The following is a 41,525-nucleotide window of genomic DNA, read 5'->3' as shown; positions in this document are numbered from 1 at the left end:
TCTGGGCGAAGCCAGACGAAATTTGCCCAGTTCTTCCTCCTGGCCCCCCCCCTCCGCCCCGCCCCGCCCGCGATCGAGAGGAAGGACAGCCGCCGCAGACGCCTCTCGGCCTCCCCCCGGGATAATCAGGTAGATGGTCAGGATGATACATCAGGTGCCGCCAGACGAACGTCCAAGGCCGGACCAGCCCTTAGCCTTCTCCAGGCGCGCGACAGATTGGTCGAGGGCTGCGCGCGCCCAGGCGACAGCCCGCGGCCCGCCGACGGAGACATATCAGCAGGCTCGCAGCCCAGCCTTAGTTGGACAGCCCTCCCAGACATCAGGCACAACACCGCACCAAACAACCCCGCGCCCCGACGCAACCGCCGCCCAGCCGACATGAGGACCGAGATATGGCCCGAGAAGATCTGAGGAGTCGCTCGCCCCGCCCCCCATGGGCTCCCCCTCCCCTGCGCATTGACCCGAGCAAGGAATCGAACCCTGCTAGGTGAACGGGACCACCGACACAACACCAACCGCGCCCCGATTGCAGCTTGCTTGGCAGCGCTCATCCCGGCGGCGGACACCTGTGCCCCCCCCATGCGCGATCGGCGCGTCAATCGTCTAATGCGCTCGACCCTGACGAAAGTGCGTGCCTCACATGGTCCCGCTATATCCGCGGATAAGCCGGGCCCGCGTCATTGTGCCGGATCCAGTGCGACAAAGCAGGTGGGCGCACGGCCCGTGTCAGCTCCGGCCGGCCGCGATGCGTGCTCGCGTGCTACTTGGTCGCGAGTCCGCAGCTCTTACTTGGGACTGTCGGGTCTGGCCGACCATCCTGCGGCGGATCTTATGTGGCCTCGCCGACCCCTGAGGTTCCGATCATCTTCCTATCCGCTGTAGCAGCGGCCTGGTCCCAGAAACGCGAGGCCCGGCCGGCCGTGCTCTTTTCTCCGCCGTCCGTCACTCCTCAGGTTCGGACCTCCGTCGAAGCGAGAAGGCTCGAGCCAATTGGGGCGAGGATTTTCAGTTCACATCCACGCTCCCCTGCTTCCTCAGCGGCGCCTCTCGCCGTGGGCCATAGGCCAGGTGACCGGGGCCGTCACATCGCCTTGTTCACGGGCATATCACGTTCTACCCTCCATACCTCTCTCTCCTGCGCCCGCGCGACACTCTACTCACGTGCAATCCGCTCTCAACACCGCGGGGGCTCCCCATCTTCCGGCCCATTGAACGGCGTCCACGAAACCCCCCCTGCCCTCGGGCCATCCCAGATCTGCATTCGAGCGAGCGGCATCCTTAAGCGAATCATTCGATGAAGGCGCGTGCCGGCTTTTGAGTCCTTCGGGGTTGAGTCAGCCGCACCAGCTGTACGCGGCCTCCGGAGCACTCGATTCCCCTTCTCGTCAGGCGTAGCCCAGCTTCCACCAAAGGCTTGGCGGCATAGGGCCTGAGTAAGTAGAAGAAGTCCGCGTCACTTCGGCCAGACCGTTGGCTCTCCCGGTGCCTATCCGTGGAAGAAGTCGGGGGATGACCCGTTACAGCCTGAATGGTGCAGTTAGCATTTCGGCGGCACGATACGAGGGGCCTTCGGGCTGTTCGCGGAATCGGCGCCGCAACCGTGACTTTGGCGCCGCCATCGACACCATCTTTCGCTCGATCGGCGATCCCCTGCCGGACGCACTATCGATGGCGTTTGTACCACCGCGGGAATCGTTTCGAACGGACTCGTTCCTTCACACAACCCCATTTGTCGTAGACGTCGTGGCGTCTGGGCTCCGTCCCCAGCATCAGCGTCTCTCGACCCCATTCCGGTCCGCACGGCCAGCTCGACCGGTGGCGCCCGGAAGATCTCCACCTCCGGTCACCATTCTCATGACCCCGGACCCGTCCGCCTCGCTAGTAATGCATAACTGCTACTCAATCTCACGCCCCTCCCATCCGCGTCTCTACTTCTCTTCAACCCAACCCTTCGCGCTACGCAGGCCGCCTAAACGTTTTCGGCCAGAGGGGCAGCACCGGAGCGAGGCCGGGGGATGCACTAGCACCAAGCGCGCCTTGCCCCGCCGCACGACATATCCCCCGCACCCATCGGCGATTGAATTTTACTTTTCGAGATTCGGGAATTCTTCCTGCTCCCTTCGTACCCTTGTAGCCGGCTTCCCTCAAATTAGCCGGCGAGTACCAGACCAGCGACTTCCCGTCGGCCTCTTGTAAGTCGGAAGGTCGCAGACAGCTCCGCGCTTGCCGTCCTCTTGATGCCCCCTGAGCAGTCCTATTGGTCGTACTAGGTTTCCTGAGAGTTCGAGCCCATGCACTCACATGCCCCCTGCAGATCCCGATACACGTAATTGTCCTTGATTTCTCACACATTTGGCGGTGTCTGTTCCGCCCGCCAGACTGCGTCAGCATGCCCTCCCATCGAACTCTCCCCCAGGCTCCCTGGATTCAGAAAGCCCGGCACCTCGTCGGTCCAGACACGCGCCGATATAGGGCCGGGCTTGTCCGGCCCTGTGTGTCCGATTGACATCTGCTGGCTCCCGTATTCTCCCGAAATGCGAGTGGAGTTTGTAATCTCCCTACCGCCGGTGTCCTTTTCCGGAGACGCTAGTCAAGAACGCGGCGCTCGACCCCGGGCCACGCCCTGCGCTAACCCCATTGGCCCCTTCTCTCCCTAGTAGCCTTCCGTTCCTCAAGACCCGCCTGCCCACGGTCCTCGCGCGAATATACGCCACGCGCACGCGCCTCGCGAACCTCTTCGAAAAAACTCCCCGTGCTTCCTTCACGCACTCCTAAGGGCCGCCTCCCTACCGTCAGCCAGCCGTTTCGTTTCTTCACCGGCGTTCGCCCGCATCGATTGCGTTGGCGCCACGTGCCATCCTGTTCCGGTTACATCACTTGCCGGACGATTCCCGCACGAAGCTTGGGCATCGGTTGCGCAAGAAGGCAGCTATTTCCAAGGAAAACCGAATCGCTAAGAGCACTGCCTGCTTCGTCTCATCCGGTTAAGGCGACCCTAGCCGCATTCCCCGGTATTGCCAAGCGCTTTTTTTGCACTGCGTCAAGGCTTTGTCCATTTAAAGACAAGAACCCTGTCGTTTCCACCAAGGTCACGAAATGCACCGCCCGGCAGGTAGCCGGCTGCGGCGAATATCTCCGAGACCTTGTTGTACTGCGTGTGGCCGATCTCGACCGCAATCCTGCCTTCAGTTTCCAAAAACCTTGCCGCCTCCGCGGCGATGATCCTGTAGGGGTTCAGACCGTCCGCACCACCATCCAAGGCCAGACGCGGGTCGAAATTGCGGACTTCGTCCTGCAGATTTCCAATGTCTTCGGAAGATATATAGGGAGGGTTTGCGGCAATTACATGGTACCGGCCGGAAACTTTTTCAAACCAGTCTGACTGGAGCGCCGTGAACCGACCTGCGAGGCCCAGTTGCCGGGCATTGCGGCTCGCCGTCACCAGCGCGCCCGCGGACAAATCGACGCCGGTGGCGGTCGCGGCCGGCACGGCGCTGAGCAGCGCCAGCGCGATGGCGCCGGTGCCGGTGCCAAGATCGAGGATGCGGCATTCGCCTTCCCGGACTGCCACTGCCCTGACGAAAGGCAGCATCGCCTCGACCAGCGTTTCGGTATCCGGCCGCGGTTCCAGTGTTTCCGGCGACAGCGACAGACGCAAACCATAGAATTCACGATAGCCAAGGATGCGATGCACCGGCTCGCCGCCGACGCGCCGTCTCAAGGCATCATCGATTGCCGCAATGGTGCTTCCATCGATCTTGCGCTCCGGGTCGGCAATCGCCTGTGTGCGGGTCGTGCCGGAAAAATGTTCGACGATCAGCCTCGCATCGAGCGCCGGATCATCGACAGCGGCGTCGGCAAGCCGAACCTGCACTTCCCGCAGCAGCTGCCCCAGCGTCTCCGGCAGGCTAGCCATCGATGCCGATGTCGGCGAGCAGCTTCGACTGGTGATCGGCGATCAGCGCGTCGATCACTTCGTCGAGTTCGCCCATCATCACCCGGTCGAGCTTGTAGAGCGTCAGGTTGATGCGGTGGTCGGTGACGCGGCCTTGCGGGAAATTGTAGGTACGGATGCGTTCCGAACGGTCGCCGGAGCCGACCTGCGACTTGCGCGATTCGGAGCGCTCCTCATCGGCCTTGCTGCGCTCCAGGTCATAGAGGCGGGCGCGCAGGATCTGCATCGCCTTGGCGCGATTCTGGTGCTGCGACTTTTCCGCCTGCACGACCATGATGCCGGTCGGCAAATGGGTGATGCGCACAGCCGAATCGGTGGTGTTGACGTGCTGGCCGCCCGAGCCCGAGGCGCGCATGGTGTCGATGCGGATGTCTTCGGCCCTGATGTCGATGTCGACCTCTTCGGCTTCCGGCAGCACGGCGACCGTGGCGGCCGAAGTGTGGATGCGCCCGCTCGCCTCGGTCGCCGGCACGCGCTGCACGCGGTGCACGCCGGATTCGAATTTCAGATGCGCAAAGACGCCCTTGCCGGAGATCGTGGCGATGATTTCCTTGTAGCCGCCGGCATCGCCATCGCTGGCCGACACCGTCTCGAAACGCCAGCCGCGTTCGGCAGCGTAGCGCTCATACATGCGAAACAGGTCGCCGGCGAAAAGGGCGGCCTCGTCGCCGCCGGTGCCGGCGCGGATTTCGAGGATGGCGTTCTTGTCGTCGGCGGCATCCCTGGGCAACAGCAGGATCTGGATGTCCTTCTGCAGCGCCTCGATACGCTCCTCGACCTCCGGCAAGTCGGCCTCCGCCAGGGCCCGCATCTCGGCATCGGTACCCTTGTCGGCAAGCATCGCCTCCAGGTCGGCCTGCTCATGCTCGGCCGAGCGCAACGCCCTGACCTTGGCCACCATGTCCTGGATCTCGGCATATTCCGACGCCATCCGCACATAGGCATCCGGCGCCGGGCCGGCCGACATCTGCGCTTCGAGCATCTCGAAACGCTTGACGACTTGATCCATACGATCGCGGGGCAGGTTGACCATGATGAGGGTGCTACAATGGGATCGAACGGTCGTCGGCAAAGGCCTGCAGCAACGCCCGCATCGGCAGCCCCTGCGCCGGCGCCATCAGATTGTCGTCGAAGAACGCCTCCAACTCATCCAGAGGCAGTTCCGTCAGCATCGCCTTGACGGGACCGATCGAGGCCGGCGACATCGAGATCGAGCGGAAGCCGAGACCGATCAGCGCCATCGCCGAGATCGGCTTGCCGGCGAGTTCGCCGCACAAGGTCACCGGCGTGTGGTTGCGGACGCCGGCATCGGCGATCTGCTTCAGGACGCGCAGGAACGGTGCCGACAGCGTATCGAAGCGGTTGGCCAATTGCGTGTTGCCGCGGTCGACGGCCATGACGAACTGGAACAGATCGTTCGAACCGACCGAGACGAAGTCGACCGCCTTCATCAATTCGTCGAGCTGGAACAAAAGCGACGGCACTTCCAGCATCGCCCCCAGCTTCAGGCTGGTCGGCAGGTGATGGGCAAAACGCGACAAATGCCGCACCTCACGGTCGATGATCTCGCGCGCCTGGGCGATCTCGCCAAGCTCGGTGACCATCGGCAGCATCAGCTTCAATTCCCGCCCGCCGCTGGCTTTGAGCAGGGCGCGGATCTGGGTGCGTAGCAACCCCGGCCGGTCGAGCGTTAGGCGGATCGCCCGCCAGCCAAGTGCCGGGTTCTCCTCCTGGATCGCACCCTTGAAATAGGGCAGCACCTTGTCGCCGCCGATGTCGATGGTGCGGAAGGTGACCGGCTTGCCGCGCGCCGCTTCGAGCACGTCGCGGTAAAGCTTTTCCTGGGCCTCGGCACGGGGAAACGTCGAAGCGACCATGAATTGCAGTTCGGTGCGGAACAGGCCGATGCCGGCCGCGCCCGCTTCGGCAAGCTGCGGCAGATCGACGGCAAGCCCGGCATTCATCAAGAGGTCGACCTGGACACCATCCTTGGTCGTCGACGGCTTCTTGCGCAGCTCGCGATAGACTTCTTGCCGGCGCGCCCGGAAACGCACCTTTTCGGCATAGGCGGCTTCGAGGTCGGGCTGCGGCCGCAAATGGATCACGCCCTCTTCGCCGTCGACGATGATGGCGTCGCCGTTTTCCGCCATGGAAACGGCGCCCTTCATCTGGCCGGCGACAGGGATGCCCATGGCGCGCGCGACGATGACGACGTGGCTGGTGGCGGCGCCGTCCTCGAGCACCAGCCCGCGCATCTTGTCGCGGGGATAATCGAGCAGTTCGGCGGCACCCATCGAGCGCGCGACGATGATGGCGTCCTTCGGCAGCGATGCCGCGACATCTTCCGGTCCGCGCCCCATCAGCTGGCGCAGCAGCCGGTTGGCGAGGTCGTCGAAATCGCTCATCCGCTCGCGCAGATAGGGATCGGTCATGTGCAGCATGCGGGCGCGCATGTCGCTCTGCACCTTTTCCACGGCGGCCTCGGCCGTCAGGCCGTTGCGGATCGCCTCTTCCAGCCGGCGCACCCAGCCGCGATCGTTGGCGAACATGCGATAGGCTTCCAGAACCTGGCGATGCTCGCCCTCGAAGGCGACGTCGCGGCGTTCCAGCATGTCGTCGATGGAGAGCCGGAGCGAGCCGAGCGAGGTCTCAAGCCGGCGGACCTCTTCCTCGCTGTCCTCGTTGAACAAATTGGTGACGACGATGCGCGGCTCGTGCAGCACGACATGGCCAAGCCCGACACCGTCGTTGAAGGACAGGCCGGTGAAACTGACCGGACGGCGCAGATCGAGTTCGAGGCCCGGCCGCGTCAGCCGCGCCAGATCGCCGGTGGCGATCATCTCGGCGATGACCATCGCCGTCGTTTCCAGCGCCTCGACCTCGTCGTCGCGATAGTGGCGCATGGTCTTGTTCTGCACCACCAGCACGCCCAGCGTGCGCCCTGCCCGCAGCACCGGCACGCCAAGGAAGGAGTTGTAGATCTCTTCCCCGGTCTCCGGCAGGTAGGCAAAGGCCGGGTGTTCCTGGGCGTTGGACAGGTTGAGCGGCCGCGCGCTTGCGGCAATCGTGCCGACAAGGCCTTGCCCCAGTCGCAACTGCGCCAGGTGGACGGCGTTCGGGTTCAAACCCTCGGTGGCGTAGAGTTCGAGCACCGAATCGGCACGCAGCACATAGAGCGAGCAGACCTCGGCGACCATGTTGGAGGCGATGTCGCGCACGATCCGGTCAAGCCGCTCCTGCGGCTCCAGCGGCTCCTGCATGAGCTCGCGGAGCCGTTTCAGCAAAACGCGCGGGCCACTGGCCTGATCACGCATCGCGGCTTCTTCTCCAATGGGCATGTTGCCCGCCGCAGTTTCCACTGCGGCCGGCGCACACGCAACAACACAAATCGTTCTCGCTACTGCTTATCCAGACCGTAGACGGAATGCAAAGTACGAACCGCAAGTTCGGTGTACGGACCGTCGATTAGGATCGAAATCTTGATCTCGGAGGTCGTGATGGCACGGATGTTGATCGATTTGTCGGCCAGCGCCTTGAAAGCGGTGGCGGCGACGCCGGCATGGCTTCGCATGCCGATGCCGATCACCGAAACCTTCGACATGCCGGCTTCCGACTGCACGACATCGTAGCCGATCGAGGCTTTCAGGCGCTCGAGCACGGCCAGCGCCTTGTCGACATCGCCCGACGGCACGGTGAAGGTCATGTCGGTGAACTTGCCGTCCTCGGAAATGTTCTGGACGATCATGTCGACATTGATGTTGGCCTCGGCCAGCGGCCCGAAGATGCCGGCGGCGACGCCCGGCCGGTCGCCGACACGGCGCAGCGAAATCTGCGCTTCGTCCTTGGCATAGGCAATTCCGGTGACGACCTGCTGTTCCACGATCTCTTCCTCGTCGCAAATGAGCGTTCCGGGCGGATTGAGCAAATCCCCCATTCCGGGCGCATCGGGATCGTCGAAGGACGACCGCACGAAGGTACGCACCCTGTGCACCATGGCAAGCTCGACCGAACGCACCTGCAGAACCTTGGCGCCGAGCGAGGCCATTTCAAGCATTTCCTCGAACGATATCTTGGCCAGCCGCCGCGCCTTCGGCTCGATGCGCGGATCGGTGGTGTAGACCCCGTCGACGTCGGTGTAGATGTCGCAACGATCGGCCTTGACCGCCGCTGCGATGGCCACTGCACTGGTGTCGGATCCGCCGCGGCCAAGGGTAGCGATGCGATTGTCCGGGCCGATGCCCTGGAAACCGGCGATCACCGCCACCTGGCCTTCGCCGAAGCGCTTGATCAGGAAGGCGCCATCGATGTCGAGGATGCGCGCCGCGCCGTGCGCGTTGTCGGTCTTGATCGGGATCTGCCAGCCCTGCCAGGAACGGGCGTGCACGCCCATGTTCTGCAAGGTGATCGCCAGGAGACCGGCGGTGACCTGTTCGCCGGAAGCGACGACCGCGTCATATTCGCGTGCGTCGTGCATCGGCGAGGCTTCGCGCGTCCATTGGACCAGTTCATTGGTCTTGCCGGCCATCGCCGAGACGACCACCGCCACCTCATGGCCAGCGTCGACCTCGCGTTTGACGTGACGCGCCACATTGCGGATGCGGGCGATGTCGGCGACGGAGGTTCCGCCGAATTTCATCACGATGCGCGCCATGGAAGCGAAATGCCTTTGACTGAAGCCGGACCCCAACCCAAAAGCGGAATCCCGAAAGCGGAAGGGTACGCCCGGCTGATGCCGGCCGCTGAATGCGCGGCCTCCTTAGCCAAATGATGAAGCTTTCGCAAGGCTGGCTGTGATTGGAGTGCTCGACCTGACGGGGCTGCGACAGCGGGACGCCGGACCTCAAGCCACACCTTTGCCGGCCTTGGCCTGCTGTCGGTCGGTATGGGCCTTGTCAGCCCGACTGTGCGGTGGCTCTCCACAGGCCGGGATAATCGATGACGAAGCCGTGCGGCGAGACATCGAGGACCTCGTCATAGCCGAACATGGGCGCGGTATAGGCGTAGCGAACCGCGTCGAGACGCCGGTAGGTCTGATCGAGACGCACCAGCCTGAGCTCGGGGAAGGTCAGGTAAGCGGCCGGGGCGGGCGCCGCCTCCCCGATACCGAGGTCGAACCGGCGGATCGCCAACAGGTTCGATGCCGGCGTGAAGCCAAGATCGACGTCGACAAGGCCGGCGGCGCCCTGTTGGGCTTCGCCGTTCAGCATCCACTGGCCGTCGGAACCTCGTTCGATCGCATAGTGCAGCTTGCGCGTGTCGAGAAAGCCATCGATCCACGCTGATCGTGTGCGCCAGCCGGCATCGCAAACCACCTCATAGGCCAGGCAGCATGGCTGGCCGTCCTGGACGAAGATGGCCTGTCCCCTGAGGCTGTGTCCGCTATCGGTTTGCGACAGCAGGCAGGCGTCGTGGCCTTCGAAGTCCAGCCGGCGCCAAAGGATGGAAGCCGTCATTGGTGCCATCGTCAATTCCCTCGACTTCAATAACGATGCCCTCTCCTTCGCCCGCCGGGCCAATTGTGTTTCATCTTCGGCACTCGGCAACTGACATGCCCTGACAGAATCCATCACCCTGGCGGCAGAGGAAAATTGTTGCCTTGACATTCGCTGCCTCACGCCCGACTTCCTAACGCTTGAGGAGACCCGCCGATGCCAGAGCCCCGACGATCGACGATCGATGCCGGAGAAGTCGAACGCTTTTCCGCTCTTGCCGCCGAATGGTGGAACCCGAACGGCAAGTTCCGTCCGCTGCACAAGTTCAATCCGGTCCGGCTCTCCTATATCCGCGACCAGATAGCGACGCGCTTCGGCCGCGACCCACGCGCGGCACGGCCTTTCGAGGGCCTGCGCATTCTCGACATCGGCTGCGGCGGTGGCCTTTTGTGCGAGCCCATGGCGCGGCTTGGCGCCGAGGTGGTCGGAGCGGATGCCTCCGAAACGAACATCGAAGTGGCGAAGCTGCACGCGGCCGAGGGCAATGTGAGCGTCGACTATCGCGCCACGACGGCCGAGGATCTGGCCGACGCCGGTGAGAAATTCGACGTCATCCTCAACATGGAAGTGGTCGAGCATGTCGCCGACATCGACCTGTTCGTCGCCAAATGCGGCGAGATGGTTCGGCCCGGCGGCATCATGTTCGTGGCCACCATCAACCGCACGCTGAAGGCGCTCGGACTGGCCATCATCGGCGCCGAGTACGTGCTGCGCTGGCTGCCGCGCGGCACCCACCAGTTCGGCAAGCTGGTGCGCCCCGAAGAGCTCGAAAAAGCGCTGGGCGGCGCTGGCCTGAGCATCGTCGACCGCACCGGCGTCACCTACAACCCGCTTGCCGACCGCTGGGCGCGCTCCAAGGACATGGATGTCAACTACATGGTGCTGGCGGAAAAGGGATCGGTCTGACCCGGCGCGCTTTTCCTGGAATTTGCTCCAAGGTGTGTTGAGATTCAGGTCAGGCCGAGCTGAGCGGCCTGTAGCCGCCATGCCAGTAGATCAGCGCCTGGCCGGCATCGCGGGTGCGCACGGCCTCGACCGAACCTATGACGATGGAATGCATACCGCGATCGATCATCTCGTCGAGGCTGCAGTCGAAGGCGGCCACCGCATCGCAAAGCAATGACGCTCCGGTCTTCAGCGTCATCCATTCGGCGCCCTCATAGCGGTCCTTGCCCTTGATGCCGCCAAAGCCCGAGAACCGCTCCGCCACGCGCTGATGCTGGGGCCCGAGCGAATTGACACCGAAATGGCGGTAGCGTTCGATAAGCGGCCAGGTCGACGACGACCGGTTGACGCAGGCGATCATCTTGGGCGGTTCGGCCGACAGCGAGACGACCGAAATGACCACCAGGCCGGAGCGATCCTCGCCGAGGCCGGCAGTGATGACGCTGACATTGCCGACGATCAGCCGCATCGCGGCTCGAAAATCGGCGATATCGACAGGATCTGCCTCCGGACCCTTTGCTTCAGTCATGCCTTTGCTCCAGTCATGATTGGCTCCCAGAACATGATCCCCGAACATGGGACCGGCTTTTTGGAAAAGATCATGCTCGAACAAGAAGATAAAGCTAAAATCCAGATACAAATTCAGGTGAGATCCGCTCCGGATCCGACGACCGGCATCCAAAGGGTGCTCACGTCGCCGAGGCCGGAGCCATTACGGTCTGGCTTTGTGCCCTGGTGGTGATGAAGACGCCGGCGGTGATGATGACCGCGCCTGCCCAGGTCAGCGGCTGATAGTGTTCGCCGAGGACGATCGTGCCGGCAGCCAGCCCGACCGCCGCCGCCACATAGCCGATCTGGCTGAGATAGACCGGGCCGCCGACCGCCTGCAGCCGGAAGAAGAAGGCGAACATCGCCGACGCCGACGCAACCTGCGCGACGACGACCAGCGGCACGCCGCCGAGTGGAGCGAAGGCCTCGACGCCGAACAGGGCGAGAATGCCAACAAACAGTATCGCTGCCGACGCCAGGTGGCTGCCGACGGCGAGCTCGATCGGGCCGGTGCCTTCCGGCCAGTCCACGGTGCGGTAGATATTGCCGGCGGCAAGGCTGACGGGGATGAGCAGCCCCATCACCACCCAGAACAAATCGGCCGGCTGGCCGGCCTCGCCGCGCGTCACCGCCACCATGACGGCGCCGACGAAGCCGACGGCGATGCCGACAATGCCCAGCATGTTGGGACGCCGCACACCCAGCAGGATCGAGAACACCAGCGTGATGACAGGCGACAGCGTGAACATGATGCCGGTATAGCCGGCGCCAAGATGCGGAATAGCCGAGAACATCATCAGGTTGGGGACGGCATAGGACACCGCCGCGGTGACGAAGAAGTAGCGCAATTTGTGCGGCGTGAGCCGGACGCGCTGGCCGCGCAGCAGCAACGAGCCCAACAGCACGCCGCCGGCGCCGAGCGAGATAGCGAAGGCCCAGACCATGGCCGGAACGCCGGCCGCCGTGGCGAGCTTGCCGAACGGCAGTGTCAAGCCGAGCAGGCCGCCGGTGACGACCAGCAGGCCGAGCGCCGAATCCCAGAGAAATTTCATGATCGTGCCCTGTCGCGCGCGGCCCTTGGCCAGCATTGCATCTTGGGATAAGATAATAGGAAGATTCTTAACGTCAAGATATTTAATGGTGAGACAGTGGATAGGGCAGCGAGGGCGATCGAGCAGTGGAAACGCGAGCGGCCCGATCTGGATGTCTCGCCAATGGCCGTGCTCGGGCGGCTGAACGAGGCCGCCTCGCTGATCGCCCGCGAGCGGCTCGCGCCGCTGTTTGCCCATTATGGATTGCAGTCCGGGGAATTCGACGTACTGGCGACCCTGCGCCGCTCGGGGTCACCTTACGCACTGACGCCGACAGCTCTTTACGAAGCGACGATGGTGACATCGGGCGCCATGACCAACCGGCTCGACCGGCTCGAAACGTCCGGATTGATCCTGCGCGGGCCGCACCCCAACGACCGTCGCGGCATTGTCGTACGGCTGACCGAAAAGGGTCTCGCGCTGATCGATGAGGCGGTCAGCGCCCACGTTGCCAACGAGCACGAGATCCTCGCGAGCCTGACGCCGGCGGAACGGGAAACGCTGTCTCGTCTGCTTGAGAAGCTGATTGGCAGCGTGAGCTAGAGCAGTTCACCGGTTCATGGAACCGGCAACCTGCTCTAACTCATTGTTTTGACGCAATTCCGGACGGAAAACAGTTTCACACTTTTCCTGGAATTGCTCTAACGGCTCAGTTGCGGTCGTCCGGAAACACCGGGATCGGCATGAACTCGACGCCGTCCTCGGCCAGGCTCTTGGCCTCGTCCAGCGTCGCCTCGCCATAGATGCCACGCGCATCGGTTTCGCCGAAATGGATCTTGCGCGCTTCCTCGGCAAACTTGTCGCCGACATAGTCGGCATTCTCGCGCACCTTCTCGGCCATCGCCTTGAGCTGCGCCAGGGCCTGCTTCTGCGCCTCGCCCATGGCGAGCGCGATCGTTTCCTGCTTGCGCGCCGTGGACACGGCCGGCGCCATCAGCGCTTTCTGCACCTTGTGCGAGCCGCAGGTCGGGCAATCGACAAAGCCGCGCTTCTTCTGGATGTCAAAATCGTCGTTGCTCCGAAACCAGCCCTCGAATTCGTGCTCACGCTCGCAAATCAGGGAAAATCGGATCAAGAGGCCGCTCCCCTGAGACGCGGCGCCTCGCCCAAGCCGGCATTGACGGCGAAATCCCGCGCGTTTTTGAGATTGGGGATCTTCTTGCGCGCCGCCGCCGACTGCGCCGGGTCGATCTCGGCGACGATCACCGCCGGCTCGTCATGCGCGGCTTCCGCGATAATACGGCCCCACGGGTCGACGATCAGCGAATGGCCATAGGTCTCGCGGCCGTCCTCGTGCAGGCCGCCTTGCGCAGCGGCAACGACGTAGGCGCCGTTCTCGATGGCGCGTGCCCTGAGCAGGACATGCCAGTGCGCCTCGCCGGTCTGGCGGGTAAAGGCAGCAGGCACGGAAAGCAGGTCGGCGCCGGCCAGCGCCTCGGCGCGGAACAGTTGCGGAAAGCGCAGATCGTAGCAAACGGCGAAGCCGAGCTTTGCGCCTGCGATCTCGGTGACGACGGCCTCGGTGCCCGGCTCGTAGGCTGCCGATTCGCGCCAGCTTTCGCCATTGTCGAGGTCGACGTCGAACATGTGGATCTTGTCGTAGGTGGCAAGCGTGGCGCCGTCCGGGCCGAACAGCAGCGCCCGGTTGGCGAGCTTGCCGTCGGCGCGCAGGATGGCGGTCGAGCCGATATGCAGGAAGACGCCGAGCTCGCTCGCCAGTCTGCGCGCGGTCGCGACGACGATGTCCTTGTCCTCGGAGGTGAAGGAGGCGGTGCGCGCCTCCTTGTCGCGGATCAGCGCACCGGTCATTTCAGGGGTCTGGATATAGGTGGCACCTTGGGCCGCCGCCTCACGCACCAGCCGTTCGAGATCGACCGCATTGCGTTCGGGGCTCTCGCCCGAACGCATCTGGATCGCAGCCGCCTTGAAAACACCCATGGTCATATCCCTCAAATCGTCGCACCGTTGGCGAGCAGTTTGTCCAGCCGGCCTTCGGCCTCCAGTTCGTGCAGGTCGTCGCAGCCGCCGATATGCGTGTCGCCGATGAAAATCTGCGGAAAGGTCGAACGGCCGTGGGCGCGGGAAATCATCTCCTGGCGCAGCTCCGGCGAGAAGGAGGCATCGTGCTCGGTGAAGGCGACGCCCTTGCGCTCGAGCAGCCGCTTGGCTGCCGTGCAATAGCCGCACATCATGCGCGTGTAGATCGTGACATCGACCATGACAATTTCCGCTGTTCGTTGCCGACTTATATAATCACGGACTCGTCCGCCCGGAAGTCCCCCGGCAACACACGCGCGAAGGTCAGCACGTCGACGGCACCGGCGCCGCCTCTTTTCAGCGCCTTGGTTGCGGCGCGAACGGTGGCGCCGGTGGTGTAGACATCATCGATCAAAAGCACCCTGCGGCCGGCGATCTCGATTTCCGCCTCGGCGGGCACCCGAAAGGCGGCCCGCACATTCTCCTCACGTTCCTGCCGCTCCAGCCCGACCTGCTGGCGGGTGAGTTTTACGCGCCGAACCGCCGAGGGTGCGAAGGGCAATTCGCTGAGCACCGAGACCGCCCTTGCCAGTTCCGCCGACTGGTTGAAGCGCCGCCTGAAAAAACGCCGCCAGTGCAGCGGCACCGGCACCACCACATCCGCCTCGGCGATGAGATCGGCGCCGGCGCGCACCATCCAGCGCGCCATCCATGGCGCGAGATCCGTGCGATCCTGATATTTCAGCCCTTGCACCATCTGGCGGGCGACGCCGGAATAGGCGACGGCGGCGCGCGCCCGCTCGAAGGGCGGCGGATCGGCGATCGCCTCGGCGGACAGGAAGCCCTCGCCCATATGGTGGGTGAACGGCGTGCCCATCACCGGGCACCATGGTCGTTCCAGGAGCCGCAGCTTCGGCCAGCAGGCGCCACACAGAACGCCGGGCTGCGAGACATGCCGGCGGCAACCGGCGCAGACCGGCGGAAACAGGATGCGCGCAGGCCAGCCGAGGGCCGATCGAGCCAGTTTCTTGATCTCGATGGGCTTGATCTTGGGCATCGGATCGGCCACGTCATTGGTCCTGCGCGCCACTATATCAACGATATCAGAGCGCGCACAAACAAGGATCTGCCGTTGCAGCCGATAATGGATATTTCTCTCTGGCTGGCGCACAAGCGGCGCGCGCTTGCCCATCCGGTTGACGGCGCCGACTTCCTCATGCGCCGCGCCGCCGAGGACCTTGCAGAGCGGCTGGGCGCCGTCGAGCGCCGGTTCGGCAAGGCGGCGGTGCTGTTTTGCCAGACGCCGGCGGCAGCCGAAACGCTCGCCGGGAGCGGCAAGGTCGCTGACATTGTCCGCGTCGAGGCGGACACGGCTTTCCTGATTGGCGGCGGTACTGGCTTGATCGCACCGTTCGAAACCGTGCCGTTCGAGCCGGAGAGCCTCGATCTGGCGGTCTCCCTCCTGTCGATGCAGGCGATGAACGACATTCCCGGCATACTGATCCAGATCCGCCGCGCGCTGCGTCCAGACGGACTTTTCCTTGGCGCCTTTGCCGGTGCCGGCACGCTTTTCGAGTTGCGCGAAAGCCTGCTTGCGGCCGAGACGGAGCTTTACGGCGGCGCCAGCCCGCGTGTCATCCCGTTCACCGACGTGCGCGATGCCGGCGCGCTTTTGCAGCGAGCCGGTCTCGCTTTGCCGGTCGCGGACGTCGAGACGGTGACGGTGCGCTATGCAAACCTGTTCGGCCTGATGGCGGATCTGCGGGCCATGGGCGAAACCAGCGCGCTCACCGATCGCAGCCGACGGCCGGGCGCACGCAAGCTGTTTGCCCGCGCGGCGGAAATCTACGCCGAGCGGTTTTCCGACGCCGACGGCCGCGTGAGGGCGAGTTTCTCGATTGTCTGGATGTCCGGCTGGGCGCCCGACGCCTCGCAGCAAAAACCGCTGAAGCCGGGTTCGGCCAAGGTCTCGCTGAAGACGATACTGGAGGCTCCCGACGGGCAGTGATCGGGTCCGGCGCGGACAGCCGGATCAGGGTGCGAAGGCGTTCGCAAGCCGGCTGCCGTTGTCGCTGAACAGCCAGGTGATCGAGTTGAAGACCTGACTGATGCCGCCGACGATGGTCAGCGACAGCACAGCGACGATCAGGCCATACTCAACGGCCGTGGCGCCGGTCTCGTCCTTCAGAAATCGCAGCAGCACTGCTTTCATGACCTCAACCCCTCTCGCCAGGATATTACCGTCGATCTGTTAAGAAAGGTTAACGGCAAAGGCTTAACAGGCGGTGAAACCGCGGCCCTTCCCGGAATCTCTTAACCATGTCAGCAGTCGCCGCTGCTTCTGCCATTGGACCTGATGATGCAGACCGAACCGGGTTGCGGCTGCAACACGCTGCGGCGCAGCGTGTAGGTTTCGCGATGGCTGACCGAGCCGGTGGCCGTCATGTCGAGCCCGCCGGCAAGATCGTCGCGGGTCGACAGCGAGCGTGTCTGGCTGTCGAGGAAAGGTGTCGCGATCAGCGCCAGCGCCACCGCGGCCGAACCGAACAAAAGCGTGATGCGCAATATGCCCATGCCCGCGTCTGCGGCGCGAAAACCGCGCTCGGGCCGGATCGAGTCCCAATCCCTGTCTAGGCTCATGCTCTCGCTCCCCAGCGAATCGGCGGAACGGCCGCGAAACGACCTCGCTTCTATTTTTCACGGCAAGATAAATCTTCCATTAACATCAGCTGATAGAGGGAACATCAGCTGATGGAGAGCCTCCGCCGGCAACCAGCCGGACGGCCCTCAAAGAAGATCGATGAGGAACGGGATCAGCGGCGCGTCGGCTGGCGGCATCGGATAGTCGCGCATCTGCTTTGGCCGCACCCATTTCAGCGCCTGCCCTTCCCTGGGCTGGGCGATGCCGCGGAAGCGGCGGCAGATGAACAGCGGCATCAGCAGATGGAAATCATCGTAGGAATGGCTGGCGAAGGTGAGCGGCGCCAGGCAGGGAATGTCGGTGTCGATGCCGATTTCCTCGTGCAGTTCGCGAATGATGCATTGTTCCGGCGTTTCGCCGGACTCGACCTTGCCGCCGGGAAATTCCCAGAGGCCGGCAAGTTGCTTGCCCTCGGGCCGCTGTGCGAGCAGCACCCGGCCATCGGCATCGACCAGCGCGCAGGCGGCGACCAGCAGCAGGCGCTTGCCGGCGATCGTCGGATCACTCATGCCCAACTTCACTCATGAACAGGCGGCCGGCGATAGTGATAGCGATAGACTTCGTCGAAGCCGAGCGAACGATAGAGCGCCAGCGCCGGCACATTGCCGGCCTCGACCTGCAGCCAGGCTTCGCGGGCACCACGCAGGCGCGCCCATTTCAGCGCCGACAGGATCAGGTTGCGGCCGTGGCCCTTGTTGCGCGCCGACTTGTCGGTGGCGATCTCGAACAGGCCGGCAAGATCGCCGTCGTGAACGCAGATCAGCGTCGCCAGCGGATCGGCCCCATCTTCGAGCGCGAACAGCCCGGCCTCCGGCTGGATGGCGCCGATGATCTCCGACAGGCCGGGCCGCAGCGAAACATCCGAGCCGCTGACCTTGAGCGACGCGCCGATGAAGCGGCTGATGTCCTTCAGCGGGATCTGGTCCATGGCCGCATCGAGTTGCGCGTCGGCCAGCGGCAGCCGCATCACCAGCGATTCGTCGAAACGACTCCAGCCCTCGCGGTCGAGGTGGCTGGCCAGATCCGGACCCGACAGCGGCGACATGCGAAACGTCAGCGGCCTGCCATAGGCATCGAAACGGCGGCTGGCGCGGCCGATGCGGTCGGCAATGTGCATGATATCGCCGGGATCGAGCGGATTGACCGAGTTCAGCCGCTTGGCCGGATGGCCGGCGGTCAGCCGCACCACCCAGGTGCCGTCGTAGTGGACGGCCGCTGCCGGCCAGGCGCGAAAGCCGGCCGCCTCGTAGCGGCGCACGATCGCGAGCATGCTTGCCGGATGCCTGGAAGCCAAGACCGTCAGCTCCGATAATCGCCATTGATGGCGACATATTCCTTGGTGAGATCGCAGGTCCACACTGTCGCCTTGCCGCGGCCGATGCCGATATCGGCGCGGATGCGGATGTCGTCGCGCTTCATGTAGGCCGAGGTCGCTTCCTCGGAATAGCCGGGGTCGCGCTCGCCCTCATGCGCCAGCCTGTTGTCGCCGAACCAGATCGACAGCCGGTCGCGGTCGGCAGGCTCGCCGGCCTTGCCGACGGCCATGACGACGCGGCCCCAATTGGCGTCCTCGCCGGCGACCGCCGTCTTGACCAGCGGCGAGTTGGCAATCGACAGCGCGATGCGCTTGGCCGACCGCGCCGATTTGGCGCCGGTGACGGTGACTTCGACCTGCTTGCGGGCGCCCTCGCCGTCGCGCACCACTTGCAGCGCCAGCGATTTCAGCACCTTGCCGAGCGCACGGCGGAACGCGCCGAGGCGCGCATCCCTGGGGTCGGTTATCTCAGGCGCGCCGCGCTTGGCGGCCTTGCCGGTGGCGAAGATCAGCAGCGTGTCGCTGGTCGAGGTGTCGCTGTCGACGGTGACCGCGTTGAAGGTCTTGGCCGTGCCGCGCGACAACAGGTCCTGCAGGACAGGGGCCGCGATTGGCGCGTCGGTGGCGATGAACGACAGCATCGTCGCCATGTCGGGCGCGATCATGCCGGCGCCCTTGGAGATGCCGTTGATGGTGACATCGGTGTCGCCGAGCTTGACGGTTTGGGTCGCCACTTTCGGATAGGTATCCGTGGTCATGATCGCCTTTGCGGCTTCGGTCCACAGGTCAGGCTTGCCGTTGCTGACCAGCCCGGCCAGCAGATGGCTGAACTTGCCGGTGTCGAGCGGCTCGCCGATGACGCCGGTCGAGGCCAGGAAAACCTCAGCTGCCTTGCAGCCGGCCGCCTTCGCCGCCGCTTCGCCCGTCAGCGCGGTGGACTCGCGGCCCTTCTTGCCGGTGAAGGCGTTGGCGTTGCCGGAATTGACGACCAGCACCCGCGCCTTGCCGGCGCCGAGATTCTGCCGGCAGAAATCGACCGGCGCCGAGGGGCATTTCGATTTGGTGAACACGCCGGCGACCGCGGTGCCTTCATCGAACACCATGGTCAAAAGGTCGGTGCGGTTCTTGTACTTTATCCCCGCCTCGGCGGTGGCGATGCGCACCCCCTCGATGGCCGGCATCTTGGGGTATTTCTTCGGCGCGAGCGGCGAAATCGTCGTGGACATGGAGACCTCGGGCGGGAAAATCGCAAGGGAAGGCCGGTTTGCCCGATACGACGCGCGGGCGCAAGGGCGTTTTCGCTTGTCGCCGGCGGCGGCAACCCAATCGGAATTAAGCCTGCATTTCAAATCTGTTGGCGTCGCCGGCGCCTGTGGCGTTATGATCTTCCCCATGGGCAGGCTTGCGATCCTCGCATGGGCGTTTCTGGGACTTTTGCTGCTGAGCGCGGATGCGCAACCGCAACGGCGCGTGGCGCTGGTCATCGGCAACGGCACCTACGCCGAAGCCGGCACGCTGGCCAATCCGGTCAACGACGCGCTCGACATCGCCGACAAGCTGCGCTCCATCGGCTTCGAGGTCATCGAAGGCAATGATCTCGGCAAGCGCGAGCTCGAACGCAGCATCGGTGAGTTCTCCGATGCGCTCGAAGGCGCCGGCGTCGGGCTTTTCTACTATGCCGGCCACGGCCTGCAGGTCGAGGGGCGCAACTACATCGTGCCGGTCGACGCCAGGCTCGACATGCCGGTCAAGCTGCAGCTCGAGGCCGTACCGATCGATGAGGTCCTCGACATCATGGAGCAGCAGACCAAGGTCAGCCTGGTGTTTCTCGATGCCTGCCGCAACAACCCGTTTGCCCGCAGCCTGAGCCGCACCGCCACCACCCGCTCGGCGACGGCGCTGGCCGGGCTGGCGCAGTTCGATTCGACGCGCGGCTCGTTCATCGCCTTCTCGACCGCGCCAGGTGCGGTCGCCATGGACGGAAGGGGGCGCAACTCGCCTTTCGCCGAGGCATTGTTGCGCCACATTGCCGACCCCGGCCAGAGCATCAACGACATGATGATCGCGGTGCGCCGCGACGTGGTCTCGCAAACGCGCGAGGCGCAGCGCCCGTGGGAACAGGGCTCGCTGCTCGAACGCTTCGAATTCGTCCCGGACGGACAGCCCGCCCAGCCGCACAAGCCGGCCGCGGCTCCCGCACCCTCGACGGAAGTTGCCGCGCTCGAACGGTCCGTCGGTGACGACAAGGGATCGATCGAGAAATTCCTGCGCAGGGATTATCTGACGCCGGACACCAAGGCGATGAGCGAGACCGTCAAACGGCTCTACGGCTCGTCCGCCACCATTTTCGGCACCCGCTACGACGCCGACGCCATCATCAAGGTCAAGGCCGACTGGTTCGCGCAGTGGGCCTCCTGGTCGCTCGGCCTCGAGCCCGGCAGCCTGGAGATCACCCCGCATGGCGAGGATCGCGCCGGGGCCGTCTTTGCGATGCGCTATGACTATGTGCCGAAGGACAAGGCGGCGGCGCGCCTGACCGGCAAGGCGCGTGTCACGCTTGGCCTGGTCAAGGCCGACGGCGGCTGGCGCATCGAATCCGAGACATCGCAAGCGATGCAATAGACATCGGCCGGCGGCCAATCCAGCGGTGTCGGCAGCTCTTGCGCCGGTCGCGTCTCCTGTCGATAGGAATTTTTTCTTGACCCGGTGAAGGCAGCTATGCTACATGTCTGTCGATGGTGCTGATTTGCGCCAGTGACCCGCCGCCCAGGCGGGTTTTTTGCTTTTTGGTGCTTCGGTCAACCAACGCGCCGGCGAAGGCTCCGAAGGAACCCGTTAACCTGGATTCGTTGCCCTGCCGCCGCTGCCGCCAGCAGCTTGAAAACGGGCCGTTTTGTTTGATCGTCGGGTCGCGTATAGTGCCGGCGAATTGTTGGCGAGGATGACAGGAATGGCCGAAGACGCCGATCCGGCGCGCAGATCGATCGGCGCACGGCGCAACCCCGACAGCGCCGATGCCATTCTCGAAGCCGCCGAGGCAGTGCTGGTCGAGGCCGGCTATGCCGGTTTCTCGATCGAGGCGGTGGCGCGGCGGGCCCGCGCCGGCAAACCCACCATCTATCGCTGGTGGCCGAGCAAGGCCGCATTGCTGCTCGAAGTCTACCAGCGCCAGAAACGCGTCGATGTCCCCGATACCGGGCGGCTGGAGGAAGATCTCGTCGGCTTCCTGAAGAACCTGTTCACCCACTGGCGCGAGACATCGTCGGGCAGCGTCTTCCGGTCCCTGATCGCCGAGGCGCAGTCGGACGACACGGCGTCCGCGGCACTTGCCGACTACGCGCTGGGCCGACGGTCCCATACCGGCCAGATGGTCGAGCGCGCCAAGGCAAGGGGCGAGATCGCCGCCGACATCGATTCAGCGCTGGTCGCCGACCTGATCGCCTCCTTCGCCTGGAGGCATCTGTTGACCAACCGGCTCGACGAGGACGAAGCGACGATACACAAGGCAGTCCACTACGTGATGCGAGGCATAGCCGCGCCCGGCAGCTGAAACCGATCGTCATTGGTCGATAAAAAGGGCGCGGCAACCTTGGCTGCCGCGCCCTTTTCGAAAAATTTCTTCAGGCTTACTTGGCGCTTTCCAGCGTATCGACCGCCTTCTTCAGGTTGGCATCGGGGATCTCGACCTTGGCGCCGGCGCGCAGCGATTTGACCAGCGCAAAATACTTGTCGCGGATGACCGCCTGCTTGGCCTGGTCCTTGACGTCGTCGAAGGCCGGCGGCTGCTTGGTGCGCTTGTCCTCGAGCTTGATGACATGCCAGCCGAACTGCGACTGCACCGGCTGCGCGGTGTATTTGCCGACCTCGAGCGCGAAGGCCGCCTTGTCGAACTCCGGCACCATCTGGCCAGGTCCGAACCAGCCGAGATCGCCGCCGCTGGTCTTGCCTGAGGGATCGCTGGTGTGCTCGTTGGCGAGCTTCTGGAAGTCGGCGCCGCCGTCGAGCTGCTTGATGATGGCCTCGGCCTCTTCCTTCGTCTTCACGAGGATGTGACGGGCATGCACCTCGTTGACCGGCGGCGTGCTGGCGATTTCCTGGTCGTAGCGGGCGCGAACCTCGGCGTCGGTGACCTTGTCGACGACGCCCTTCTCGACCATCTCGCCATGCAGCGCGCGCTGCTGCAGGAAGGCCATGCGGCGCTGGAAGTCGGGATCCTTGTCGAGCCCGGTGGTGACCGCCTGGGCGGCCATGACGCGGATTTCGATGGCCGCCGAAAGGGCCGCGGCGCGGCGCTGCTCGGCCGGCAGCTGCGCGAACTGCTGCGACAGCTCGCCTTCGGCGAGCACCAGATCGGCTTCGGTCAAGGGCTGGCCGTTGATCGTGGCGATCACGGTGTTCGGATCGACCGGTGCCGCGGCGGGTGCTGCCGCGGGGGCGGGAGCGGTCTGCTGCGCCATCAGCGGCGACAGCGAAATAGCCGACAGGCCGAATGCCAGGCCAAGGCTGGCGAGCGACGCACGGCGGAACAACAAGGACATGAAGATGACTCCGGTGAGGGATTGTAAGGAGGGATGGCTTCCAGATCAGCCAGATTGTGGCGGAATTTGGCGCGACCGGCAGAGCCAGCGCGGCGTTGACATCAGTTGAGCCCCCTCTTATCTGTCCAACGACTTTGCGTCCAGAACCGTTTTCCGGGCGCTTTTTGTGTTTGCCCGTGTTCAGGCGGTGCGTTCACGTGGATTTGATGGGGCCAGCCGGCGCCCGTCTCAAGATTGAGAATTCTATCGAAAGGGCCATTGTATGGTCAGTCTCGGCGGTCTCGCCCGTAAGGTTTTCGGTTCCTCCAACGACCGTCGGGTCAAATCGACCCGGCCCCGTGTCGAGGCGATCAACGCCATGGAAAACGAGATGCGGGCGCTCTCCGACGAGGATCTGGTCGCCCGCACCGCGAAATTCCGCCAGGACATCGCCAACGGCGCCACGCTCGACGACCTGTTGGTGCCGGCCTTTGCCACCGCCCGCGAGGCGGCGCGCCGCGTTCTCGGCATGCGCCCCTTCGACGTCCAGCTGATCGGCGGCATGGTACTGCACAATGGCGGCATCGCCGAGATGCGCACCGGCGAGGGCAAGACCCTGGTCGCGACGCTGCCGGTCTACCTCAACGCGCTCGCCGGCAACGGCGTCCACGTCGTCACCGTCAACGACTATCTCGCCACCCGCGACGCCGAATGGATGGGCCGCGTCTACAAGTTCCTCGGCCTTTCGGTCGGCGTCATCGTCCATGGCCTGTCCGACGAGGAGCGCCGCGTCGCCTATGCCGCCGACGTCACCTACGCCACCAACAACGAACTCGGCTTCGACTATCTGCGCGACAACATGAAGTACGAGCGCGCCCAGATGGTGCAGCGCGGTCACAATTACGCGATCGTCGACGAGGTCGATTCCATCCTGGTCGACGAGGCGCGCACGCCGCTGATCATTTCCGGTCCGCTCGAGGACCGTTCGGAAATGTACAACACCATCGACACCTTCATCATCCAGCTGCAGCCGCAGGATTATGAGATCGACGAGAAGCAGAAGACCTCGATCTTCACCGAGGAAGGCACCGAGAAGCTGGAGAACCTGCTGCGCGACGCCGATCTGCTCAAGGGCGAGTCGCTCTACGACGTCGAGAACGTCGCCATCGTCCACCATGTCAACAATGCGCTGAAGGCGCACCAGCTGTTCCAGAAGGACAAGGACTATATCGTCCGCAACGGCGAGATCGTCATCATCGACGAGTTCACCGGCCGCATGATGCCGGGCCGCCGCTATTCGGAAGGCCTGCACCAGGCGCTCGAAGCCAAGGAGCATGTGGCGATCCAGCCGGAGAACCAGACGCTCGCCTCGGTCACCTTCCAGAACTACTTCCGCCTCTACAAGAAGCTTTCCGGCATGACCGGCACGGCGCTGACCGAGGCCGAGGAGTTCGGCAACATCTACAATCTCGACGTCACCGAGATCCCGACCAACCTGCCGGTCATCCGCAAGGACGAGGACGACGAGGTCTACCGGACGGTCGAGGAGAAGTACAAGGCGATCGTCAAGGAAATCCGCGAAGCCAGCGCCAAGGGCCAGCCGACGCTGGTCGGCACCACCTCCATCGAAAAATCCGAGCAGCTGGCCGAGCGCCTGCGCAAGGAAGGCTTCAAGGATTTCGAGGTGCTGAACGCCCGCCACCACGAGCGCGAGGCGGCGATCGTCGCCCAGGCCGGCAAGCCGGGCGCCATCACCATCGCCACCAACATGGCCGGCCGCGGTACCGACATCAAGCTTGGCGGCAATGCCGAGATGCGCATCGCCGATGAGGTGGGCGACATGCCGGCCGGGCCCGAGCGCGAGGCGCGGGAAAAGGAAATCAATGACGACGTCGAGCGCCTGAAGGAAAAGGCGCTCGCCGCCGGCGGCCTCTACGTACTGGCCACCGAACGCCACGAGTCGCGCCGCATCGACAACCAGCTCAGGGGTCGTTCAGGAAGACAAGGCGACCCTGGCCGTTCGAAATTCTTCCTGTCGCTGCAGGACGACCTGATGCGCATCTTCGGTTCCGAGCGCATGGACGGCATGCTGCAGAAGCTCGGCCTGAAGGAAGACGAAGCGATCATCCATCCGTGGATCAACAAGGCGCTGGAAAAGGCGCAGAAGAAGGTCGAGGCGCGCAACTTCGACATCCGCAAGAACCTTTTGAAATACGATGACGTCTCCAACGACCAGCGCAAGGTGGTGTTCGAGCAGCGCATCGAGCTGATGGACGGCGAAGGCCTCTCGGAAACCATCACCGAGATGCGCGAGGGCGTCATCGACGAGATCGTCGCCAAGGCCATTCCCGAAAACGCCTATGCCGAGCAGTGGGATGTTGCCGGGCTGAAGGCCGAGGTCGCCGAATTCCTCAATCTCGACCTGCCGGTCGAGGACTGGGCCAAGGAAGAGGGCATCGCCGAGGACGACATCCGCGAGCGCATCGCCGCGGCCGCCGACGCCGCCGCCAAGGAGCGCTCCGAGCGTTTCGGCCCCGAGGTGATGAGCTATGTCGAGCGCTCGGTGGTGCTGCAGACGCTCGACCATCTGTGGCGCGAGCACATCGTCAATCTCGACCATCTGCGTTCGGTCGTCGGCTTCCGCGGCTACGCCCAGCGCGATCCGCTGCAGGAATACAAGGGCGAGGCATTCGAGCTGTTCCAGGCGATGCTGGGCAATCTGCGCCAGGCCGTCACCGCGCAGCTGATGCGCGTCGAACTCGTGCGCCAGGCCGCCGAAGCACCGCCGCCCGAGGCGCCCGACATGTTCGGCACCCATATCGACGGCACCACCGGGGAGAATGACTTCGACGGCGGCGAGACGGCGCTGCTGGTCCGCCCGGAGACGACCGCCATCGTCGCCCCCGAGGACCGCGACCCCAACAACCCCGCGACATGGGGCAAGGTCGGCCGCAACGAAGCCTGCCCGTGCGGCTCCGGCAAGAAGTACAAGCACTGCCACGGGGCGTTCGCGTAAGGGCGCTCTCTTCCTTCTCCCCGTCACTATACGGGGAGAAGGGCGCTCCCGCCCACGCTTTCTTAATGTGTCTCCGCTACACCAAAGCCTGAAAAGAGGCGGGGAAACGGAGAGATATCGGGGTGCGCTTTTCCGCGGCCACGACAGCCGGGCGGTTCTTGCCGCAGCGTTTGGCGCTGCGCATGCGACCGTTGCTTGGCCGCATCGACGCCGTGCTGTTCACCGCCGACGAGCGCGGCGAGGCCGGCCGCATGTCGGTCATCGCCTTCTCCATCCGCATTGTCAGCGCCGTCATCGCCTTCGTCAGCCAGGTGCTGATGGCGCGCTGGATGGGCTCGTTCGAATACGGCATCTTCGTCCTCGTCTGGGTGACGATGGTCATCGTCGGCAACCTCGCCTGTCTCGGCTTCCACACCTCGGTCATCCGCTTCATCCCCGAATACCGCGAGCGCGGCATGCTGGCGGAATTGCGCGGCATCGTGCTGGCCAGCCGCCTGTTCGTGCTGATCGCCTCCACGCTCATCGCCGGGCTCGGCGCGCTCGGCGTCTGGCTGGCTTCGCCGTGGATCGAAAACTATTATGTGATCCCGTTCATCCTAGGCGTCATCTGCCTGCCGATGATCGCCATGTCCGACCTGCTGCAAGGGCTGGCGCGTGCCAATTCATGGGCGCTGTTCGCGCTCTCGCCGACCTATCTGGTGCGGCCGGTGCTGATCCTGCTGTTCATGGCGCTGATGCTGCTGGCGGGCTACGCGCCCGACGCAAAAACCGCGATCTTCGCTTCGATCGCCGCCACCTATGTGACCACGCTCGGCCAGCTCATCGGCGTCACCCAGCGAATGGAACGGAAGATTCCCGCCGGACCGATGAAGGTCCATTTCGCGCAGTGGTTCATCGTGTCGCTGCCGATCTTCCTGGTCGAGAGCTTCTTCTTCCTGCTCACCAATGCCGACGTGCTGATGGTCGGCGCCTATATGGATCCCAACGACGTCGCCGTCTATTTCGCCACGGTGAAGACGCTGGCGCTGGTGCATTTCGTTTATTTCGCGGTCAAGGCCGGCGTTGCCCAGCGCTATGCGCAGTTCACCCATGGCGAGCCGCACAAGCTCGCCGCCTTCGCCCGCGAGACGGTGTCGTGGACGTTCTGGCCGTCGCTCTTGATGGCGCTGCTGGTGCTCGCCCTGGGCGAGCCGATGCTGGTGCTGTTCGGCCCAGAATTCAGCAGTGGCTATCCGCTGCTGTTCCTGCTCGTCTTCGGCGTCGTGGCCCGGGCCGCCGTCGGTCCATGCGAAAGCCTGCTGACGATGAGCGGCAACCAGAACATCTGCGCCGCCGTCTACGCCATGACGCTGGCCTTCAACATCGGCCTCAACGTGATGCTGATCCCGCTCTTCGGCCTGTGGGGCGCGGCCATGGCCACCGCCTTTGCCATGATCTTCGAAGCCTGCGCGCTGTCCTTCACGGTCTGGCGCCAGCTCGGCATCGTCATGCTCATCTTCGTGCCTGTAAAAGGAGCCGCGTGATGGCCGCCGTCCCGTTGCTTGAGGAAACCAGCGGCGGCACCGCCGGCGCCATGGTGTCCGGCCTTGCCGGGCTGACCCGCGACGCGGATCCCGCCCATATCGAGATCCTCGCCAACAACCGGCCCGAGCGCAAACTCGCCATCTACCCGGCATCGGCCGGCTTCGACCTGGTCGAAGAACTGGACTATCTCTGCACCCGCACGATCGAGCCGAACGTTTTCTTCAACCCGCGCTTCCTGGCGCCGGCCATGCCCCGGCTGGAGGATCGCGAGGTGCGGCTGGCGGTGATCCGCGACGGCGACGAATACCGCAACCGGCTGCGCCTTCTGGTGCCGTTCTCGGTGGAACGGCCGGGGATGCCGCTCGGCGTGCCGGTCATGCGCACGTGGTCGAGCCCGTTCGGCCCGCTCGGCACGCTGCTGGTCGACCGCGACGACCCGGTCGGCGTCGTCGAGGATTTCTTCTCGATGCTGTCGCGCCCGCACCTCAAGCTGCCGAAGGTGTTCGTGCTGCCCGATATCCGGCTCGATGGCCCGGTGGCGAGCCTGCTTGCCACCGTGGCCGAGACACGCGGCCTGATGCTGGTCACCACCGGCCAGAGCCAGCGCCCGGCACTGGAGAGCGAAGCCGACGGAGACGACTATCTGAAGGCCTCGCTGCGCTCGCACCACTATCGCGAGTTCCGCCGGCTGAAGCGGCGCCTCGGCGACCTCGGCAAACTGGAACATGTCGTGGCGCGCGGCCCTGAAGAGATCCGCCACGCCATCGAAAGCTTCTTGACACTGGAAGCGGCCGGCTGGAAGGGCCGCGAACGCACCGCCATGGCGATCGACCGCTACCGCGCCGCCTTCGCCCGCGAGGCCGTGCACCGGTTGGCCGAACAGGACATGTGCCGCATCCATTCGCTGACGCTCGACGGCCGCACCATTGCCTGCCTGATCGTCTTCGTCGAAGCCGGCGTCGCCTACACCTGGAAGACGGCCTATGACGAGACGCTGGCCGCCTACTCGCCGGGCACGCTGCTGATGATCGAGGTGACCAGGCAGCATCTCGACGATCCCAACATCATGGTGACCGATTCCTGCGCCATGCCCGACCATCCGGTGATGAGCCGGCTGTGGACCGAGCGCAAGCCGATGGGCACGCTGGTGATCGGCCTGACGCCGGACGCCGACCGCCTCGCCCGCCAGGCCGCCTCGCAACTGCACCTCTACCGCGAAACCCGCAACATGGCCCGCCTGCTGCGCCTCCGGATGAAGAGCTTGCTGGGACGGCGGTAGGGGCCGCCAGAGCAATTCCAGGAAAAGTGTGAAACGGTTTTCCGTCCGGAATTGCGTTAACCTCTAGCCACTGGGGCCGACTTGCGCCGCGCGTCGCTCACCGTCAGCCAGACAGCGGAAACGAAGAAGTAGAAGGCGCCGAAGGCGGCATAGGGCGCGATATTGGTGACGTCGACCGTCGCCGCACTGCCCGCCATCTTCACAAAGAAAATGCCCGCCAGTGCCGACTGAGCGCCGCTCAGCACCATTGCCCACTGCGCGCCAGACGTCCACCGTCTGATCGCGGTAGCGAGTTGAAAGAGGCCCGAAAGGACCGCCCAGACGCCGAAGACAGCCAGCACCGCATTCATGCTCTTAGCGAGGGCCACGGCGACTGCGACAGTGGTGATGACGCTGACGACGAAGTTGAGCAGCTGCGTTTTGTTGCGGTTCAAGCCGCCGGTGCGCCGGGCGTCGATGAAGTTGGCCAGCGCATCCCAAGCCGGATAGGCAACCAGCATGATGGCTGCCAGGGGCGGCATTGCCTTGGCGAGAGTGAAAGCCAGCAGGATCCAGGCGGTCGAAACGGCAAAGCGGATAAAATAGTAGCTCTTAAGCCAGGTGGTTGAGGATTGGACCAGATAGGATTCATTCGTCTTGGCAAGCATTTTGGTTCTCCTTCGTATTCGATACCTTATCTACCTACTAATAGGCAGGCAATAATTCCGACGTTATCGGGCTTGTGCGGCAAATTGCGACGCCACCAGAATTCGGGCGGAGCGGGGCTCGCCGCCTCCCGCGCAAATGAACTTGTCAGTGAACCTTCGCCGATAACCGCTGCACGGTCGGCGTCAGGATGGCGTTAAAGACGGCAGGATCGCCATAGGCACGCGCCGACAGCATCGCGCCATGGACAGTCGCCATGAAGGTCTCAGCCTCCAGTTCCGCCGAGCCGGCGAATTTGAGAACCCCCTGTTCAGCGCCGCGCTGCATGACCTTGGTCAACCAGGACGACAGAAACCGAAAGTAGGCCCGCACCTCGACGGCAACCTCAGGCGGGAGCGCCGGGAGTTCGCTGGCAAGCAGCGCGCAGACGCAAAACGGGATGCTCGCGTCTTCAATGCATTTTGCCCAGTAGCCAGCATAGGTTTGAAGCAGTGCAAGCGGGTCAGGGAATTTACTTTCCAGATCTGCCATGCTGACCTCGGTACGCTCGCGATGGCGCGCCACAAGGGTGCGAACAAGGTCGACTTTGCTGGGGAAATGATGGTGGATGCTCGCCTTGCGGATCCCCACCACCTCGGCGATATCGGCATAGCTGAACCCGTTGTAGCCGCCCGAAACAATGAAGTTCCGCGCCGACGCCAAAATCTGATCGGAGGTCATTACAAGATTGCTCATGGGGCGTACCTACCTTCTAGTAGGATGATTGTCAATATCGGATCGTGCCGAGGGTGAGATACATCTTCCATCCCGCTGCCGGTCCGGATGATCGGTGAGGAAAGCCAGACGAACGGCAAGCCTTAGCCAAGGCTTCCGCGATCACACCATAGGCTAACGCGATCAAGCAGTTCACAATACAACTACAAGCGGTCGATTCCTTAGGGATGTAGCCACTCCGAAAGCCCGCCACAGGTAGCTCCCGTGGCGGGCTTTTCATCGATCAGGGATTAGGGGTTCCAGGCTGGATTTCGGACTTCGCGCATAAGCGAGGCCAAACCGATTTCGGCTTCGGCGTGATCGTTTCACCGAAATACCGCAGCGAGACGTGGCGCCTGAATTAGCCCCGACCATTTTAGCAAAATTGAATATTCGAATAGACGGTCTATAATTTGCCAGCCGGCAAAACCTACCCCGTTTGCCGGTTAGGCCCGGCGGTCAAACCCCGAGCCCCCCGCCATGGCCGCCGGGCCGCTGGAAAACGGCCGGCAACGCTACGGCGATGGTGCCGGGTTGAGGCTGCGCAAGAATCGGTGGCGGAGCGCTGACGGATATGTCGGAATTCCTCACCGCAACCAGCGAAGGGAGGTCTTTCCCATGCACACGGCAGCGCTGCGGCTTCGATCGATCCGAGAAGTGTTGTTGCCGCTGATGGGGTTTGCCGACTGGCACGAAGGTGTCAGTGCGGAAGGCAGGCCCATTTGGCAACGTTACATTGCCAAAACGGACTCGTGGGAGTCCCGTCCGATGACACCTGAAGAGGAAGCCGAGGCATTCTGGTGGTGTCATCCACCGTATTGAGCGCGCGGGCGTCACTGGCAGGGTTCCGACGGCTGAAACGCCGTTGACCAGGAGCTGACCCGGAAAAGCCCGCGCCACGGAGGGACCGATGACGCGGGCCGGCCGATGTGCGCACCGGCCTGCGACGGAGCCAAAGCAGCGGCGTCCGAAGCATCAACTCAACCATTCGAAACCGCTAACGTTCCCTCGCCAAGGCTATCGCCTTCAGGCTGCCCCGCCAACACAAGCTTGCCGACGGCGAAGCCGGCATCCTCGAAAAACACCGAGATGTCGGCGCGACTGGAAAGTGTATCGTTTCACACAATTTCCAATTGCTGGACTCGCGCGATGCGTCGGTAGTTTAATTTTTGCATCGAGCCGCGGCGTGGAAGGGTTACGAACTGGGAGGAAGCAGACATGGATTTAGAATTCGACATCCGCCATCCAACTGACGATCAGCCGTACGAAATTACCTCTTTCGCCCAAAAGTACGGCCTGACGATCCCGATTGCGGACGCCGTGCTTTTCGCAAAAGGACCGTCGCGGACGGCATGCGACGCTGCCGCATTGGCTTTCCTCTGCGCGATTGCCGCGCAAGCCAAGAAACAGAGGGCGCCATAGGCCAGCCGGCGAAAAACTGAACAAACTCAGTGCCTGAAAAAAGGGATGGTGCCTAGCCGGTCTCCAGCGTTCATTCTCGCTCCTTCTGCTGTGATCCTTAAGCCGTCTCGTGGAAACTCGCCGGGACTTGACATCTCGGGGTGCCCGTCCGGAGCCTGACACTTGCGCCACCTTGCGATACAACACGCGAAGGAGGTGGGACATGAGAAAGGCATTACTGGCGATTTTGACCGTCTTGATTGTATGCGCCATGACCTTTCCGCAACCGGCTATGGCCAAGGGGAAGGGCTTCAGGAAGCACATGCAGCAAGCAGCCGACGAAGCAGCCATTGCAAACGGCACCGCCACTCCCGAGCAGAAGGCAAGGGACGCCAAGCGCAAGAAGAGACAAGCCGAGCTTAGTGCCATCCGTGCCAAATTGCACTCTGGCAGCGACCAACCCAAAGGCTGACGTCCCCGGCTTTGATGCTGTCCGCCGGGAAAGACACGGATAGGCAGATACGCGCCTGAACATTCGCGCCTCACCAAGGCCGACCACCCCGGAGACACCTTCAGATGCTGTTGAATTTCCTGGGCCACGGAGGGTCCAGTGGTGCCCCTAGCCGGGATCGAACCAGCACTCCTTGCGGAACTCGATTTTGAGTCGAGCGCGTCTACCAATTCCGCCATAGGGGCTCAGGCCGGGCGGCCTGGATGGGCGCGGACTATACGGTCGGAGGCCTGTTCGTCAACTGGCCAATTCGAAGACGCCGAGCTTTCATGAAATTCGCTTTCCGATTTCGGGAGGGGCTTTGAAGGCCTCTAGGCAGACGAAACGCGTCGTGATGCTGCGCCGGTCGATCATGACGTTGGCGCCGAGGTCATGGCTGCGGAACGTCTGCCATTCCGGCGCCCAACCTTGAGACCGAAAACCAGACGCAGAATCGCAGAGCGTGCGGCGATTGCGGCGATCGCCAGGCTTGTCGCGAACGACAGGGCTGCCACCGTCGCATATTTGATGAACGGCGCGTCGACCCAGCCCAGCAACCAGAAGCCGATGAGGACGATCACCGTCTGGTGGACGATGTAGAACGGCATGGCGATTGCGCCGAAGCTGGTGAGGAACGGCAGCGGCCGCGAGAGATAGGCGCTGCCATAGCCGATCAGAGCGACCAGGCACGTCCACTCCGCTACCGTCCGCAAGGCAAGGCCGGTGCCGGGCGGCGGCACGACGGATATCATTCCGAAGCGCAGCGCAAGCCATCCAGCCGACAGGATGGCAGCCGCCAGTACCCATGTCCGGCGGTGGCGTCGGGCGGCAACGGTCAGGTTGGGACACGCCATGGCAAAGGCGCCGGCCAGCAACAACCACATATAGTGGAAGTTGTTCGCCCAGTCGTCGATGAGGGCGTGAGTGCTTGGGAAAGAGGCGCGAAGCGTCAACTCGATCAGCAGAAGCGGCAACCCCAACGCCGCCAGCACCACGCTCCCGGTGACAGGTGAGAACGGAATTCGAGGCCTTTGCATGGTCCAGCACAGAAGCAGCAACGGCGGCAGGAGCAACACCGAGAATACGAAGAGATAGGCCAGGAACCAAAGATGGTGCCAGCTGAAATTTCCTTCCGGGTAGCAGCACGACGTGAAGAAGCTGAGATAAAAGGCTAGAAAGCTGCCGCTGAAATCGACAGGGCTGGTGCGCAATGTGACGAGCGGCGAGATCCGCTCCACATAAACTTGCGGGGGCACGACGATCATCATGCCAAAAAGCAACGGCACGAACAGGCGCTGGAATCGTTCGCCCAGGAAGCGGCGCACGCTTCGTGCGCTGAGGCTTGCATACGCGCTCATACCGGCCAGGAGAAACAGGAGCGGCATTCCGACGATGTTGAAAACGGCGACGAGCACATCGGCGGCAATGAAGGTCTGCGCATTCTTGATATGCCAGTCCTCGCTGTCGAACAGCCGGGCCGAGTGGAACAGGATGAGCCCAAGGACGACAAGCGTCCTGAGGTGGTCGATGTAGAATTCGCGGTGTTTGTTCGCGCCTGACGCTGGAGACGACATCCGCTGTTCCCGTGATAGATTGGCGATGCGGCCGGTCTAGCGACGTCCGTGCCGCATTGCAGCCGCCATGGGACGAGCGGCGGATGGGTGGTGCAAGCGGCGCAAGCCGTGGCATCGGAGGGCCGATCGGCGGCGGTGGAGGACAAATGGCGGACATGCCGCGGGCGGATAAGGGCCAGGATCTGGAGCGCCGCGTCCTGCGTCGCATCTTCTGGCCGGCTGCGGTCAGCCTCGCCGCCGTGGCCGTGATCAACGTGATGACGCTGCTTACGGAGGCACAGCGCGCCGGCACTCCGCTCGATGCCGGCATTCCCCTGGTGCTGGAATTCTCCAGCGTATCGGTACTCCTGGCACTAATTCCCCTGATAAGCGTCTTCATGCGCATGGTGCCATTGCAGCCTTCGCAATGGCTCGTTGCCCTGCCGCTTTATCTGGGCATGAGCATTGCCTTATCCGCTCTGCATGTGCTCGGCATGGTGACACTGCGCAAAGCACTCTTCTGGGCCTTCTGGGACCGCTCCTACATCTTCTTCAACGCACCGTTGACCGATTTTCTCTATGAATACCGCAAGGACCTGCTGTCCTTCTCGGTTATCGTGCTGATCTGCCACCTGGTGCGGCGGCTTGAGGAAAAACGGCGCGACCTGACGACCGCCGGGGTGCAGTCACAGCCGGCGGACCGTCTGGCGTTGAGATCTGGCAGTCGCACCGTCTGGGTGGATGCCGCCAGCTTCGAATGGGCCTGCGCTGCGGGCAACTATGTCGAACTTCATGGCGGCGGCGGCTCACGTCTCCTGCGCATGACACTTCTGGGGCTGCAGGACCTGCTCACGCGGTCTGGAGTGGCTGTGGTTCGAGTGCATCGCTCTCGCATCGTCAATCGCGCCAAGGTGCGTGAAGTGCTGCCCACACGCGATGGCGATTTCGTGGTGCGTCTGCTGAGCGGCACTGAAGTGCGCGGCTCCAGACGTTATCGCGAAATCCTGGCAGTCGACGAACGCAGCGGCAGTTGCCCCTAGACCGGATGATTTCAGGTCGAACCGACCTGACGTCAACTTGCCAATTGTCGACGCCCCGGATGCGACCAAACTTCACCTTTCGATTTCGTGACGGCGCTGCCATTGTGCGGCGCGGAAAATCTTTCTAGACAGGTGGCGCATCAAAGCGCGGCGCGTCTGACGGGATGGATGGCGCGCGCTTTGGGTCTTTGTCTTGTGCATGCCCTTTGGTTTGTGCATGCCAATGTCCCGAAACCGCTGCGCACTTTTGGGCGACACGCATAGGAGTGCCGATGCTTCGCGGACTTTACGACTGGACCTTGTCGCTGGCGGCAAGGAAATCCGCGGAATGGTGGCTTGCCATCATCGCCTTCATTGAAAGCTCGTTCTTCTTCGTGCCGGCCGACGTGCTCTATCTGCCGATGGCGTTGGCACGCCCCGACCGCGCCTACCGCTATGCGCTGACCGCCACAGCCGCCTCGGTGCTGGGCGGCATCGCCGGCTGGATGATCGGCTATTTCGCCTACGACGCCATCGCCCGTCCGATCCTGGAGCATTTCGGCGGCCTGTCGACCTTCGAGCGCTGGCAGAATTCTGGTACTGGCCTGATGCTGGTGCTGCTCGTTACTTCCGGTCTCGCGCACCTGCCGCCGATCAAGGTCGTCACCATCCTTGCCGGCGCCCTGCACGTCAATTTGCTGATCTTCATCATCTCGGCCATCGTCGCGCGCGGCGGCCGCTTCCTGCTCTTGGCCTGGCTGCTGCGCCGCTATGGCGAATCGATCCGCGAATTCATCGAAAAGCGCCTCGGACTGATCGCAGGCGCCGGGGCGGCTGCCCTGATTTTGCTCTATATGACAGTCAAATACGCGCTTTAGTCCGCGTCGCCCAAAACCAGCGGCTTTGGGACGACGGCATGGACAAAGGCGCGGCGAACTCGACGGACGAAAGACACGATGACTGCGACCATGAATGCCGACACCGGACGTCAGCGGACGCGGACGGCCTTGTTTCTGGCGGTCGCCATGGCCGCGACCGTCGGCTCGGCGCTCGGCTTCCAGTACATCGGCGGCTACATCCCCTGCCACCTCTGCCTTGAGCAGCGCACGCCCTACTATATCGGCGTGCCGCTGATGCTGCTGGCGGTGCTTGCATCCATGCTGCACGCGCCGGCGTGGCTGACGCGCGGCCTGCTGGCCATAGGCGGCCTGCTGATGCTCTATGGCCTCTACCTCGGCGTCTATCACTCCGGCGTCGAATGGCAGTGGTGGGCCGGCCCGACCGATTGCACCGCGGGCGCCGGACCGGTGGACACCGGCGGCAAGGGCGTGCTCGACGCGCTCGACAAATTCGTGCCGCCGTCCTGCGACAAGGCGGCGCTGCGCATCCTCGGCCTGTCGCTGGCCGGCTGGAACGCCATCGCCAGCCTCGTCCTGGCCGCCGTCGCCCTGCGCGGCGTTTTTACGCGCGACTAAACCAGCCCGACGCAGAGTTCGTCGAGAAATTCGGCAGGCTGAGTCGCGTGGCGCGGCTTTCGACGTCCGAGCCAGATCGACCACCACTCCGTCTCGGCTTCGCCGAGCCACCTCTCCCCCGATCGACGGGGTAGAGGAAAGGCGCCAGCCTATTGCAGCCAGCGCTCCTCCAACAGGCTCCCTTCCTCTCCCTCCGGAGGGGGAGAGGTGGCGCTGCGAAGCAGCGACGGAGTGGGGGAAGCCGGTCCTTAATCACGAAGCCGCTGACAAGTAAGCGCGCCCGAGCTGGTCCGAGATTATCATGGTCTGGTAGACATGCGAGCACCGGAAGCGCAGAAAATCGCTTCAGGCGGCCAGCCTCCCGAACTATCGAACCATCTCAAGGTTCCAGTTCGACATCCCAGTATAGATAATCCATCCAGCTTTCGTGCAGATGGTTGGGCGGGAACAGGCGGCCGTTATTGTGCAGGTCGTGCACCGTCGGCTGGTATGGTTTCTGCAGCGGCCACATCTTGGCATGCGCCGGCATCATGCCGCCCTTCCTGAGATTGCAGGGCGAGCAGGCGGCCACGACATTCTCCCACGTCGTGGCGCCACCGCGATGGCGGGGGATGACATGATCGAAGGTCAGATCCTCCGGCGTGCCGCAATACTGGCACTGGAAGCGGTCGCGCAGGAAGACGTTGAAGCGGGTGAAGGCCGGATGCCTGGACGGCTTCACATAGGCCTTCAGGCTGACGACGCTCGGCAGCTTCATCGAGAAGGTCGGCGAGGACACCGCGTGCTCGTATTCGGCGACGATGTTGACCCTGTCGAGGAACACCGCCTTGATGGCATCCTGCCAGGACCAGAGCGACAGAGGGTAATAGCTGAGCGGACGGTAATCCGCATTCAGCACCAGTGCTGGAAGCCCATCCGGAGATACGGCAACCGTCACGTGTTTACCTCCTTGGTTCTAGACCCGAACGGCGCGGATACTGTAAGCCCGACATGACAGGGATGTGAAGCGGATTGTCGCGTCGCTGAAACGCCAAAAAAGCATGATTTTTATGCTTTTTTGCGGATTTAAGCCGGTGGCGCGGCGTCCCGCCCTCTGGTTTCGCGATAATAGGACCAGAAAAGCCGCGATGCGACACCTCGCCACGGGCTCCATGATTCGGCCAGTGCGATCAGTGTTTTCTCCGGCGGACGCGGCTCGATGCCGAGCGCATGACCGACCGCGCTCTGCAGGGCGACGTCGCGCGCCGGAAAAATATCGGGATGCCCGGCGGCAAACAAAAGATACACTTCCGCCGTCCAAGGGCCAATGCCGGACACCGAAGTCATCGCCGCGATCGCCTCCTGGGCATCGAGCGAACAGAGGTGATGAAGGTCGAGCCCGTCGTCGACCGCCTGGGCGATAGCGATCAGGCCGCGCTGCTTCGGCCGCGACAGGCCGGCTTCGCGAAACATGTCTTCGCCGGCGGCAAGGATCGCCTGCGGCGTCAGCGGATCGACGAGTTTGGTCAGCCGGCCGAAAATCGCATCGGCGCTGGCGCGGGACACTTGCTGCGAGACGATGATCGACGCCAGGCTCCGGAACCCCGGTTCCGAAAGCCGCAGCGGCACCTCGCCGGCCATGCCGCGAACCTTTTCCAGGCGCGGGTCGATCACGCAAAGCGCGTCGAGCCCCCGGGCAATGTCGTCTGATGTGGCGATGCGTTGCATGCTTTCTTGTTCCTTGACCCTCGACAGGGTAGCAATTGGCGAAGCGCCGCAAAACATGATTGCCGCCGGACAGATGACACTCCTGACATTCCGCTTCGCCCCCAGCCCCAACGGCGAATTGCATCTCGGCCACGCCTATTCGGCGCTGCTCAATCAGAAATTGGCTGACGCCGCGGGCGGCCGACTGCTGCTGCGCATCGAGGACATCGACACGACGCGCTGCACGCCGCGGCTCGAGGCCGGCGTGCTTGCCGATCTGAAGTGGCTGGGGCTTGGCTGGGACGGGCCGGTGCGCCGCCAGTCCGAGCATTTCGCCGAGTACCAGTCGACGCTCGACCGGCTGATCGAGGAAGAGCTCGTCTATCCCGCCTTCATGAGCCGCGGCGAGATCCGGGCCTTCATCACCGACAGCGAAAAGCGCGGGCGCGACTGGCCGCGCGATCCCGACGGCGTGCCGCTCTACCCCGCCGCCGACAAGGCGCTGCCGGTGAAGGAACGCAAGCGGCGGATCGCCGCGAACGCGCCCTTCGCCTGGCGGCTGGATGTCGGCGCCGCCATGGCGCGAGCCGGCAAGGACCTGTCATGGGCCGAATTCGTCGATGAGACGCTCCTTGCGACGCGCCCCGTCGAAGCCCGGCCACAGGACTGGGGCGACGTGATCGTGGCGCGCCGCGACATCCCGACCAGCTACCACCTCGCCGTCGTCATGGACGATGCGCTGCAAGGCGTCAGCCATGTCGTGCGCGGCCAGGATCTGTTTTCCGCCACCGGCGTCCAGCGCCTGCTCCAGGAACTCCTCGGGCTGCCGCGGCCGACCTATTTCCATCATCGCCTCATCCTCGGGCCGGACGGACGAAAGCTGTCCAAGAGCCTCGGCGATACCGGCCTTGCCGCCTTGCGCCATGCCGGCGCATCGCCGGACGACGTCAGGCGCATGGTCGGGCTCTGAGCCTGGCGAGGCCAGGGAAACCGCGTGGCGAATTCGCCGTCGGTTGAATTCCAGTGATGCATGGATCAATCGTTTCGTTTTGCGCGCCGGCTTGAACCGCATTAGAGCAGCGCCACGATCAACTCTCCCTCGTGCGGCGGTCTCCCGAACATGCACAGCATCAAGCGGTTCATCCCCGCCACCTTCGTTGTCCTGTGGGCAACCGGCTTCATCGGCGCGCGCTATGCCATGCCATGGGCCGAGCCGTTCACCTTTCTTGCCGCGCGTTTTGTGCTGGCCGCCATCCTGCTTGCCGTCCTGATGCTCGTGCTGGGTTCGAAAAGAGCCACCCGCACCGAGGCGCTGCACGCCACCGGCGCCGGCATCCTGATGCATGGCGTCTATCTCGGCGCCGTCTTCTGGGCCATTCATCGGGGCATGCCGGCCGGCTTTTCGGCCCTCATCGTCGGCCTGCAGCCGCTGATCACGGCAGTGCTTGCCGGCAAGTTCCTCGGCGAGGCGATCCTGCCGCGCCACTGGGCCGGCCTTGGCATCGGCCTCGTCGGCATCGTCATCGTGCTGTGGCCGAAGCTCGGCGCGCTCGGCGGCGGCGTGACGGCGGCGACGCTGACCGCCTCGCTGGTCTCGGTGCTCGGCATGAGCGCCGGCACCATCTGGCAGAAGCGCTTCGCTTCCGGCGGCGACCTCGTCGCCGCGACCATGTGGCAATATGTCGGCGGCGCCTCTTTGATGATCCTCGCCTCGCTTGCCTTCGAGACGCGCACCGTCGTCATCAACGGCGAATTGATTTTCGCCATGGCCTGGCTGGTGCTGGTGCTGTCGCTCGGCGCCATATTCCTGCTGATGGTGATGATCCGCGACGGCGAGATGTCGAAAGTGGCCTCGCTGTTCTATCTGGTGCCGGCGGTGACGGCCATCATCGCCTGGGCCCTGTTCGACGAGCAGCTCAATGCGCTGCAGATCGTCGGCATGGCGATCACGACATTCGGCGTCGGCCTTGCGACGGCTCGACAGACCAAGCCTCAGCCTGTCAATCAACCGACTCGGGCGCGCGCCTCCAGATAGCGGCTGATCGCGGCATTGAGCTCGCCGCCAAGGATGAATATCGCCGAGAGCATGTAGAGGAAGACCACCGCGATCATGATCGAGGCGAGGCCCGCATAGGTCGTCACATAAGACGAGAAATGATCGAGATAGGTGGCGAAGATGGTCGAACCGATAAGCCATGCCGCCAGCGTGAAGATGATGCCCGGTACGATCGAGACCAAGCGGCGCTTGCCCGCCGGCAGCCAGAAATGCACGGCAAACAATCCGCCGACAATGACCGCCGAGGCGATGACGTACCGCCACAGCGTGATCGTGCCCATATAGGGCTTGATCCCTTCGATATGGGCTTCGGCGAGCCGCGCCAGCAGCGGCGCGAACACCAGGAGCACGCTGATCGCCAGGAAACCGGCCGTCGCGATCAGCACGAAGATGATGCTCTGCACCCGGCGATAGATGATGCCGCGCGTTTCCGAGACGCGATAGGCGCGGTTGAGCGAAGTGCGCAGCGCCTCGATGCCGTTCGAGGCAAAGTAGGCGGCAAGCACCACGCCGTAGGTCAACAGGTCGGTGCGCCTGACGGTCAGCACATTGAGCACCTCGCGCGCGATGGGTTTGGCGATCTGTTCGGGCCAGGTGTCGAAGACCAGATGCACGGCCGTGTCGGAGAACGCCTGCGCGCCGAGGAAGCTCGCCAGCGTCGTGGCAAAGATCAGGAATGGAAACAGCGCCATCAGCGAAGTGATCGCCAGATGGCTGGCCATCGCCCAGCCGTCATCGGTGTTGAAATGGCCGAGCGCGTCGTAGAGCACGCGGCGCAGGGCGACAATATTCCGCAGCAAGAACCCGCGCTCCCTTCGATTGTCTCGACGCCGCGAATATGGGAAGGGATTGTGGCAAATGGCAACCCATGGCGAAACCACGAACAGTCAGGCGCAACAATTGCGCTCGATCATCGTCACCGGCGCCTCTTCGGGCATAGGCGCCCACTGCGCCCGCGCGTTGAAAGCCGAAGGCTGGCGGGTGTTCGCGACGGCGCGCAAGCCGGAGGACATCGCCGGGCTCGAGGCGGACGGCATCGAGGCTTTCTACCTCGACTATAGCGAACCGGACTCCATCGCCAGGCTGGTGACGGCCGTACTCGACCGCACGGGTGGCCGGCTCGATGCCCTGTTCAACAATGGCGCCTACGCGCAAGCCGGCGCCGTCGAAGACCTGCCGGTGGCGGCGCTCAAGCAGCAATTCGAAGCGAATTTCTTTGGCTGGCATGACCTGACCCGCCGTCTGGTGCCGGTGATGCGCCGCCAGGGCCATGGCCGCATCGTCCATTGCTCGTCGATCCTCGGTCTCGCGCCGGTGCGCTTTCGCGGCGCCTATTCGGCATCGAAACACGCGCTCGAAGGTCTGATGCTGTGCCTGCACCAGGAACTCAGGGGTAGCGGCATCCATGTCTCGCTGATCGAACCCGGTCCGGTAACGTCGAAGATCGCCAGCAATGCGCTGCCATGGTTCCTGGAGAACATCGACCACGAGAATTCGGTCCACCGCCTCGACTATCAGGCGCAACTGGCAAGGCTGCGGGCTGGCGGCAGCCAATCGCGGCTGAAACCAGGGCCGGAAGTGGTCCATACGGCGCTACGCCATGCACTTCTGTCGCGGCGCCCGCGCCCGCACTATGTGGTAACAGCGTCGGCCAAGATCGGTGCGATGCTCAAACGCATCCTGCCCGCATCGACGCTCTACCGCTTCCTTGCCAAACGCGCCTGAACCAACCGAACCGGGAATACACCATGGCAACCGTCTTCAACATCCTCGCCATTCTGGTCATGGTCGCCGTGGTGATCGTGCTCGTTCGCGGTCTCATCAACATGATGCGTGGCGGGTCCGGCGTCACCTCGAACAAGCTGATGCAGGCGCGTGTCTTGCTGCAGGCCGTGGCGCTGGCGCTGATCCTGCTGGCGGTGTATTTCACCCGCAAATGAGGATATCGGCAGCTGGGGAGGCGACGTGGTCAAGCTCAACAAGATCTACACCCGCACCGGCGATGATGGCACCACTGGTCTCGGCACCGGCGAACGGCGGCTGAAATCCGATCTGCGGGTGGACGCATATGGCACCGTCGACGAAG

At 63.8% G+C, this 41,525-nt stretch carries 42 protein-coding genes and 1 tRNA gene; 19 read left to right on the top strand and 24 right to left on the bottom strand.

The annotated features are described in order from the left end of the window. Positions 1-3,040 precede the first annotated feature (3,040 nt). The 5 genes from prmC to ACFSQT_RS29235 form a co-directional block, all read right to left on the bottom strand. On the bottom strand, positions 3,041-3,916 hold the full coding sequence (prmC, locus tag ACFSQT_RS29255) for a peptide chain release factor N(5)-glutamine methyltransferase (RefSeq protein WP_379024678.1): 876 nt from the start codon (positions 3,914-3,916) through the stop codon (positions 3,041-3,043). Continuing rightward, the gene (gene prfA / locus ACFSQT_RS29250) at positions 3,909-4,988 is read right to left on the bottom strand and encodes a peptide chain release factor 1 (protein WP_379024676.1); all 1,080 of its coding nucleotides are present in this window, start codon (positions 4,986-4,988) and stop codon (positions 3,909-3,911) included. Before prfA ends, prmC begins: the two co-directional genes overlap by 8 nt. A gap of 10 nt (positions 4,989-4,998) precedes the next feature. Then, a complete protein-coding gene (gene ptsP / locus ACFSQT_RS29245) occupies positions 4,999-7,269 on the bottom strand; it encodes a phosphoenolpyruvate--protein phosphotransferase (protein WP_126070638.1) in 2,271 nt (756 codons plus the stop codon). A gap of 83 nt (positions 7,270-7,352) precedes the next feature. Then, positions 7,353-8,606, bottom strand: a complete 1,254-nt coding sequence (locus ACFSQT_RS29240; RefSeq protein ID WP_379024674.1) for an aspartate kinase — start codon at positions 8,604-8,606, stop codon at positions 7,353-7,355. A gap of 241 nt (positions 8,607-8,847) precedes the next feature. After that, positions 8,848-9,408: a putative glycolipid-binding domain-containing protein gene (locus ACFSQT_RS29235; RefSeq protein ID WP_379024672.1), complete on the bottom strand. Its 561-nt coding sequence runs from the start codon at positions 9,406-9,408 to the stop codon at positions 8,848-8,850. Between the two features lie 195 nt (positions 9,409-9,603). Between ACFSQT_RS29235 and ubiG the strand changes: the two genes are divergently transcribed. After that, positions 9,604-10,353, top strand: coding sequence for a bifunctional 2-polyprenyl-6-hydroxyphenol methylase/3-demethylubiquinol 3-O-methyltransferase UbiG (ubiG, locus tag ACFSQT_RS29230; RefSeq protein WP_379024670.1), 750 nt, complete (start codon positions 9,604-9,606; stop codon positions 10,351-10,353). Between the two features lie 49 nt (positions 10,354-10,402). Here ubiG and ACFSQT_RS29225 read toward each other — a convergent pair whose 3' ends face one another. Both ACFSQT_RS29225 and ACFSQT_RS29220 read right to left on the bottom strand, forming a co-directional pair. Continuing rightward, positions 10,403-10,921: a flavin reductase family protein gene (locus ACFSQT_RS29225; RefSeq protein WP_379024668.1), complete on the bottom strand. Its 519-nt coding sequence runs from the start codon at positions 10,919-10,921 to the stop codon at positions 10,403-10,405. Positions 10,922-11,081: 160 nt separating this feature from the next. Continuing rightward, complete coding sequence (locus ACFSQT_RS29220; RefSeq protein ID WP_379024666.1) at positions 11,082-11,993, bottom strand: DMT family transporter; 912 nt, start codon at positions 11,991-11,993, stop codon at positions 11,082-11,084. A 96-nt stretch (positions 11,994-12,089) separates the two neighbouring features. Between ACFSQT_RS29220 and ACFSQT_RS29215 the strand changes: the two genes are divergently transcribed. Next, positions 12,090-12,575, top strand: coding sequence for a MarR family winged helix-turn-helix transcriptional regulator (locus ACFSQT_RS29215; RefSeq protein ID WP_379024664.1), 486 nt, complete (start codon positions 12,090-12,092; stop codon positions 12,573-12,575). 106 nt (positions 12,576-12,681) lie between these two features. Here ACFSQT_RS29215 and ACFSQT_RS29210 read toward each other — a convergent pair whose 3' ends face one another. From ACFSQT_RS29210 to ACFSQT_RS29195, 4 genes are read right to left on the bottom strand one after another with little or no spacing between them, the layout of a single operon-like run. Continuing rightward, on the bottom strand, positions 12,682-13,107 hold the full coding sequence (locus ACFSQT_RS29210) for a DUF1178 family protein (protein WP_379024662.1): 426 nt from the start codon (positions 13,105-13,107) through the stop codon (positions 12,682-12,684). Then, on the bottom strand, positions 13,104-13,970 hold the full coding sequence (locus ACFSQT_RS29205) for a carbon-nitrogen hydrolase family protein (RefSeq protein ID WP_379024660.1): 867 nt from the start codon (positions 13,968-13,970) through the stop codon (positions 13,104-13,106). The genes ACFSQT_RS29210 and ACFSQT_RS29205 overlap by 4 nt, the downstream gene beginning before the upstream one ends. A gap of 11 nt (positions 13,971-13,981) precedes the next feature. Beyond that, positions 13,982-14,251: a glutaredoxin 3 gene (grxC, locus tag ACFSQT_RS29200; protein WP_379024658.1), complete on the bottom strand. Its 270-nt coding sequence runs from the start codon at positions 14,249-14,251 to the stop codon at positions 13,982-13,984. Positions 14,252-14,277: 26 nt separating this feature from the next. After that, a complete protein-coding gene (locus tag ACFSQT_RS29195) occupies positions 14,278-15,078 on the bottom strand; it encodes a ComF family protein (RefSeq protein WP_379024656.1) in 801 nt (266 codons plus the stop codon). Between the two features lie 63 nt (positions 15,079-15,141). Here ACFSQT_RS29195 and ACFSQT_RS29190 point away from each other — a divergent pair, with 63 nt between their 5' ends. After that, a complete protein-coding gene (locus ACFSQT_RS29190) occupies positions 15,142-16,017 on the top strand; it encodes a class I SAM-dependent methyltransferase (protein ID WP_379024654.1) in 876 nt (291 codons plus the stop codon). Positions 16,018-16,041: 24 nt separating this feature from the next. Here ACFSQT_RS29190 and ACFSQT_RS29185 read toward each other — a convergent pair whose 3' ends face one another. The 5 genes from ACFSQT_RS29185 to argJ all read right to left on the bottom strand — a co-directional run bounded on the left by ACFSQT_RS29185 (position 16,042) and on the right by argJ (position 19,251). After that, the gene (locus tag ACFSQT_RS29185; RefSeq protein WP_379024652.1) at positions 16,042-16,221 is read right to left on the bottom strand and encodes a Flp family type IVb pilin; all 180 of its coding nucleotides are present in this window, start codon (positions 16,219-16,221) and stop codon (positions 16,042-16,044) included. 110 nt (positions 16,222-16,331) lie between these two features. Continuing rightward, the gene (locus tag ACFSQT_RS29180) at positions 16,332-16,649 is read right to left on the bottom strand and encodes a hypothetical protein (protein ID WP_379024651.1); all 318 of its coding nucleotides are present in this window, start codon (positions 16,647-16,649) and stop codon (positions 16,332-16,334) included. A gap of 147 nt (positions 16,650-16,796) precedes the next feature. After that, the gene (locus ACFSQT_RS29175) at positions 16,797-17,219 is read right to left on the bottom strand and encodes a (deoxy)nucleoside triphosphate pyrophosphohydrolase (RefSeq protein WP_379024649.1); all 423 of its coding nucleotides are present in this window, start codon (positions 17,217-17,219) and stop codon (positions 16,797-16,799) included. An 8-nt stretch (positions 17,220-17,227) separates the two neighbouring features. Continuing rightward, the gene (locus tag ACFSQT_RS29170) at positions 17,228-17,980 is read right to left on the bottom strand and encodes a GNAT family N-acetyltransferase (RefSeq protein WP_379024647.1); all 753 of its coding nucleotides are present in this window, start codon (positions 17,978-17,980) and stop codon (positions 17,228-17,230) included. A 29-nt stretch (positions 17,981-18,009) separates the two neighbouring features. Then, the gene (gene argJ, locus ACFSQT_RS29165; protein ID WP_379024645.1) at positions 18,010-19,251 is read right to left on the bottom strand and encodes a bifunctional glutamate N-acetyltransferase/amino-acid acetyltransferase ArgJ; all 1,242 of its coding nucleotides are present in this window, start codon (positions 19,249-19,251) and stop codon (positions 18,010-18,012) included. 166 nt (positions 19,252-19,417) lie between these two features. Here argJ and ACFSQT_RS29160 point away from each other — a divergent pair, with 166 nt between their 5' ends. After that, complete coding sequence (locus tag ACFSQT_RS29160; RefSeq protein ID WP_379024643.1) at positions 19,418-20,647, top strand: caspase family protein; 1,230 nt, start codon at positions 19,418-19,420, stop codon at positions 20,645-20,647. 328 nt (positions 20,648-20,975) lie between these two features. Beyond that, positions 20,976-21,575 (top strand): TetR/AcrR family transcriptional regulator, encoded by a 600-nt coding sequence (locus tag ACFSQT_RS29155; protein WP_379024641.1) that lies wholly within the window; start codon positions 20,976-20,978, stop codon positions 21,573-21,575. Positions 21,576-21,651: 76 nt separating this feature from the next. Here ACFSQT_RS29155 and ACFSQT_RS29150 read toward each other — a convergent pair whose 3' ends face one another. Then, positions 21,652-22,563, bottom strand: a complete 912-nt coding sequence (locus tag ACFSQT_RS29150) for a peptidylprolyl isomerase (RefSeq protein WP_379024639.1) — start codon at positions 22,561-22,563, stop codon at positions 21,652-21,654. A gap of 262 nt (positions 22,564-22,825) precedes the next feature. Here ACFSQT_RS29150 and secA point away from each other — a divergent pair, with 262 nt between their 5' ends. From secA to ACFSQT_RS29135, 3 genes are all read left to right on the top strand, one after another. After that, positions 22,826-25,558 (top strand): preprotein translocase subunit SecA, encoded by a 2,733-nt coding sequence (secA, locus tag ACFSQT_RS29145; RefSeq protein WP_379024637.1) that lies wholly within the window; start codon positions 22,826-22,828, stop codon positions 25,556-25,558. Between the two features lie 122 nt (positions 25,559-25,680). After that, positions 25,681-27,081 carry a lipopolysaccharide biosynthesis protein gene (locus ACFSQT_RS29140; RefSeq protein ID WP_379024635.1) on the top strand — a complete coding sequence of 467 codons (1,401 nt, stop codon included), beginning with the start codon at positions 25,681-25,683 and terminating at the stop codon, positions 27,079-27,081. Continuing rightward, the gene (locus tag ACFSQT_RS29135; protein ID WP_379024633.1) at positions 27,081-28,361 is read left to right on the top strand and encodes a GNAT family N-acetyltransferase; all 1,281 of its coding nucleotides are present in this window, start codon (positions 27,081-27,083) and stop codon (positions 28,359-28,361) included. The genes ACFSQT_RS29140 and ACFSQT_RS29135 overlap by 1 nt, the downstream gene beginning before the upstream one ends. Before the next feature lie 56 nt (positions 28,362-28,417). Here the strand turns inward: ACFSQT_RS29135 and ACFSQT_RS29130 are convergent, their stop codons facing one another. Further along, complete coding sequence (locus tag ACFSQT_RS29130) at positions 28,418-29,008, bottom strand: DUF308 domain-containing protein (RefSeq protein WP_379024631.1); 591 nt, start codon at positions 29,006-29,008, stop codon at positions 28,418-28,420. Between the two features lie 145 nt (positions 29,009-29,153). Further along, complete coding sequence (locus tag ACFSQT_RS29125; RefSeq protein WP_379024629.1) at positions 29,154-29,741, bottom strand: TetR/AcrR family transcriptional regulator; 588 nt, start codon at positions 29,739-29,741, stop codon at positions 29,154-29,156. Between the two features lie 498 nt (positions 29,742-30,239). Between ACFSQT_RS29125 and ACFSQT_RS29120 the strand changes: the two genes are divergently transcribed. The 3 genes from ACFSQT_RS29120 to ACFSQT_RS29110 all read left to right on the top strand — a co-directional run bounded on the left by ACFSQT_RS29120 (position 30,240) and on the right by ACFSQT_RS29110 (position 31,632). Beyond that, positions 30,240-30,581 carry a hypothetical protein gene (locus ACFSQT_RS29120; protein WP_379024627.1) on the top strand — a complete coding sequence of 114 codons (342 nt, stop codon included), beginning with the start codon at positions 30,240-30,242 and terminating at the stop codon, positions 30,579-30,581. A gap of 396 nt (positions 30,582-30,977) precedes the next feature. Next, entirely contained in the window at positions 30,978-31,181 is a 204-nt protein-coding gene (locus ACFSQT_RS29115) for a hypothetical protein (protein ID WP_379024625.1), read from the top strand. A gap of 202 nt (positions 31,182-31,383) precedes the next feature. Next, on the top strand, positions 31,384-31,632 hold the full coding sequence (locus ACFSQT_RS29110; protein WP_379024623.1) for a hypothetical protein: 249 nt from the start codon (positions 31,384-31,386) through the stop codon (positions 31,630-31,632). 139 nt (positions 31,633-31,771) lie between these two features. On the opposite strand, the gene ACFSQT_RS29105 is transcribed toward ACFSQT_RS29110, so the two are convergent. Both ACFSQT_RS29105 and ACFSQT_RS29100 read right to left on the bottom strand, forming a co-directional pair. Next, positions 31,772-31,856, bottom strand: a tRNA-Leu gene (locus ACFSQT_RS29105). A 165-nt stretch (positions 31,857-32,021) separates the two neighbouring features. Continuing rightward, entirely contained in the window at positions 32,022-33,224 is a 1,203-nt protein-coding gene (locus tag ACFSQT_RS29100) for an acyltransferase family protein (RefSeq protein WP_379024621.1), read from the bottom strand. 146 nt (positions 33,225-33,370) lie between these two features. Here ACFSQT_RS29100 and ACFSQT_RS29095 point away from each other — a divergent pair, with 146 nt between their 5' ends. The 3 genes from ACFSQT_RS29095 to ACFSQT_RS29085 all read left to right on the top strand — a co-directional run bounded on the left by ACFSQT_RS29095 (position 33,371) and on the right by ACFSQT_RS29085 (position 35,697). Beyond that, complete coding sequence (locus ACFSQT_RS29095) at positions 33,371-34,243, top strand: LytTR family DNA-binding domain-containing protein (protein WP_379024619.1); 873 nt, start codon at positions 33,371-33,373, stop codon at positions 34,241-34,243. Positions 34,244-34,515: 272 nt separating this feature from the next. Further along, entirely contained in the window at positions 34,516-35,100 is a 585-nt protein-coding gene (locus ACFSQT_RS29090; RefSeq protein ID WP_379024617.1) for a YqaA family protein, read from the top strand. A gap of 78 nt (positions 35,101-35,178) precedes the next feature. Further along, entirely contained in the window at positions 35,179-35,697 is a 519-nt protein-coding gene (locus tag ACFSQT_RS29085; protein ID WP_379024615.1) for a disulfide bond formation protein B, read from the top strand. Between the two features lie 379 nt (positions 35,698-36,076). On the opposite strand, the gene ACFSQT_RS29080 is transcribed toward ACFSQT_RS29085, so the two are convergent. After that, entirely contained in the window at positions 36,077-36,634 is a 558-nt protein-coding gene (locus ACFSQT_RS29080) for an HNH endonuclease (RefSeq protein ID WP_008874122.1), read from the bottom strand. Between the two features lie 128 nt (positions 36,635-36,762). Then, positions 36,763-37,404 carry a DNA-3-methyladenine glycosylase family protein gene (locus ACFSQT_RS29075; protein WP_379024612.1) on the bottom strand — a complete coding sequence of 214 codons (642 nt, stop codon included), beginning with the start codon at positions 37,402-37,404 and terminating at the stop codon, positions 36,763-36,765. A gap of 73 nt (positions 37,405-37,477) precedes the next feature. Between ACFSQT_RS29075 and gluQRS the strand changes: the two genes are divergently transcribed. Next, positions 37,478-38,353: a tRNA glutamyl-Q(34) synthetase GluQRS gene (gene gluQRS, locus ACFSQT_RS29070; RefSeq protein WP_379024610.1), complete on the top strand. Its 876-nt coding sequence runs from the start codon at positions 37,478-37,480 to the stop codon at positions 38,351-38,353. Between the two features lie 150 nt (positions 38,354-38,503). After that, complete coding sequence (locus tag ACFSQT_RS29065; RefSeq protein WP_379024608.1) at positions 38,504-39,418, top strand: DMT family transporter; 915 nt, start codon at positions 38,504-38,506, stop codon at positions 39,416-39,418. Here ACFSQT_RS29065 and ACFSQT_RS29060 read toward each other — a convergent pair. After that, a complete protein-coding gene (locus ACFSQT_RS29060) occupies positions 39,388-40,239 on the bottom strand; it encodes a YihY/virulence factor BrkB family protein (RefSeq protein WP_379023822.1) in 852 nt (283 codons plus the stop codon). The genes ACFSQT_RS29065 and ACFSQT_RS29060 overlap by 31 nt on opposite strands. Positions 40,240-40,297: 58 nt before the next feature. On the opposite strand from ACFSQT_RS29060, the gene ACFSQT_RS29055 reads away from it, so the two are divergent. The 3 genes from ACFSQT_RS29055 to ACFSQT_RS29045 all read left to right on the top strand — a co-directional run. Then, positions 40,298-41,164: an SDR family oxidoreductase gene (locus tag ACFSQT_RS29055; protein WP_379023824.1), complete on the top strand. Its 867-nt coding sequence runs from the start codon at positions 40,298-40,300 to the stop codon at positions 41,162-41,164. Positions 41,165-41,187: 23 nt separating this feature from the next. Next, positions 41,188-41,379 carry a twin transmembrane helix small protein gene (locus ACFSQT_RS29050; protein WP_095084854.1) on the top strand — a complete coding sequence of 64 codons (192 nt, stop codon included), beginning with the start codon at positions 41,188-41,190 and terminating at the stop codon, positions 41,377-41,379. A gap of 25 nt (positions 41,380-41,404) precedes the next feature. Further along, on the top strand, positions 41,405-41,525 hold a 121-nt coding region (locus ACFSQT_RS29045), incomplete at its 3' end, for an ATP:cob(I)alamin adenosyltransferase (RefSeq protein WP_379024680.1).

Source organism: Mesorhizobium calcicola (assembly GCF_042682105.1).
In the GTDB taxonomy this organism is placed as follows: domain Bacteria; phylum Pseudomonadota; class Alphaproteobacteria; order Rhizobiales; family Rhizobiaceae; genus Mesorhizobium; species Mesorhizobium calcicola.
This window is presented reverse-complemented; position numbering and strand designations above follow the sequence as displayed.

Coding starts and splice junctions, on each gene's coding strand:
- prmC (WP_379024678.1), bottom strand. CDS start 3,916: ATGGCTAGCCTGCCGGAGACGCTGGGGCAGCTGCTGCGGGAAGTGCAG.
- prfA (WP_379024676.1), bottom strand. CDS start 4,988: ATGGTCAACCTGCCCCGCGATCGTATGGATCAAGTCGTCAAGCGTTTC.
- ptsP (WP_126070638.1), bottom strand. CDS start 7,269: ATGCGTGATCAGGCCAGTGGCCCGCGCGTTTTGCTGAAACGGCTCCGC.
- ACFSQT_RS29240 (WP_379024674.1), bottom strand. CDS start 8,606: ATGGCGCGCATCGTGATGAAATTCGGCGGAACCTCCGTCGCCGACATC.
- ACFSQT_RS29235 (WP_379024672.1), bottom strand. CDS start 9,408: ATGACGGCTTCCATCCTTTGGCGCCGGCTGGACTTCGAAGGCCACGAC.
- ubiG (WP_379024670.1), top strand. CDS start 9,604: ATGCCAGAGCCCCGACGATCGACGATCGATGCCGGAGAAGTCGAACGC.
- ACFSQT_RS29225 (WP_379024668.1), bottom strand. CDS start 10,921: ATGACTGAAGCAAAGGGTCCGGAGGCAGATCCTGTCGATATCGCCGAT.
- ACFSQT_RS29220 (WP_379024666.1), bottom strand. CDS start 11,993: ATGAAATTTCTCTGGGATTCGGCGCTCGGCCTGCTGGTCGTCACCGGC.
- ACFSQT_RS29205 (WP_379024660.1), bottom strand. CDS start 13,970: ATGGGTGTTTTCAAGGCGGCTGCGATCCAGATGCGTTCGGGCGAGAGC.
- grxC (WP_379024658.1), bottom strand. CDS start 14,251: ATGGTCGATGTCACGATCTACACGCGCATGATGTGCGGCTATTGCACG.
- ACFSQT_RS29185 (WP_379024652.1), bottom strand. CDS start 16,221: ATGAAAGCAGTGCTGCTGCGATTTCTGAAGGACGAGACCGGCGCCACG.
- ACFSQT_RS29180 (WP_379024651.1), bottom strand. CDS start 16,649: ATGAGCCTAGACAGGGATTGGGACTCGATCCGGCCCGAGCGCGGTTTT.
- ACFSQT_RS29175 (WP_379024649.1), bottom strand. CDS start 17,219: ATGAGTGATCCGACGATCGCCGGCAAGCGCCTGCTGCTGGTCGCCGCC.
- ACFSQT_RS29170 (WP_379024647.1), bottom strand. CDS start 17,980: ATGCTCGCGATCGTGCGCCGCTACGAGGCGGCCGGCTTTCGCGCCTGG.
- argJ (WP_379024645.1), bottom strand. CDS start 19,251: ATGTCCACGACGATTTCGCCGCTCGCGCCGAAGAAATACCCCAAGATG.
- ACFSQT_RS29160 (WP_379024643.1), top strand. CDS start 19,418: ATGGGCAGGCTTGCGATCCTCGCATGGGCGTTTCTGGGACTTTTGCTG.
- ACFSQT_RS29155 (WP_379024641.1), top strand. CDS start 20,976: ATGGCCGAAGACGCCGATCCGGCGCGCAGATCGATCGGCGCACGGCGC.
- ACFSQT_RS29150 (WP_379024639.1), bottom strand. CDS start 22,563: ATGTCCTTGTTGTTCCGCCGTGCGTCGCTCGCCAGCCTTGGCCTGGCA.
- secA (WP_379024637.1), top strand. CDS start 22,826: ATGGTCAGTCTCGGCGGTCTCGCCCGTAAGGTTTTCGGTTCCTCCAAC.
- ACFSQT_RS29135 (WP_379024633.1), top strand. CDS start 27,081: ATGGCCGCCGTCCCGTTGCTTGAGGAAACCAGCGGCGGCACCGCCGGC.
- ACFSQT_RS29130 (WP_379024631.1), bottom strand. CDS start 29,008: ATGCTTGCCAAGACGAATGAATCCTATCTGGTCCAATCCTCAACCACC.
- ACFSQT_RS29125 (WP_379024629.1), bottom strand. CDS start 29,741: ATGAGCAATCTTGTAATGACCTCCGATCAGATTTTGGCGTCGGCGCGG.
- ACFSQT_RS29120 (WP_379024627.1), top strand. CDS start 30,240: ATGGCCGCCGGGCCGCTGGAAAACGGCCGGCAACGCTACGGCGATGGT.
- ACFSQT_RS29115 (WP_379024625.1), top strand. CDS start 30,978: ATGGATTTAGAATTCGACATCCGCCATCCAACTGACGATCAGCCGTAC.
- ACFSQT_RS29110 (WP_379024623.1), top strand. CDS start 31,384: ATGAGAAAGGCATTACTGGCGATTTTGACCGTCTTGATTGTATGCGCC.
- ACFSQT_RS29100 (WP_379024621.1), bottom strand. CDS start 33,224: ATGTCGTCTCCAGCGTCAGGCGCGAACAAACACCGCGAATTCTACATC.
- ACFSQT_RS29095 (WP_379024619.1), top strand. CDS start 33,371: ATGGCGGACATGCCGCGGGCGGATAAGGGCCAGGATCTGGAGCGCCGC.
- ACFSQT_RS29090 (WP_379024617.1), top strand. CDS start 34,516: ATGCTTCGCGGACTTTACGACTGGACCTTGTCGCTGGCGGCAAGGAAA.
- ACFSQT_RS29085 (WP_379024615.1), top strand. CDS start 35,179: ATGACTGCGACCATGAATGCCGACACCGGACGTCAGCGGACGCGGACG.
- ACFSQT_RS29075 (WP_379024612.1), bottom strand. CDS start 37,404: ATGCAACGCATCGCCACATCAGACGACATTGCCCGGGGGCTCGACGCG.
- gluQRS (WP_379024610.1), top strand. CDS start 37,478: ATGACACTCCTGACATTCCGCTTCGCCCCCAGCCCCAACGGCGAATTG.
- ACFSQT_RS29065 (WP_379024608.1), top strand. CDS start 38,504: ATGCACAGCATCAAGCGGTTCATCCCCGCCACCTTCGTTGTCCTGTGG.
- ACFSQT_RS29055 (WP_379023824.1), top strand. CDS start 40,298: ATGGCAACCCATGGCGAAACCACGAACAGTCAGGCGCAACAATTGCGC.
- ACFSQT_RS29050 (WP_095084854.1), top strand. CDS start 41,188: ATGGCAACCGTCTTCAACATCCTCGCCATTCTGGTCATGGTCGCCGTG.